Origin of the sequence: Gracilimonas sp. BCB1, from assembly GCF_040117685.2 — a bacterium.
In the GTDB taxonomy this organism is placed as follows: Bacteria; Bacteroidota; Rhodothermia; order Balneolales; family Balneolaceae; genus Gracilimonas.
The window spans coordinates 57,672-115,342 of sequence record NZ_JBEDYP020000009.1 but is presented as its reverse complement, the minus strand read 5'-3'; the positions used below and the strand labels follow the sequence as shown (position 1 = coordinate 115,342).

The window sequence follows — 57,671 nt, the reverse complement described above, 5'->3', positions numbered from 1 at the left end:
TATCGAATTTAATCAACTTTTTTGTGCTTGCGTGTTTTAGTGGCGAAAACAGAAGTATGACTTGTATATACTTGTAAAACGATTGGGCTGGTTCGCTAAATTTTTTAGCTTCTTTCACTTCAAATTAATTAAGCCGAATACTATGGAAAAGCGCATGTTTGTAAATAAATGGATCAAATTTTTGTTCGCAGGATTGCTGGTAATTTCTCTGCCTCAGTTTTCTGCCGCTCAGGATGGGGAAGCGGAAGCAGACAGCACCGAAGAAGAAAAGAAGAATGACTTACCTCTGGAACCCGGTCGTGAGTTTTCTTTTAACCTGAATGAAGGTTCCTGGATAGCCCTTGATGTGAGTCCGGATGGCAAAACCATAGTATTTGATTACCTCGGTGATCTATATACCATCCCGGTGGAAGGTGGGGAAGCAACTCAGTTAACCGAAGGCATGCAGTTCGACAGCCAACCCCGGTTTAGCCCGGATGGGAAAAAGATTGCGTTTATTTCGGATGCTTCCGGTGGAGAAGGAGTGTGGATTTATGACTTAGAAACCGAGGAAAAAGAACAGTTGACCAAAGGCAAAGACAATGAATATCAGTCCCCCGAGTGGATGCCCGATGGCAAGTACGTGATTGCTTCCAAAGACGACCCCGGCAACCATAAAATCTGGATGTATCATATTGATGGTGGCTCAGGAGTGGCTTTGGCCGATGAGCCCGGCAACATGCGTATGCTGGAAGGAGCCTTCGGTGCAGATGAACGCTACATTTGGTTTTCCAGAAGATTTGGAACCTGGAACTACAATGCCAGTATGCCCCAATACCAAATAGCAACTTATGATCGGGAGACCGGTGATATTACCGTTCAGTCCAACCGTTACGGTTCTTCGTTCAGACCAACACTCTCCAGCGATGGCAAGTGGCTGGTGTATGGAACCCGCCATGATGAGTACACAGGATTGGTGAAAAGAGATCTGGAAACCGGAGACGAAAGCTGGCTGGCTTACCCGGTACAACATGATGACCAGGAATCGCGTGCTTCCCGTGACGTTCTGCCCGGGATGTCATTCACTCCGGATAACAAACATGTGATTGCTTCCTACGGTGGGAAAATCTGGAAACTGCCTATTGATGGAGGAGATGCCATTGAGATTCCGTTTTCAGTAAACTCAACCATAGAGTTAGGCCCTGAGCTGGATTTTGACTACCCGATTGAAGATACCCCTCAGTTTGAAATCACCCAAATTCGGGATGCTGTCCCTTCCCCGGATGGCCGTAAAATAGCTTTTACTGCATTGAATGAAATTTATACCATGGTGCTTCCGGATGGAGAGCCAAAGAAGTTGGTGGATTTGGATGAAACTCAGGCTCAGCCTGTATGGGCACCCGATGGAGAATGGATCGCTTTTGTGACCTGGACTCCGGAAACCGGAAAGGTGTACAAGGTGCGTCCGAATGGTCGCCGGCTTCAGCAGTTGAATAAAGAAGAAGGTGTATTTCAGGATCCCGTTTGGAATAACGATGGAAGCCGGATTGTGTTGATCAAAGGGCAGCCTCAGGATTTCCGAAACGCAACCCGAAGAACGGCTTTTCAGGGAACCAGTGATCTGATCTGGATTGATGCTGATGGCAGTGAAAACAATTTTATTACCTATACAAACGGTCGGGGAAATCCTCACTTCGTTAAAGGATCTGACCGGATTTACCTGTCGAGCTGGGGAGGCCTTTCCTCCATTCGCTGGGATGGGACAGATGAAAAAGAGCATTTGGAAGTGAGCAGAAGCGGCGGCGGAACGGCTTCCTGGATCAGGATGGCTCCCGAAGGAGATCAGGCGCTGGCTCAGGTCCGTAGCGACCTGTTTGTGGTGACTGTCCCCAAAGTAGGAGGGGAAGCCCCGGAAATCAGGGTGGGAGGTTCTTCCAGCCAGTTCCCAAGTAAACAACTTACCGATATCGGAGGGCAGTTCCCGGCATGGAGTTGGGACGCCAATCGTGTACACTGGTCGATAGGTAATGCACATGTGATTTATGATTTCGATGATGAGCAGGCTTATGAAGACAGTGTTAAAGCCGCCAAAGAATTGGAAGAGGAAAAGGCAGAAGATGAAAGTGAAGAAGCCGAGTCGGAAGAAGAATCTGATGAAGAAGGGGAAGAGAAGAAAGACGAAGGTTATCAGCCCAGGGAAATAGAGATTTCCGTAATGGCTGACCGTGATACCCCTGAAGGAGTTTTAGTACTTCGCGGAGTCCGACTCATTACCATGAATGGCGATGAAATTATTGAAAATGCCGATTTGGTTATTCAGGATAACCGGATTGTTGGGGTTGGTAATCAGGGTGAAGTTGATATCCCCGAAGGTGCTGAGATTATGGAAATGAATGGCAAAACCGTCATTCCCGGATTTGTTGATACACACGCTCATTTCCGTCATCCTGTGAACCTGCATAGGGGTGAGTTTTGGTCGTACCTGACAAATCTGGCCTATGGTGTTATCACCACGCGTGACCCGCAAACAGCAACTACTGATGTGCTCACCTATCAGGATTTAGTGCATGCCGGGAAGCTTTTAGGTCCCCGTGTTTACTCAACCGGTCCGGGTGTTTTCAGCAGTGAAGACATCAGTGATTTGGACCATGCACGAGATGTGTTAACCCGCTACAGCAAGTATTACGATACCAAAACCATCAAAATGTATGGGGCAGGAAACCGTGAGCAGCGACAGTGGATTATTCAGGCCGCTAAAGAGCAGGAGCTAATGCCAACCACGGAAGGTTCTCTCGACTTCAAGGAAAACCTGACACAGGTGATTGACGGTTATCCGGGCCATGAGCACTCTTTCCCCGTATTTCCACTATATAATGATGTGATCGATCTGGTTGCGTTTTCCAGAACGGTTTATACGCCTACCTTGCTGGTAGCTTATGGCGGACCATGGGCAGAGAATTATTTCTATGCTATCGAAAGGCCGCATGATGAACCGAAACTTCAGAGGTTTATGCCTCACCAGAACCTGGATGAGCGGACCCGCCGCCGAAATGCCGGTTGGTTTATGGAAGAAGAGCATGTATTTGAAGAGCTTTCTGTTTTTGTAAAAGACCTGGTGGAAGCGGGTGGACGTGCCGGAGTTGGAAGTCACGGACAGCTTCAGGGACTCGGTTATCACTGGGAATTATGGGCGATGGCTGCTGGTGGAATTTCCGAGCATGATATCCTCAAAGTAGCGACCATACAAGGAGCAGATGGTATCGGACTGGATCAGGATTTAGGGTCAATTGAAGAAGGAAAACTTGCTGACCTTGTAATTTTGAATAGCAATCCACTGGATGACATCAGAAATACGGCCGATATTTCACATATCATGAAAAACGGATATATGTATGAAGCAGAAACATTGAATGAAGTATTCCCAAATCAGAGGGAGCTCCCAACCTTCTGGTGGCAAAACAATGAGCCGGTTAACGTACCGGGAGTAGATCGTTAAAAGTATATTCGTTATTCGTTGAGCGGGTGAATAACGAATAACGATTAACTAATAAATAGTTAAGATTTATAGAACTGACTCTTTAAACACCTCTTCAAATCCGTGAGGAGGTCGGTCCAGAGTCCAGGTTTCGAAATAGAAGTGTCGTTCTGATCTGAATTTCTTCCCATTGATGCTGAAGAAGCGGAAGCAATCAGGCACTAGTTCTTGTAGCGGATAAAACATATCCGTGTACATGTTTTTCTTGGAAAATATGTGCAGGTCAAATCCGTCTTTAGCTTGCTCTTTGTACACAACAATATGCTCATCTTCGAGGGCTTCTTTCAACTCTTCCTTCAAATGACCCACATTGGAATTAATATCAATGTGCAGGCTTTGGATATCAATCTCTGTGGACTCCTTATCCGAAAGCACAAATACTTCCCCTAATTCAAGATCGGCAACTGCTTTCGAAATAGAATCAGTTCTTCCTTTTGCTGTGAAAACAATCTTGTCAGAAAATGCTTTTTCAAGGGCCTCTATCACTTTTTCATACCCGGAAATCATGTTCAGCCCAAATCGCTCCTGTGCCAGATCGGTTCCCGTTAAGTAGAGCTTTGAGTAGGTGGGGTCAGGCTTCATGAAATCTTCGAGGGAGGATTCCATCTCGTTTGATTTTTTGTTGGGTGTACGTTCGGCGAGTTTATCCAGCCGCTGATCGTGATGGAAAAAGAGTTTGAAGATGTCAGTCGAAGTGTTCATTGGTTAGGGAAATTTTCTTTTATAATTGAGTCATTCTGAGGCTTTGCCAAAGGATCTTCATGAGTCTGATAGTACATCATAATCGCTAAATGCTGTTGAAGATCCTTCCCCCAAATTTTCGGGATCAGGATGACTTGAGAGAACAAATTGATTGATTCAAATAACAAAAAAGCCCCGCTCATAATTTATGAGCGGGGCTTTAAAATACGTGCTTTCTAAGCTTAAATCATGGTTGCAATTACAAGCGCAACTACTGACATCAGCTTAAGCAGGATGTTCAGTGAAGGACCGGAAGTATCCTTGAAAGGATCACCAACCGTATCACCAACAACACCGGCTTTATGAGGCTCAGAGCCTTTTCCATATTCAACACCGTCGATGGTAACGCCTTCTTCAATCATCTTCTTGGCGTTATCCCAGGCACCACCGGCATTAGACTGGAACAGAGCCATAAGAACACCTGCAGAAGTAACACCTGCAAGAAGACCACCCAGCATTTCAGCTCCACCAATGAAGCCAAAAAGAACCGGTACAATTACAGCAAGAAGTCCGGGGGCAACCATCTCACGGATAGAAGCAGAGGTAGAAATCTCAACACATTTCTCGTATTCAGCTTTACCGTCTGCGGCTTCAAACATGGCGCGGTCTTCGTCAGACCAGTCGGCCAGTTTCTTGCCTTCGTTTCGGTTCATGGCTCCCAGTGCTTCTTTCAACTCAGGAATGTCAGCAAACTGGCGACGAACCTCTTCGATCATACTCATAGCTGCACGTCCTACCGCATTCATGGAAAGGGCAGAGAATAAGAATGGCAGCATAGCTCCCACAAAAAGAGAAGCCATTACAAACGGATTGGTAATATCAATTCCGGTAAGCTGAACTTCGTGCGTTGCATTATAGGCAGTAATGAAAGCTGCGAAAAGTGCAAGAGCAGTTAAGGCTGCAGAACCGATCGCAAATCCTTTACCAATAGCAGCAGTGGTGTTACCAACAGCATCAAGCTTATCGGTACGCTCACGTACTTCCGGCTCCAGCTCAGACATTTCAGCAATACCGCCCGCATTATCAGAAATTGGGCCGTAAGCATCTACCGCTAACTGAATTCCTGTATTTGCAAGCATACCAACAGCGGCAATCGCAATACCGTACAGTCCGGCAAAGTGGTAAGCTCCGATAATGGCACCGGCAATAATAAGGATTGGAATAGCTGTAGAAATCATACCAACACCTACACCGGCGATAATATTAGTAGCAGATCCGGTTAAAGACTGCTTTACAATAGACCAAACCGGCTTGGTTCCGGTTCCTGTATAATGTTCAGTAACAAAACCAATCAGCAGTCCGGAAGCCAATCCAAACAAGGTAGCAAGGAAAACGCCCATTGGAGTGTATTCAATTCCGTTGAAGGTCCATCCTGATGGCAGCATCCAGGTAATAATGAAATAGGATGCAACAACCATTACTACACCGGAAAGTAGTTCACCAATGTTCAAGGCTGTTTGTGGGTTTCCACCTTCTTTAACGCGAACAAAGAACGTCCCTAAAATGGAGGTAATGATTCCTGTTCCTGCAAGAACTAAAGGAAGCAGTACTGCTGAAAGTCCGTTGAAGTTGTCACTCCACTCGGGAATCGTCATAAAAGCGGCACCCAATACCATAGAACCAATAATAGATCCTACATAAGACTCAAAAAGGTCAGCGCCCATACCGGCAACGTCGCCTACGTTATCACCAACATTGTCGGCGATAGTAGCAGGGTTTAACGGGTGATCTTCAGGAATACCGGCTTCAACTTTACCTACAAGGTCGGCTCCAACATCAGCAGCTTTAGTGTAAATACCACCGCCAACACGTGCAAAAAGGGCGATCGAAGAAGCACCGAATGAAAATCCGGTTACAACAGCGAGTACTTTATTAACAGCGTTTGCACCTTCCAGGCCAAACAAGTTTCCGAAAAGAATAAACAATCCGCTGAGTCCAAGAACGCCAAGCCCAACTACGCCAAGTCCCATTACAGAACCACCGGCGAAAGCAACTTCAAGTCCTTTTGCAAGTCCTGTTCTGGCAGCATTCGTTGTTCGAACGTTAGCCTTAGTGGCCACTTTCATTCCAATGAAACCAGCCAGGCCGGAACAAAGAGCACCGATTACAAAAGAGATGGCAACCATCCAGCTGGAAGTGGTTGGGTCGGCACTAAAAGCAAGAATTACAGCTACAACAACTACAAAGATAGAAAGAACTTTGTATTCAGCTTTAAGGAAGGCCATGGCTCCGCTGGCAATATGCTTGCTGATGCGTTCCATTTTTTCGGTCCCGATATCTTGTTTAGATACCCAGGAAGATTTAAATGCAGTGTACAAAAGTGCGAGCACCCCTGCCACCGGTATTAGATAGACTAAAGTATGCATTGTTTCCCGTTACGTTAGTTTAAGTTCAATGTGCTGAAGATTTACTTCAGTCAACATTCATTAATTAAAGTTGTTCATAGTTTTTGCGATGCCTTCCCGCACAAAACAGAGGCAGGCATCATGGGCTTTTTGAATGCCCTCTTCTAAATATTTTTGGTCTGAATTGCTGAAAGGCGATAGTACAAAATCTACCTGCCGGCCTTTGGGGAAGTCATTGCCAATGCCAAAACGGAGTCGGGGAAACTCACGTGTTCCCAGCAACTCGATGATATTGGCAATCCCGTTATGACCGCCGGCGCTGCCTTGTGGTCTCAACCTTACGTCACCGACGTCAAGATTAAGGTCGTCATAAACAATAAGGCAGTCCTGCTTGTCTGTTTTATACTCAGAAAGTGCTTTTCGTACCGCGACTCCACTTTTATTCATATAAGTAGTTGGCTTAATTAACACCACCTTCCGCCCGCGATGCCTTCCTTCTGCAACCACAAAAGGCCCGTTTCCAGGCCTGAATGTGGTAGAAAGAGTTTCAGCTATCGCGTCAACAATTTCAAAACCGATGTTGTGACGTGTTCCTTCATATTCTTGCCCGATATTTCCTAATCCAACAATAAGGGACATATCAAGCAGGGATCACGTTACCGTTCTCGGGTATCAAATAAATGTTATTCTTCTGTTTTTTCTTCAGAAGAATCTTCTCCTTCCTCACCTTCAGGAGCTTCTTCACCTTCAGCAAGTTCTTCACCTTCGGCCACTTCGCCTTCAGCAACAACTTCTTCTTCAGCCTCGTCAGCAATACCTGCCACAAGATTTTCGAGGAAGTCGGCACCTTTCGGAGGACGAATGGTAACGATAGTTCTGCTGAGGTCATCCAAAGGAATAATACCTTCCAGGTCCAAATCAGAAATATGGAAAGACTGGCCGATTTCGAGTGGAGAAATATCCATTTCAAACTCTGCAGGAATGTCAGCAGGAAGAACGCGAATTCGCACAAAATTCATTGGTTTAAATACGCGACCACCGTTCTCAACAACCCCTTTCGCATTTCCTGTAATCTTGATAGGAACACGAAGTGTTACTTTCTGATCGTCAGCCAATACGTAAAAGTCGGCATGGATCGGACGGTCTGTAACCGGATCAAATTCCGTTCTTTTTAACAGGGTTTTGTAGGATTTTCCGTCAACAGTGAGTTCCTGAAGCTTGGTTTGAGGCTTTCTTAAAATCTTCTCTAATTCAAGCTCATCAATAGAAAAATGAACATTTTCCTCAACATCGGGACCATAGAGAACAGCCGGGACACGTAATTCTTCCCTGAGCGCTTTATTCGCCTTTTTGCTGGTTTCTCTGACCTTTCCTTCAAGTTTTACTAATTCTGGGTATGCCATAATGCGTTTACCTTAATCATTAATTATCAAACAGTGCACTGATAGTGTCGTTAGTGTGAATGCGTTGTATAGCTTCAGCAAAAATATTCGCAATGCTCAGCACTTTAATCTTATCCGAAGGCTGGCGAAGCTGAACGGTATCCGTTACCAACAACTCATCAATAGGCGAATCTTCGATTCGCTGAAATGCCGGACCCGACAAAATCGGGTGTGTACAAATTGCGACAATACTGAGCGCGCCTCGTTCTTTCAAAGCTGCTGCAGCATTCGTCAATGTTCCGGCCGTGTCGATCAAATCGTCGACGATTAACACATTCTTTCCTTCTACTTCCCCAATCAGATTCATGATTTCAGACTGGTTAGCCTTAGGCCTTCTCTTATCAATAAAAGCAAGCGTAGCACCTAATTTCTTGGAGTAGGCTCGGGCCATTTTAAGGCTGCCTACGTCAGGTGCTACCACTACCAGGTTATCGATAGGGTTGGAAGTAAAATGATCAATAAAAGCCCGGCTTGCATATAAATGGTCAAGCGGGATATCAAAAAATCCTTGTATCTGCGCTGCGTGCAAATCCATTGTCAAGATGCGATCGGCACCGGCTTTAACCAACAGGTTAGCCATTAATTTTGAACCTATTGAAACCCGGGGCTGATCTTTGCGATCCTGCCGGGCATATCCAAAATAGGGAATTACAGCGGTTACCCTTTTCACAGAAGCTCGTTTAGCAGCATCCAGCAATAACAAAAGTTCGATAATGTTATCACCTGGAGGGGGCGTAGATTGTATGACAAAAATATCTTCACCCCGAATACTTTGCTCGTACTTAACGTACTGCTCTCCGTCCGAAAATTTCTTAATGGTTACATCGCCAAGCGATGTGCCATATTCTTCAGCAATTGCTCTTGCCAAAGCCGGGTTACTTGTTCCGGAAAAAATCGCCAGAGGTGTGTCCACTTTGCGCGGGCTTTCAGTTCAGGTTAATACTGGGTGTTTACTCATGTAAACAACACCAAATAAACAAAAAGGATGGCTTAACAGTCATCCTTTAGCTAAATATGTTGCCCGGGGAGGATTCGAACCCCCACTGACTGGACCAAAACCAGCTGTCCTGCCATTAGACGACCGGGCAATTCATGTCGTTGACAGACTCCAAAGATAGAAATCACTTTAAAAGCAATCAAGACTGAATCGCTTTTTTTAGTACAAAACATTCAGAACACCGGGAAGCTTTGCAATATGAATTCAATTGGTGGATTGAGCCCAGCTTTCTGCGATATCGTTTGTCCTGAAGATGGAAAGGCTGAAACTTTTTGAGTAAAGAGGCCGGTATCGGGGTTCTTAAATTTTTCCAGCTTGAGAGTGAAGCTGATTTCAGGGAGCCGGAAGCGAATAAATTTCCCAACACAAAGAGCCCGGGAAGATAAACCGTGCCAAATAAAATTTCGAAGCGGGTGGTTTGGCTGAGCGCGGTTTTTGTGAACCATTGCTCCCAAAGGTGAATCGCATCAGCAGAAAGAAAATGGTTAAATGGTTGCCGAAGAATAGCCGCACTTAATCTAACGGCCTGTTCAATCCGTTGTTTAGGGTGATTCGCGGGGCGGACTGCTTTATAATTCCAGTTCAGGGTTGAATCGGAGTTTGTGAACCCGGCCATTTCCAGGCTCAGTGCCAAGCCTTCTGTTATATTCTGCCCACTCCATTTTGTTAACAGCTCTGAGGCAGTTTCAGCCATGGCAACCCGGTTATGTGGAATGCCAAGCCCATCCCAAATAGAAATAATAAGGGCCTGTTTCCAGGCCTTTGATGGAAGCAGGTTGGGATCGAAAAAGCTGAGAAAATCATCGGACTTCTTTTCAAAATACTCCCGGTGCGCGAGTTCTATTTGTTGATAGAAAGCTTCTTCGGAAATGAAATGGAAGCCGGAGGTGCAGGGTAATTCAGGGGAGTGTTCTTCAAAATTCTTTAGGAATAGGTGTAATTTATCGGAGAGGTAGGGTAAAATATTGAGCGTGAAAGGCCGGCTGCCGTTCAGTGTTTGAACTTGTTCAGGATTTGAATCAGCTACAACATGCAGAATAACCGTGTCGAAATTTGGGTCAGAGTGGTGCCCATGCGATTTCCAGTTGGAGCTTTTGGTATGAAGCTCAATGTTGCCATGCCAGCGAAGCCCGTCAATTTCGAGTATGGCCTGCTTAAAATCAGGGCCGTCTGAGGCGTTCTTCTTACCGGGATTCAGGACGGTAACAGCCTTCCCGGATATTGTTTGCAAGTCCGAGAGATCAAAAAGCAGGTTTTCCCAAATCCATTGTAAAAAGGCTTCTGAATATGCAAAGCCCGGTTCAGCCATGTCGGGTAATTTCTTCTACTTCCTCTCCCTCCGAAAAATAAAGATCTTCGGTGGCTTCGTATAAGTTGGGGACGGAATCTTTCAGTGTTCTTTTTACGCCTTTGGAAAAGCGGTCAATTCTTTTCTCACTGTCTTCTCTCCATTTACGGCTTTTCTCTTCCAGAATGCCTTTGGTCTTTTTCCCCTGCTTGCTTACCCAGCGCCGATTTACTTCTCCGCTTTTCGGGGATAGCAGTAGAGCGGTTACCATACCTCCGGCAAAGGCAGTGGCACTTACTAATAATGTTCCAAGTACTCGTTTCATAGTTCTCTCTTTTAGGTTATGGTTAACACTGTTAAGATAACAAATTGTGTCGTGTTTTTTATGTTATTTTTTAACACTAAGTAAAGAAAACGGTACATTTGTCTAAATTTTAAAATCAGGTTATGAAAAAGCAGATTGTATTAATGGACAGGGCGCGGATGGAGCGCACGCTTAAGCGAATGGCGATACAGGTTTGGGAGCGAGTCAATAAAGAGAATGAAGGAGAAATGGTATTGATTGGCCTGAATGAACGAGGAGAAGCAACGGCCCGGCTTCTTGGAGAGAGTCTCGAAGAATTAATGGGAACTGATATCGAGGTGCACCGATATGATGTACAGGGAAAGGCATCCAAAAGCAGCCTTCCGGATTGCAACGATAAGTTTGTGTTGCTTGTTGATGATGTGATTTTCTCCGGTAAAACTATGTTTGGTGCACTGTCAGCTGTTTGTAGTGTATATGAGCCTGAAAGTATTGAAATAGCTGCTTTATTGGATCGGGGTCACCGAAAGTACCCGCTGCGAACAGACTTAATGGGTATAACCGTGCCTACCAAGCCCGGAGAACATATTGAGGTGATGCTGAAAAATAGCTCCCTGAATCAAGCCGTACTTTTTAAGAATAATTAACTAACCAAAATTGTAAAATGACCATCAGAATTAAAGCCTTAACAGCCTTTCTTTTTTTAAGTTTTATTTCACTAACAATTTCAGCCCAAACCATTACCATTCCCGATACATTAAGCGGATGGGAACAAAAATGGGTGGCCAGTTTTAATGGTTCTCAAGCAGCCTACAGTAATTGGTCTCAGGGTGGCGCCAGCTCGGTGAGCGGTACGGGTTCATCCGTTCTTAATTTACTTTACCGGCAGGACCAATTTGCCTATGGATTCAGAACCAACGTGAAGTACGGGCAATCCCGAATTAAGAACGAAGGGGTCCGTAAAACGGATGACCTTATTTCTATCAGAAACCGGTTTACTTATACCTTCGAGGAAGACGGCTCACTGGCTGCCTATGGTGTCGTTGGCTTTCAAACCCAGTTTGATAAAGGTTACGAATACAGCAGTGAAGAAGGAGTTCCTGATGTCTTGATCTCAGACTTTATGGCCCCTGCTTATATTAATGAAGGAGTTGGTTTGGCATACGAACCCAACAACGCTTTTACATTCGAAGCGGGTTTGGGACTTAAGCAAACCATTGTAAATAATGACAGCTTGTCTGCAGTGTATGGTCTTGATCCGGGCGATAATTTCCGGTCAGAAGGTGGTTTAACGACCGGCATCACCTTTGAAAAACAAGTAGCTGAAAACATATTGTACAGCAGCAGCCTGGAAACCTTTACCAATTTCCTGATTCCCGTCAGCGAAACAGATGTAATGTGGGGGAATGAACTGGTGGGGCAAATCAACAGTATAGTGAGCGCTTCGTTTCAGTTCGAACTTCGCTACGACAATGACTTTTCCAGTGAAGTACAGCTTAAGCAGGTTCTGTCTGCCGGTGTTTCTGTAAACCTTTACTAATGGATGAAAACGCGCAAAAAACTTTAGACCGGGCTCTGGAGCAGCTTTCAGAGTGGAAGGCTTCTTTTGGAGAGTGGGAACAGGACGACTCGCTTTCGGTTTCTGAAAAAAAGGAGCAGGAAGTCTTTGCCCGCTTGGTGCAGCGGTTGAAATGTAATTTTCCATTTCATCATCCGGTATACGCGGGGCAGATGCTGAAGCCACCTCATCCGCTTACTTGGGCGGCCTATGCTATGGCGATGTCCATCAACCCCAATAACCATGCATTAGACGGCGGGCCTCCATCATCTGAAATGGAAAAAGAAGTGTTGGCTGATCTGGCGCACTTTTTTGGATATGGAGAAGAGTTTTTGGGACACCTTACAGCAAGCGGAACCATTGCTAACCTGGAAGCTCTTTGGGTAGCACGGGAATCTCATCCTGATAAAAAAATTGCCTTCTCGGAAAATTCCCATTACACCCATCATCGGATGTGTGGAGTATTGAGGGTGGAGGGAATAAAGGTGCCGTTGAAGGATGATGGTTCTTTTGATCTGGATGCTACAGATCCGCAAGAAATGGGAACCATAGTTGTCACACTCGGTACTACCGGTTTGGGAGAAGTTGAACCTCTTGACCAGATTTTGCCCTGGGCAAAAAAACATGGAATACGCATCCATATCGATGCGGCCTATGGCGGGTTCTTCAGGACTCTCAAAGATTCCGGGATCATAGACGGAACGTGCTGGAAACTCATGGAGGAAGCCGACAGCATTGTAGTGGATCCACATAAACACGGGCTTCAGCCTTATGGTTGTGGCTGTGTGCTTTTCAAAGACCCGACTGTAGGTAAATTCTATAAGCATGATTCTCCCTATACCTATTTCACTTCGGAAGATCTTCACCTTGGAGAAATCAGCCTGGAATGTTCCAGGGCCGGGGCAGCAGCAGTTGCTCTATGGGCTACCTTGCAACTATTTCCCTTAGAAGAAGAGGAAGGGTTCGGCCCTGTTTTGAAAAAGTGTTTGCAGGCAGCCCAAAACATGTACGAACTGATCAGCACAAGTGAAAAGCTGAAAGCTTACAAGAAACCGGAGTTGGATATCCTGGGATACTTCCCGGCAGAAGCAGAGACAACATCGGAGATTTCAGAAAAATCAAAAGCCGTGTTTGATGCCGGTATGAGGGAGCAGTCATTCTACCTTTCCCTGTATAAAATTCCTGCAGGCACTTTTACTCAACTTCACCCCGAATATAATGTAGACTCGGATCAGGTGACTATTCTAAGGAGTGTGTTTATGAAACCGGAGCAAAAAGCTTTTGTAAAGGAGTTGCTCCAAAGGATTGAAAAAGCTATATAGTCAACCATGTCGGAATTGGTTGATATAAAAGAATGCCCGAATTGTGGCCATAAGCCTTTTAACACCCCGTATTGCCCGGAATGCGGGCAGCGGAAGTTATCGGAGAAAGATTACAGGGTATCGGTTCTTTTCAATGAGTTTGTGAATGGCTGGCTGAATTTCGAGAACAGTTTTCTGAATACATTCAAGGCTTTTCTGACCAGGCCAAAGGTTTACATTACAGAATATGTGCAGGGAGCTCGGAAAAAGTATGTGTCTCCCATCAAGCTTTTCATTCTGGCAAATGCGTTTTATTTCATATTTCCGGCAGTGGATACTTTTAAAACTACATTGCATACGCAACTAAACCGCCTTCCTTACAGCGAGTTTACGGAGGGTTTTATTACTTCATTTATCGCTTCTGCCGGAATGAGTTATTCCGAATTTGCCCCGGAATACAATGAGCTGACGCAAATCCTTTCAAAAGCGCTGCTTATCATTCTGCCACTTGTTTTTTCTATGGTCACATGGCTATGTAATCTTAGCAAAAGAAATGAAAAGCCTTTACTATATCACATCAATTACAGCTTAGTTCTGAATGCCTTTTTGGTATTATTTCTATGTTCCGTACTTCCCGGTTCCTATAAGCTGATTGCAACGTATTTTGAGATTGATGGGATGATGGAATTAATTACTGAGATGAGTTTGTCTGTTACCGTTTTATTGATTCTGAATGTATATGGCTATTTCCTATACAGAAACTTTTTTACCGGAAGTGTTTTGACAAAGGGAATAAAAGTGATTCTCTTAAACGCCGCATTTGTCCCGCTCATTCAAACTTATCGCCTCATCCTGTTATTTGTTACTTTGGGATGGATGAAGGTTTTCGGATAAAACGGGTCAAAAATAAATTACATTTTATTTCACCTCTTATTCTTCAAAAGGCCTTTAATTACGGGTAATCAATTCCATTCAATTTGTAGAAAATGTTTCAAAACCACTTGCTGAAAGTATCCATAATTTTGATTTCACTTTGCCCTTATGTCATGGTTCAGGCTCAGGAGCCTAATACAATAGACATAACAGAAAGTGGTTTTTATTCCGATTCGGTTGTTGTTGAAGTTATGGGTGTTGATGATTCGTCTTCTGTATTCTATACTCTGAACGGAGAAATACCAGACACCTCGGCCATGCTTTTTCAGGATTCGGTAATAATTAATCAGACGTCTGTACTTCGGGCTATGATATTATCAGGCAACCGGACTGATACCTCATATATTTTCAGATCTTACTTTATTGATGAACCCACTGAATTACCGGTTTTGTCAGTTACCACAAATCCGCCCGGTTTTTTCTCCGACAGTGCAGGTATCTACGTGGAAGGTACCAATGGCATTCCGGGATACTGCCGAAGCACTCCCCGAAATTGGAATCAGGATTGGGAACGGCCTGTTCATTTAACCTTTTTTGAAAAAGACAGGACACCTGGTTTTAGCGTTAATGCGGGAGTAAAAATCGGGGGTGGTTGCACCCGCCTGTATGATCAAAAGTCGCTGGATATCTACTTTCGGGGAGGTTATGGCCTCAAGAAGCTGAACTATCCGCTTTTTGAAGACAAGCCCTTCACCGAGTTCGACCGGCTTGCATTGAGAAGTGGTGGACAGGATTGGTACCGGGCCATGATCCGAAACGCATCCATTCAGGCAATGGTAAAGGATAGGATGGATTTAGGGTATCAGGCTTTTAAGCCTGTTGCCGTTTTTCTGAATGGAGAATATTGGGGAATACACATCCTCCGCGAAAAGCAAAATGAAGATTTTATCGAATCGAATTATGGCTATGATGAAGAACAACTCGATATTCTCACCGGAAATATGGATGTAAAAGAGGGGGCCGATACGCATTACCAGGCTATGATTGATTTTATAGAGAATAACGACCTGTCGGTACAGGAAAATTACGAGTGGGTTAGCCGCCAAATGGATGTGGATCAGTATATCGACTATGTGATCACTCAGGTTTATATGGCAAATGGAGATTGGCCGGCCAACAATATCCGTTACTGGAGGCCTCAAAGTGCGGATGGAAAGTGGCGATGGATCATGTACGACATGGACATGACCATGAACAGCCATAGCTATGGGCAGGATGATACCAACAGCCTGGACCTGGTGGCAACAACCAACACCATTTATTATGCAAACCCTGCATGGTCGACGTTTTTATTCAGGAATTTGCTAACTAATGAAACTTTCAGGAATAAGTTTATTCAGCGATATAGCATTCATATTCATGCGTCTTTCTCGCCTCAACGGCTTTTGGGTGTTATTGACAGTACAGCATCTCTGATAGAACCGGAAGTGCCGCGTCATATGGAAAGGTGGGAGAAATCATTTCGGTTGGGTTCAGGGATGAACTGGGATAAGCACATCGAGAAAATGAAGTTCTTTGTTCGAAATCGGCAAACAAAAGCCCGGACACATCTTCAGGATTTCTTTGAGCTCCCTAGCGTAAGCAAACTCGAAGTGTCTTCCAGCCCGGCTGAAGGAGGCTCAGTTAATGTAGAAACGGTACGATCGGATACTACAGACTGGGTGCTGATCTATAAATCCATCCCCACCAATATCGAAGCGGTCCCGGCAGCGGGTTATACATTTGTAGGCTGGAGTGGTGCTGTTTCCGGTACTCGTTCAATTGCTGATATAACCATTGATGGGGAGACGTCTTTAACGGCCATGTTTAAAAGGAATGACCTTTCCGATGATACTCCGGTTGTAATTAATGAGATAAACTATAACTCAGCCGAAGATTTTGATACCGAAGACTGGGTTGAGTTTTACAATAATACCGACACTCACATTGATTTAGGAGGCTGGTATTTCTCTGATTCAGATGATGAGCACGTATTTACTTTTTCCGAAGGTACCGTATTGGAAAGCGAAGGGTTTTTGGTGCTCACCCGGGATAGTGTAAGTTTTAGTTCCCTGTTTCCTGAAGTAAATAATTTTGTGGGAGATATCGACTTTGGTTTTGCCGGAAGCGGAGAACTTCTTCGTCTTTTTGATGATGATGGAGAAATCGTGGATCAGGTTACCTACAGTGATGACTCGCCCTGGCCGGCAGAAGCGGATGGACAAGGTGCCACTCTTTCATTAACCCATCCAAGATTGGATAATTCAAAAGCGGAAAATTGGGCCGCTTCGGAAGGTCACGGTACTCCGGGAGCAGAGAACAGCGATGTACTGGTAGCAACAGAGAAAGAGGAGCCTGAAGAGGCAGTAAAAGGCTTTGAGCTGTATCAAAATTATCCAAATCCCTTTAACCCGACGACCACCATTTCTTACCGCTTAGATAAACCGGGCAGGGTAAAGCTCACGGTATATGACATTATGGGGAGAGAAGTAGCCGTGCTTGAGAATGGAGTGAAACCACAGGGAACCCATTCATTGAGTTGGGATGCATCGTCCGGTAAATTTTCGAGCGGGGTTTACTTGTATAAACTGGATGCCGGTAACCAAACAATGATTCGTAAGCTTACCCTTATCAAGTAATTAATAAGGGATCTACCCTCGGGTAAGTCGGGAAATCAGGTCTTTATGTTTGGGGAACTTACTGCTTAAACTTCTTTCTTTGGCCAGTTCAAAATCCCGGAAATCAAAGCCGGGAGAAACCGTGCAGCCTGCAAATGAATAGCTGTCTGGTTGGTTGACTTCCGCTGCAAACCAATACTCCTTGGGTACGGTGAATTGAGGAAGCTCTCCGTTTTCGAAGTCCAACCCAACCACTTGCTTAGAGTAGTTGCCATCCGGACTGATCATGTGAATGGTAAGCGGCGAACCCTGATAAAAATGCCACATTTCATCCTGCCGGATTCTGTGAAAAGCGGAGAAAGTGTCTGAGGTCAGCAGAAAATAAATACCCGTACTGTAATTACGGCTTCCCTCAAAAGTATTCGGGAAAACAGCTTCGGGAATAACACCCTCACTTCGGTACGTCTCCTTGAAATAACCGCCTTCAGGGTGTTCCTGAAGATCAAAATGGGCGATTAGTTTTTCTATTGTATCCATGATTTTATATTGAATACCACGTAGAGACACAAAATCTTGTGTCCCTACGTGTTTCAATAGGAAATTTTAAACATCAAAATCGATGCCCTGTGCAAGCGGCAGCGAATCACCCCAGTTCATGGTGTTAGTTTGGCGACGCATGTAGGCTTTCCAGGCATCGGAACCGGATTCGCGTCCGCCCCCGGTTTCTTTCTCACCGCCAAAAGCACCGCCAATTTCAGCCCCACTGGTTCCAATATTGATGTTGGCAATTCCGCAATCGGAGCCGCGGGCACTCAGGAAGTTTTCAGCTTCACGCATGTTCAGGGTAAACATGGCCGAGCTGAGTCCCTGCTTCACACCGTTATGCAGCTCAATGGCTTCATCCAGCGTTTTGTATTTAATGAGGTAGAGGATAGGCGCAAAAGTCTCTTCCTGAACGATGTCGTAATGGTTTTCAACTTCGGCGATCGCCGGTTTCACATAAAAACCATCTTCATCCAAAGGCTCTCCACCGGTTATAATTTTACCACCAGCTTTTTCAACTTCCTTCAGAGCTTTCTGCATTTGATCTACAGCTCCCTGATCAATCATAGGCCCAACCAGCGTGCTCTCGTCAAGAGGGTCACCAATAGTTATGTTCTCATAGATACTGAGTAAGCGGTCTTTGACCTGATCATAAACCGATTCCTGAACGATAAGCCGGCGCGTGCTGGTGCAACGCTGACCGCAAGTTCCTACGGCTCCAAATACGGTTGCCCGGATGGCCATTTCGACATCAGCATCTTCGGAAATGATAATAGCGTTGTTTCCGCCCAGCTCAAGGATGGTTTTTCCTAATCGTCCGCCTACGGTTTTGGCAACTTCTTTACCCATCCGGATGGAGCCGGTTGCAGAAATAAGAGGGATGCGATCGTCTTCGGTCATCCATTCCCCTACTTCACGATCTCCGGTAACCAGGTTGAAAATTCCTTCGGGCAGGTCATTCTCTTTGAGCACTTTAGCTACAATCTTTTGAACGGCCACTCCGCAAAGGGGCGTTTTTTCGGAGCCTTTCCAAATCATTACGTTTCCACAAACGGCAGCTATCATGGCGTTCCAGCTCCATACGGCCACCGGAAAGTTGAACGCAGAGATAATTCCCACAATCCCCAGAGGATGCCATTGCTCGTACATACGGTGCTGAGGGCGCTCGCTGTGCATGGTTTTACCATAAAGCATACGCGACTGCCCCACGGCAAAATCACAGATATCGATCATTTCCTGAACTTCACCGAGCCCTTCCTGGTAGATTTTACCCATTTCGTAAGTAACCAGTTTACCCAGGGGTTCTTTGTACTGGCGTAATTTCTGGCCAATCTGGCGCACAATTTCACCACGCTGAGGGGCCGGCATTTGGCTCCATACTTTATATGCTTTTTGGGCCTCTTCAACCACCTGATCGTATTGCTCGCGGGTAGTTACTCCCACAGTAGCTATCTTATCCCCATTCGTTGGGGTGAAGCTGCTGATGGTTTCTTTGCTCTCGTGATGTTTGCGTCCGGTACTGGTTCCGGGATTAATACCTTCAATGCCTAATGTCTTCAAAAATTCCATAACGATAATTTTGCTCTTATTTTTGGGTGAAGATAGGGAAGTGAGTAGTCAGAAAACAGAACTCAGAATTCAGGTGGAGAAAGTCTTCATCAGTTAACCTTTCCAGGGTTAAACTAAACTGCCCGATTCGAGAAAACTGTTGTAACCCTGGAAAGGTTGGGATAGAAAGACTGTATTCTGAATCCTGAGTTCTGTATTCTTGAAGCATGAGAAAAGCATCAAATAATGAAATAAAGTTACTTCGAAAATTAGCCCGTAAGAAGTACCGCGAGAAAGAGCAGCGGTTTGTAGTTGAGGGAGAGCGGGCTGTTGAACAGGTTGTTGAGAATGGACTGGTGGAAGTTGAAACTGTTTTTGTATCTAATGGGATAGCTGTCAGTAATCAGCTGTCATCTATTAGTGTTGCAATAGAAGAGGATGTGCTGGCTGAGGTTGCTGATACGGATAATCCGCAGGGGATTTTGGCTGTTTGTAGGATGCCAGGTGAAGTCGGTATAGATGAATTGAAGAATGGGGAGGGAGTGATCGTTGCTACCGATGCCATTCAGGATCCGGGAAATATGGGAACGATTCTGCGAACAGCGGCCTGGTTCGGAGCAAAAGCGTTAATTGCCGGAAGGGGAAGTGTGGATGTGTATCACCCCAAAGTAGTGCGAAGCACGGCCGGAGCCACAGGTAGTATTCCGGTATTATCAGGCGAATTGGAAGAAATTTTCACTGAACTTGAAGCAACCGGGTGGCAATTTGTACTGCTTGACGGTGGGGCAGAAAGTGTAAGCCTGAGATCGGTTCAACCCGCAAAAAAAACAATCATTGTTGTTGGGAATGAGGGAAATGGAATCAGTGAAAACTTGTTGAATTCCGATAGGCAGAAAGTCAGGATAGATTCGGCACCGGGTCAGGATAAAGTGGAAAGCCTGAATGCAGCTATTGCGGTTAGTATAGCTTTATGGGGGTTAAGTGATGAAGTGATAGGGTGATAGGGTGATAGGGTGATAGAGTGATGAAGCCAAGTCATTTAAAAAAGTCACCGCATCACCTTATCACCTCTTCACCATATCACCAACCCCATCCATTAAATTTCCATTAAATAAGGGCTGCATATTGCAAATGGTTTGGGCTTTAGCTTTATTACAAAAGCCGCTCATACAATCATCTACCCGGCTGGTACATATGGCAAGACTAATCAAACACTCTCATCTATGCCTAAGAAGAAACCAAAGAAGATCTTCGTCCTCGACACCTCTGTTCTGCTTTACGATTATGAAGCTGTCCGAAACTTTGAAAAAAACGATGTAGCCATCCCCATCACGGTTCTTGAAGAACTGGATACTTTCAAGAAGGGGAATAACGTCATTAACCTGCATGCAAGGGAATTTATTAGGTACCTGGATGGAATCTCGGATGCCAATATGTTGCAGAACTGGATTCCGTTGAACGGGCGTTCACATGGAAGCCTCCGGGTGATTACCAACGGAAACAATTCGATGGATGCCACTAAGGTGTACGGCTCCGACAAGAATGATCACCGGATTATTAATGCAGCACTTCACCTGAAAGAAGAGAACCCAAATCAGCGGGTGATATTGGTTTCCAAGGATATCAACCTGCGCCTGAAAGCCCGGGCGCTGAACCTGGAGTCTGAAGATTATGAAACCATCCGGATTCAGGATATTGAGCATTTATATAAAGGTAAAACGTCTCTCGAAATTGAAGACCCTTCGGTGGTCAGTAAGTTTTATGAAAAAGGAAAGATAAAGCCCGAAGAACTGATGGAAGCCGATCCGATTTGTAACCATTATTACATTATGAAAAGCCACGGCTCCTCGGGACTTGGTTGGTATAATGCGAAGAGCAAAAAGGTAGAAGTGGTCGAGAAAAACAATGCGTATGGCATTCAACCCAAAAACGCGGAACAGACTTTTGCGCTCCACGCCCTTCAGAATCCAAATATCATGTGTTGTACCATTACCGGAGCTGCCGGAACGGGAAAAACACTGTTGGCTTTGGCAAGTGCACTGGAGCAGCGGAGTAATTTCAAACAAATTTATCTTGCCCGACCGATTGTACCCCTAAGTAATAAGGATATTGGTTTTCTTCCCGGCGATGCCAACGCTAAAATTGACCCCTACATGCAGCCGCTGTGGGATAACCTGAGCTTCATCAAAAATCAGTACAAAGAAACGAGTAAGCCATTTAAGAAGATTGATGAAATGTTGCAGACCGAGAAGCTGCGCATTGTGCCGTTGGCTTATATCCGCGGACGAAGTTTATCAAACGTAATTTTTATTATCGACGAGGCACAGAATTTAACTCCTCATGAAGTTAAAACCATCATCACCCGGGCGGGCGAAAATACCAAAGTAGTGTTTACCGGGGATATCTTCCAAATAGACACGCCTTACCTGGATGCCCAGAGTAATGGACTCAGCTATCTGGTGGATCGTATGAATAACAATGAAATGTATGCTCACATCAACCTGGAGAAAGGAGAGCGTTCCGAACTGGCTAACCTGGCTTCAAAACTGTTGTAGGTATTAGGGGGAAGGTTTTAGGTGTTAGGTTTTAGTGTTTTCATTCAAGAACAACTAAAACCTAACACCTTGCCCCTAAAACCTATTACCCCTTCTCCGGACTTAACAACTCTACATGAAAACGAAACTTCTCGCTCTCCAGAGACATGGTGTCGTAAAGATCTTCGATTACTTCAAAAACCGTTTTAGGGGCTCCGATAATGGTAGTAGACAAGTAGCCAACCTCAATTTCAACATCATATTGAGCCAGGTGCTCCAGCAGGTCCTGCACTTTTTCTCGGGGATCTTCTTCGGATAAAGGAATGTACGTAAGCTGGGCAATGGTTTTCATAAAGGAACTAAGGATTTTATTTCAAAGTAAACGTTTCCCTGAAAATAACGCAGATTTGGGTAAGAGGCTAACGAAACCTCATATCAACAAACTTTTCAAAAAAGATATAGCTAATCGAAATTCGGGATTCGTTCAAGAAGCAACCTTAATCTCTTTTCATATTAAAAACCTCGGTATGTAATTCACCCCCGCGCTTCATTTTCAGGGAAATGGTCATTTCAGTATCTGACTTCTTCTCAAAGGTAAGACCTTTAAGCTCAATTTTGTCTTTACTGTAGCTGATCATTTCAAAGGTGAGCATATCATCCTTTTCTTCCCAGCCTGTTAAATCAGGATTGAAGTGTTTGAGCCGGAGACCGGTTTCATCCAGCAGCAGAAATTCATAGAAATTCAATTCACCCTCGGCATTGATATGCCGGTACATGCCCATCATGGTTCCGTTCACCGGTTCTGCCCAGGTTTCGTGGGAGATTCCGCCAAAACCATCTCCGGTCCAGGAGCCCACCAGCCAGCCGAAATCTTCGATGTCAAATTTGTTTTCGGAAGCACCCTCGGTTGGTAATATTTCATAAGAATGAGATACTGAAAGGCTTCCGACAAGTAGTGCGAGAAGTGTAATGAGTTTATTCATAGCAGTTTATTTAAAATGATCGGGTTACCTATATAACAACCGGGATACAGGAAAAGGGACAATACTATTTTTATCCAAGAAATCTAACACTCACCAAATATTATGCATCAAAGACGAAAATTCGTTATTTACGGCAAACCTAATTTTTAGCCTAAATCGAACCTATGAGTAAGAAAGGATTTACCCCGTTTGTTTCTGCGGAAGACGACCTTCCCCAAATTACCGTCAAAGCCGTTGTACTTGGATTTATTTTATCGGCAATTCTGGCCGGCGCCAATGCTTATTTGGGCCTGAAAGTAGGGATGACGGTGTCTGCTTCCATTCCCGCTGCCGTTATTTCGATGGCGGTGTTGAAGCTGTTCAAAGAGTCAAACATCCTTGAAAACAACATTGTGCAAACGGCTGCATCAGCGGGTGAGTCGTTGGCGGCAGGGGTTATTTTTACACTACCGGCACTGATTTTACTTAAATACTGGCTGGATTTCCCGTTCATGGAAACGGCGGCCATCGCAATGTTTGGTGGGATTTTGGGAGTGCTGTTTACCATCCCGTTGCGCAGGGCTTTAATTGTAGAAAGCGAGCTCCAGTTTCCGGAAGGGGTGGCAACGGGGGAGGTTCTGAAAGCAGGAACCGAAGGCGGAGCCGGTATCAAAACGATTATACAAGCGGGTATTGCAGCTGCATTGTTTAAGCTTAGTCAGACCGGGTTAAAGGTTTTTGCAGGTTCTGTTGGCGGGTCGGTTAAAGCCGGAAAGTCTATTTTTGGAATGGGAGCCGATTTATCGGTGGCGCTTTTAGCCGTAGGATATATCGTTGGACTGAATATTGCCGTACTGATTTTTGCGGGGGGGTTGATTTCCTGGTTGTTTGGAATCCCGATTTATATGGCGGTTACGAGTCCGGAAGAAATTTCAGCTATTGTAGGAGCTGCTGAAGGTTATGATGCCGCCCTTGCCATCTGGAGTCAAAAAATTCGATACCTGGGTGTGGGTGCTATGGTTGTTGGTGGCGTCTGGGCTCTTATTTCTCTGGCCAAGCCACTGGTGGATGGAATTAAATCATCCATGGCAGCCGTGAAGGAGTTGAAGAACAATGGCAGTGGAAATATCCCCCGTACAGAGCTGGATACCCCAATCAATATTGTGGTGTGGGGAATTTTAGGATTATCCATCCCGATATTTATCGTGTTTATGTACGTGATTGATATCGAGCACCTGGCGGTGAGCGGCGGAGCTTATTGGACGGCTATTACATTCGGAGTAGTGTTTTCACTGTTTGCTGGATTTTTGTTTTCATCAGTCGCCGGTTATATGGCCGGTTTGGTTGGTTCGTCCAATAACCCGATTTCAGGGGTGACTATTGCTACGGTGCTTGCAACTTCGCTTTGTTTGCTGGCTATTCTGGGAAGTCAGGTTGACTTCACAGCTGATATGGAAAAAGCAACGACTGCAGCCGCTGCGGCAATTATTGTAGGTGCTATGATCGCATGTGCTGCGGCCCTTGCGGGAGATAATCTGCAGGATTTAAAAGCCGGACAGCTGGTGGGAGCCACACCTTACAAACAGCAGATCATGCAGGTAGTAGGTGTGGTGGCAGCCGCTTTGGTGATTGCACCCATTCTCAGTCTTTTATTTAATGCCTATGGTTTGGGCGGCGTTTTTCCGCGTGAAGGAATGAATCCCGAAGAAATGCTGACGGCACCACAGGCAACGCTTATGCAGTCGGTAGCCGAAGGTGTATTTGCACGAAACCTGGAATGGGGAATGATCATTATTGGAGGGCTGATTGCTGTTGCCATTATCATTATGGATCAAATTCTGAAACGAAAAGGATCGGAATTCAGAACCCCGGTTTTGGCGGTAGCAGTTGGGATTTATCTGCCTGTAGAGTTATCGGTTCCTATTTTCTTAGGAGGAATGATTGCTTGGACAGCTGCCCGCTTTGTCAAAAATCGTGCTGTTGAAAATGGGGAAAGTCCCGAAGAGGCAGAAACTACAGCCGAGCGTAAAGGCTTGTTGTTTTCATCCGGGTTGATAACAGGTGAGGCTCTAATTGGAATCATTCTGGCTATCCCATTTGCTTTATTCGAAAGCACAGACGCACTACGCATTATGCCGGAAGGCCTGGGCTGGCTAACGGATATACTCGGTGTCGGAGCGGCTATCTGCTTTATGGTCTGGCTGTACAAAGTGGCCGTGAAGAAAGGAGAATAGTTAGCTATCAATAATCAGCTGTCAGTTTTCAATTCCAAAAGCTGACAGCTGAATCCTGTAAGCTGAGTGCTTTTACCCCAAACTTACAACTTCAACACCGTTCAGGCTGCGGCCTAAAAACCGTTCGGCCAGTTCATGGAAACGCTGGGGGCGATCGCTCACGTAGCACCGAAAATCTCCACCGGATTCATTCAGCAACCCTAATTCATCGAGTTTAGCTTTAGCGGATTCTGCAATGGATTCAGCTGAGTCAATAATTTCGACTTGTTGATCTTTGAGTACTTTGGGGATTACATCTTTAAAAAGCGGGTAATGCGTGCATCCCAAAATAAGAGATTGGATGCCGCTTCCCTCAAAATGATCCAGGTAATGATGTAAAGTCTGGATGGCTACGTCATTATCAATCCACCCTTCTTCGGCCAATGGAACCAAAATGGGGCAAGCCTGCTGGGTCACAGTTATGGCAGGGTCATAAGCATGAATGGATTTTGCATAGGCTTTTGAGTTTACTGTGGCTAAAGTGCCAATCACACCGACATGCCGGTGGTTTTTCTGGGTAACAGCGTTTTTAGTTCCGGCAGTAATTACATCCAGAACCGGAATGTCGCCGGCGGCCTGAATAATTTCTTCCTTGGCTGAGGCTGAGACGGTATTACAGGCAATCAGAATCATCTTTACCCCCCGCTTCAACAAAAAACGGGTGATTTCAAGAGCGTAAGAACGCACCATTTCCTCTGATTTGATACCATACGGAACCCTCGCCGTATCGCCAAAATAAATGATATCTTCATTGGGTAAAGTATCAATGACGGCTTTGGCTACGGTAAGTCCGCCAATACCTGAGTCGAAAATTCCTATGGGTGCGTTCTTTAAATCTTGCAAATGCCTGGTCGGTAGTGAATTATTTGTTGCCAGAAGGTATTCAATTCTTAAATCTTAATACAAGGCTTTGTAATTTGTTCCCATGCACATAAAATCATCCGCGGTAATTTTACTGACATTTGTTCTAACTTTTTCTGGTCACCTCTATGCACGTCAGGATATAGACACTCTTAAAGCCGACCTGGGAGATGTTGTAGTAGTTGGTTATGAAGGAAACCGAAGCGTGATGGAAACGCCTGGTGCAATCACCAATGTGAAGCCTGAACAAATCGGTGGATTTGATGAAGGCTCTTTGCTGTATGGATTGAATTCGGTACCCGGTGTTCGAATAGAACAGCGTGCCCCCGGGAGTTACCGGGTAGCCATTCGCGGAAGTTCGCTGCGTGCTCCTTTCGGGGTACGAAATGTGAAGGTGTACTGGAATGGCATTCCTTTTACTGAGCCATCGGGGAGTACCTTTCTGAACCTGCTGGATGTAATTAATATGCAGGAAGTGGAGGTAATTCGGGGTCCGGCCGGCAGTATATACGGAGCCGGAAATGGAGGAGCGCTTTTACTGGAAAGCCGGCAGTCGAACCAAAATGAGGTGGGAGCAGGCTTGATGCTAGGTTCATACGGACTACAGCGATATTCAGCTTATGCCCAAAATCAATTTGAAACAGGAAGTCTCCGGTTCAACTATTCCAATCAACATGCGGATGGATACAGGGATCAGACGTTTTTCAACCGACAGACAGCAGAATTATCCGGGCGGTTTCAGCTGAATGACAAGCAGATAATCAAGACCAGTTTCTTGTATTCGGATCTCAACTATGGAATTCCGGGCGGATTGACGCTGGAGCAATATCAAAATGATCCAAGTCAGGCGCGGCCGGGAAATCCATTTGTGCTGGGAAGTGTGGAATCGAATGCGAGTATAGATCAGCAATCTTTCTTAGCGGGATTCAGCCATGACGTGCAAATTACGGACAACATCTCCAATCTGACGAATGTTTACGGAACCTTTAGTGCCTTTGAAAACCCCTTTAATCTGGATTACAAAAAAGACAGTCGAAAATCAGGTGGTGGGCGAACCCGTTTTTACTTTGATACGGATATCGGAGAAGTACGAACCCGGTTCACGGTTGGGGGTGAATTTCAGGCGGCCAACTACGCAGCCCGTAACTTCGAAAATGACACCAGCAAAGTGGGCGCGTTAAACTTTGACGATGAAATAAAGATTCAATCTTCGTTGCTGTTCTTCAATACGGAAATGGATCTGCCCGCTGATTTTTATCTCACGGCCGGACTCAGTTACAACCGGCTGGAATATAGCCTGAATCGCTTGGTTACCAATCTCAGTGGTGATACAACTGGTGTTGCACGTAAAACCTTTGAGCCAGAAATCATCCCGAGAATCGGGTTGCTGAAGAAGTTTAGTCCGGCTCTTTCACTGCATGGGAGTATCAGTTATGGCTTTTCGCCACCAACCATTGAGGAGTTCAGAACCAATGAAGGCAGCATCGCTTTGGATTTGGAAGCAGAGCAGGGAACCAATTTTGAGGTTGGTGCACGTGGAAGCATTGTAAGTGCACGCTTTACCTACGATATAACGGCCTTCTATTTCAAGCTGGAAGAAACGATCGTACAGCAGCAGTCGAACCGTAATTCGACCGTTATTTTCAGAAATGCCGGAGCCACCGATCAGTATGGATTGGAGCTGGCTACAAACTGGGGGCTGATTAGGAACACGGCCGGATTTGTACAACAGCTGGACTGGAGCTTATCTTACACCTATCACGATTTTGAATTTGTGAACTACGTGAAAGACGGAAATGATTATTCCGGTAATAAGCTGACCGGCGTAGCTCCACATACCATTGTGTCATCAATAACTGCCGGAACCGAAGCCGGATTTTATGGAAACGTATCCTATAACTTTACCGATGAAATCCCCCTGAATGATGCCAATTCCGTTTATTCGAATCCCTATCACCTGGTACAGACCAAAATGGGCTTCAAAAAAGAGTTCATTGAAAACTGGGCTTTCGATTTCTTTGTGGGGATCGACAACCTGCTGGATGAAAAGTACAGCCTTGGGAATGACCTGAATGCTTTTGGTGAGCGATACTATCAACCTGCCGCACCCCGAAATTGGTTTGGCGGGATGAAGGTTAATTATGAATTCTAAATGTTAAATTTTGAATGAGTTCCTGATGGGCCATTCAAAATTCAACATTCATAATTACCAATCTTCAATTAAAATCTCTTAGCCAATACCACCGTTTTCTTAAACGTCTTATTTTTACCTTCAGCACTATTGTAAGCTTCAAAGAGCACTATGTAAATCCCTACCCGATTCTTGGAGCCGTTGTCTTTTAAGCCATCCCAAATCAGGGAGCCTTCGAAGCCGGCTTGTTTGCCATCGGCCAGCTTGCGGACTTCCCGCCCATAGCGATCAAAAACACGAACGCGTAACAGGTAATCTGGCTGTTCCAGTTTATAATTGATGAACAGGTTGTCTTCGAATCCGTCATCGTCTGGAGAGAAAGGATTGGGAGTGAAGGTGATGCCCGGGTCATCGGGACTGGCACCAGCTTGTTGGTAGATGGAGTTTTCTGAGCCCGGTGTTCCGCCACTTACGTGTGTGCTGGAGCTCCAGTTGGTCTCATCATTGCTTGGGCTATCAGGATCAATTCGTTCAAGGGCCACGCCGTCAACATCATACAGATTAGGATTATGCCAGCTTTCATCGAAGAACACGGAGTCGATGACCAGCCCGGTACTGTCTGCCAGGTAAATGGCATCATCAGAAGAAGCCAGGCTCAAATTCGAGCGGTCGGTACGGATGAAGAATTGGTCATTTTCATTTTGCAGTTCAAAATATGAGGCCAGCCGACTTTCACTGAATACGGAGGATTGGTCTTCGGCATACAATACAACCGTTTCACCTGAAGGAATCCATCGAAACTCAGAGTTGAATGGATGAACGGATCGGATTTCATTATTCTCATCCGGTTCATCATGGATAAAAAAGCCTTCCAGAGAAACAGCATACTTAGCTCTGTTATAGAGCTCTATGTACTCCGTTTGGTCCGGGAGATTGTCGTCTGAATTGGCAAGCGGATCGAACAGAATTTCATTAATCACCACGCTGCCTTTGGAAAGAGGCTGAGATACTTCAATTGACAGCTCCCCGGATGTATTCCCCCGGAAATCAGTGGCCTGCCCAAAAGCGATGTTAAGAGGCGCTCCGGTTGGGTAGGCGCCATCCCCGATGATGAGGATATTCGCATTTTCTTCATTGTATTCAGTGATGGAGGCGGGCTCTTCATTTACAGTTATTGGTTCCGTGCCGGAGGAGCGAACAAATTCTGAAAATGCCACATAGATTTTACCGTCAGTCTGCAGTTTGGCAAAAACAATTTCAGGCGGGGTTTGATCGGGTTGATAGATTGAACTCTGTGCCCCGGCGCTGTTTCCTGTTTGGGAAGTGCTGGAAGCCCAGTTACCGGCATCATTCGATGCGGATTCAGGATCTTTTCGTTCCAAAGAGATGCCGGTTTTATTCCCTCCCCATGTCTCCCGGTAAAACAAACTGTCAACAATCATACCGTTTCCATCCTTAATCACTATCGCATCTTCATCATCATTCAAAGAAGGAAATCCCGAGAGGTAAACCACATTTTCATTCAATTTAGCTTTGGCAAGAGTACTGCCTGAGGCAAATTCTTCAGAATCGGTAAGTACCAGGTATTCATTACTCTTGATAACAGTCCCTTCAGGAATAGTGGTAGAGCCGGTTGCATCGGAAAAGGTCCAGCCGGTAAGATTGAAATTGTCAGATGTTCGGTTGTAGAGCTCGATAAATTCCGCAGATTCAGCACTTGCTCTTCGGTACAGTATTTCATTAATGATGACATCCCTTGGGGTGACCGGAGAAAAAACCGTGTACTCCAGATCCACTGAAGCTGAAGTCAGGGTATTCCCGAAAATATCCTGTTTATTGGTTACAGTAAGAGTAAATGTATCTCCACTGGAAAGAGAAGTACTCAGGACCAGGGACAAACTATCTCCATTGTAATTTGCCACTTCAGCAATCGACAATGATGGTGAGGTAGAGTAGTTGGAAATATCAGTGGCTAAAACAGAATCGACTCGTTCATTGAAAATCAGTTGAATGGAGTCAGGGGAAGTAATAAATGCATGTTCCAGAACCGGAGGCTCATTATCCTGCTCAATGCGGTTGGGAAGTCCCGGTGTAGATTTGGTACCGGAAGGAGAGTCGCCCCAGTTTTCTCGATAAAAGGAAGGGTGGTCCGGACTTCTGCGTTCGAGCGAAACACCTTCTCCACCCCATTCGGACGTGAAGGTCAACGAATCGATGAGTTCTCCGTTGGCATTACGAATAACAATTGCGTCGGTACTGTTATTTAAAGACGGAAACCAGCTTCCCAAAATGAGAGTTGGCCGGTTCGGGAATAGATCCAGAAATGAACTGTCAGGAGCGAGAATCAGGTAGGAGTTCAGGGTAAGATCAAGTCCGGAGGTGCTGATTGCTCTGCGGTTTCCGGTATTGTCGTTCAGCGTCCAGTTGCGTAAATCGTAATTTTTGTCGGTAGCGTTAAACAGTTCAATAAACTCGGTGTAATCTTCATCCGGTTCATACATAAACTCATTAATGATGACACCATTTCTTGAGGCTTCAGCCAGATCGATGAGGAAGAACTCAGCTATTAATTCACCGGAAGTATTTCCGAATACATCTGTCTGATTACTTACCCCAAGCTGATAGGTAGTTCCGGTTTCTTTTCTGGGAATCTTGGTCGAAAAAGCAATGATTACCGTATCGGGCGCAAGGTAGTTAAATGATTGGGGGAGGAGTGAATTACCGGAAGCTTCAGGAAGCTCGGTGAAGCTAAAGTTTTCGGGGTTGATGGCCGGTGATTCCACAACTCGTTCGCTAAATATGAGCTGAAGAGTGCTGTCATTCACAACTGAAAGGTTATCGAGCTCCGGTGGGGTTTCATCTTCCGGTATTAAATTGGGAAGTCCGGGGGTAGCTTTGTCTTCGGAAGGTGAATCGCTCCAGTTCTCCCGATAAAGTCCGGTCACAGCTGCAGTTCTTCTTTCCAGTGAGATTTCCTCGCCACCCCAACCATCTTCATAGCTCAGTGAGTCAATAATCAACCCGTTTTGATTTTTGATGACGATGGCATCAGAACTATTGTTCAAGGGAAGAAAAGCGACTACTCATATCAATGAGCGGAATGCCCGGAAAGGAAGTGGTCAGGGTGCTGTCGGGAGCCAGAACCACGAATTTACCGGCAGGCAATACAAAGCTTTCAGGAGAGATAAATTCATCACTTCCGGTATTATCGTTAAACGTCCAGTACTGAAGGCTGAATGAGCTGTCCGAATGGTTGTAAAGCTCCACAAATTCCGAAAAGCCGTCACCGGGGTCGTACATAAACTCATTAATCACCACCTGATTGGGCTCAGCGGAAAAAATCACGTAGTAATTGAAGTCGGTTACAATATCCGCACTATTCCCAAAAATATCGGTGAGGTTATTAAGCGTTAAGGTCCAGTTGCCATCGTATTCCTGAAGATCGGTATCCAGTAAAATGCGCAATGAGTCCGGCGCTATTTGTTGAACCGAATTAATGGCAGGGATGGGTGGAGGTGTTGCTCCGGCTTCAGGATTCTGGCTGATCGAATAGTTGCTTTGATCCAAAACTGTTGAAGTATCAGCCCTTTCGGAAAGTGTCAACAACAGGGTTTGACTGTCCACCACCTCTAATGTTGAAATATAGGGAGGGGTAATGTCGGGCTGAATTTGGTTCGAAAACCCCGGAGTACCAAAACCGGGGCTTGGGCTGTCTCCCCAGTTTTCCTGGTAAAAAGAAGGGACAACTGAGTTCCTTCGCTCCAGGGCCACGTCTTCACCACCCCAGTCCGCATTGTATTGGAGGGAATCGATAAGGCTTCCTGACTCATTAAAAAGCCGAATTTGGTCTCCGCCATTATTGAAGGCCGGGAGGGAAGCCTGAAGATATACCGCTTTACCATAAAACGTATTTAAAGTGGAAGTATCAGACGAGACCACTACAAAGCTGTCGGGATGCAGAGTAAAGTTTGAAAAAGAAATTGTGCTGAGTGAGTTATTATCACCAAGTTGCCAGTTCCTCAGGTTTAAATATCGGGAAGAAGTATTTCGAAGCTCCACATATTCAGCCGTACCCGGCGGCGGATCCTTCATAAATTCATTGATAATTACATCTCCGGGTTGATAAACATCATACACAAAAAACGGGAAGGTGGTATCGGCTAAGGTGGTTTCATTGGCGCTGTCTTTAATATCGGAGATGGTGAGCGAGTTTGCCCCGCTGGGAATGTTTGAAGGAAAAGTAATGCGTGCGGTGTCGCTGCTTTGCAGATTTACGGATTGAGGATTTACTGCTCCAGGGTTTAAGGTAAAATCGGATGTCTGAGCGGAGGATGAATCAATATCACGGGAAAAGATAACATCTACTTCTGTATCACTAACCAATGAAACGGAAGTAACTTCAACAGGGGGAATATCAATTTTGAAGTCGTAGTAAAACAGGTCGGATCGGGTAGAAGAGTAGGTATTCTTAAATCCGAAATAGGAGGTGGTAGTATAAATGTTGTCGGTTCCGGTATCTTCCACGGATAGCACGCCGGTATAACCCTCAGCAACTTCCAGCGTCCAGTTTCCGGAGGCGTCCCGGGTTATTTTAACACGATAACCTCCGCCCGAGCTGATATTGGTAATTCCGGTCAGTACTTCATCCGCTTCACTTCCATTGTCAATTCGCAGCAGCCTGAACACATCGCTACTGCCGTTTTCACCACCCCTAAGTTTGTATCCATTCAATGAGGAGGTCAGGTCCTGGTCATCGCTCATCAGGTATATCTCTGCTTTGTTGCCGGAAGAGGGGCTGAATCCATCAAACCTTATAAAAAATTCCCAGAAGCCTACAGAATTAATGGAAGGAGTACTCAGGTAAGAAACACCGGCCCCGGTCGCATTTTGTTGGAGCAGAATATTTCCGTTTTCTTCGGTGAAGATGAAATCGCCAATACTTCCTGTCCAGTCAGAAATATCCTGATCCGAAAAGTCATCCTCGAAGTTTACCGACTGCCCGAATATGATACAGGGCAATCCCCATAATATCACGAATAATAGTACCCTCATGCTCCCGAATTGTTATTCAGTCAATTAAAACAATTGTTTAATGACTTGCATGAAAAAATATCCCGATAAAAAAATAGGGTAAAAGGATGTTCCACCTTTTACCCCTGGAAGGACATTGAGAATGTTGTGTCATTCTCAAGGCAATGATTAGTTTTCTCTTTGTTAGCTGTTTAGTTAGAGCGATGAAACGGGCACTCCTTACAGATTTTTTGTACTTTTTTAGAAGTTTTTTAAAAAGCATCTAAACCTTTAAAAATCAGTAACGCATATGCGAAGTCTTCCTTTTTCAATCGAAAATTTAAACGGCGGATTCATGAAAGTGGAGGGAATTCTGCGCGTGGAAAGTGAGAATCTGGTCTTTGAATACAAGAAAAAAGATGCCGTGGTAGAAGCATATGAGTCTGATTTGATGTCTGAAACCATACCCTTGTCGGAGCTGGATATGCTGGAGTTTAAAAAAGGGTGGTTTAGCGGAAAACTGATTTTGCATGGCAAAAGAGCCTCATCTTTTGGAGATCTCCCCGGTAAGGAGTTAACCGAACGTGTATTAAAAGTGAAGCGAAAGCATCGAAATGTAGCAGCTAACATCTCATCCAATCTGAACCTGAAGCTGTCCGAACAGAAACTAAACGAGCTGGAAGATTAAACCATGAGCATTCCTTTTAACTACTCGATGTACGAAACTGAAGATGTAAAAGTAGAGGTAAAGGAGGTAAAGGGAATTCTGAGTTTCCTTGATGGTGAACTGCTTTTTGAATACAAGGTGTACGATATGATGGGGAACGGTTTGAGCAACCTGAGTAAGTTTTCCATTCAGCTCGACCACATCAAAAAGATTCAGTACAAAAAAGGGTTTCTTTTTTTTACCGGGGGGAAATTGATTATCGAAGCTAATCAATGGGCATTTTTTGAACCGCTGCCGGGCAGTGATCAGGGCAAGATTAAATTAAACATCAAGCGCAACGACAAGAACGAGGCGATCCGGTTTTCCACCAAATTAAACCTGTATATGTCGCAAAAGCGCCTGGGTGATATGGAAGAATAATTTTACCCAAAACGTAGAGACACAAAATCTTGTGTCTCTACGTTATGAAGGGTAAAAATTATGCTATTTCAAAAACCCTTTTTTGGTCAATAATTCGGCATTTAGGATAGCACCACCGGCTGCACCGCGAATGGTGTTGTGAGCCATAGCCACGAAGCTGACATCAAATACTTCGGCTTTTCGCAGCCGGCCTAAATGCAGTTGCATCCCATTCTCCCAATCAGCATGGAGGCGGGGTTGGGGATAGTACTCATTATCGTGCAGGTTGTATAAAGAGGCCGGAGAAAACGGAAGGTCCAAATTACCCACCGGGTTCTGGTAGCTGTTATATGCCTCTTTTAGTTCATTCAGGTTGGCTGGAGGGTTTACCAACTTCACAGTCGCAGATATCATATGCCCGTTGATAGACGGAACGCGGGTTGCAGTAGCCTGAACTTTAAATTCGGGTAGGCTCAAGGATTCACCTGACAGAGAACTCAGTAGCTTCCGGGTTTCCGGTCCAACTTTAGGTTCTTCTCCGGAAATAAAGGGAACCACATTACCCAGAATATCCAAACTGGCTACACCGGGATATCCGGCTCCAGAAACAGCCTGCATGGTGGTAAGGATGAGCGACTCAATTCCGAAGGCGTCATACAATGGTTTTAATGCCAGAGAAAGCGGTACAGCTACGCAATTCGGATTAGTTACAATCCAGCCTTTGCCGTCTTTACTGAACGATTGTGTTTTAATAAGATCGGTATGATCCGGGTTAATTTCCGGTATCAGCAGCGGCACGGTAGGGTCCTGACGGTAATTCTTGGCATTGGAAATGACGGGAATACCGGCTTCGGCAAAAGCTTTTTCGATATCTCCGGCTACGGAGGAATCCAGTCCCGAAAACACAAAATCTACCTTACTAAATTCTGCAGGGTCACATTTTTTGACAACGGTTTCTTTGATGTGTTCCGGCAGCACCACATCCTCAATCCAGTTGGCGGCGTCTTTATATTTTTTGCCGGCCGAACGTTCCGAAGCACCCAGTGCCTCGATTTTAAACCAGGGATGCCCCTGGAGCAAACGAATAAATTTTTGGCCAACGGCACCGGTAGCGCCCAGAATTCCAGCTTTCATCATGGTGATTGAGTAGAGAGTTAAATCAAAATTTGTAAGCACTAAAAATAAACATTCTGCGCCCTTTATGTGAACGTTTTATTGGAGGTTTTTTGTAACCGATTATAATTATCTGAAGAAAAAATGATGCTATGTTCAGGCAGGGAATGGAACATGGATGAGGAGGATTTGACGGGTAATCACAGATTATTGATTTAACTAAAAAAATCAGTGACAATCCGCATTATCAGTGTCATCCGTGTTCCATAAAATTATTGAACCGTGATTTACAGGATGTTTAGGATGACCATGATGAATGGACATATTCAAGGTTCCTTGTTCAGTGTTCTTCCCCGCTTCCATCCCACCAATCTGTGCTCTATCTTTGAGGCCATGAAATTTATATACGAAACGCTCGAAGCTAAATCCCCCAAATTCTATGCCTGGCTGGTGCTTGGTTTACTATTTCTGATCTATATAACCAGCTTTGTGGATCGGCAGATTGTAGCCGTGTTGGGAACAGCCATCCGGGATGACCTCGGCTTCACCAACACGCAAATCGGGGTGCTGTACGGACCGGCTTTTTCTCTGATTTATGCTGTCTGTGGAATATTCATGGGGTGGTTTGCCGACCAGTTTTCCAGAAAGCGGATAATCCTGACGGGGTTATTGATCTGGAGCCTGATGACCGTAGCCAGTGGTTTTGCCAGCTCGTTCCTGTTTCTGGTAACGGCCCGCTTTTTTGTAGGGGTGAGCCAGTCGGCACTAAGTCCGGCCGTATATTCGCTACTGGCTGATTATTTTCCACCCGAGAAAAGGGCGCGGGTATTTTCTTTTTATGCCTCCGGGATTTTTGTGGGTGTAGGATTATCCTTTTTGATTGGCGGATCAGTTGCCGAGCTTTACGACTGGCGGGTAGCCATGAAAACCGTGGGTTGGCCGGGAATTTTGTTATTCGTGATTGGTTTTTTGTTGATTCGGGAGCCGAAGCGTAAATCAGGAAAAAGTGAGCGCAAAGCCACTGACTTTTTTAATGTATTGAAGTTCATCCTTCAAAAGAAAACCGTACGGTACCACCTTGCCGGTTTTTCATTGCTGGCACTAAGCGGATATACCATTCTTGCTTTCATCGGGACTGTGCTGAATGATACCTTTGAAATGCCTTCGCTGATTTCACAATATGGATGGTTTATGTTTGCAACCGGAATCAGCGTAAATGCTTCCGGCTGGCTGGCCGACTTCTTCGCTAAAAAATGGGGAGCTGAAAAACGCTTTGTGATGGGTATTGTAGCAGCCCTTGGCGGTCTTCCATTCTATTATTTCGGGTTGATGGCAGAGTCGGCTTTAGCAGCATTTCTGTTAGTCGGGTTTGCCAATGTGGTCTCTTCATCCTATAACGGAGTGGCAGCTGCGCTCATCCAGTACTTCGTTAAATCAGACATGCGGGGCATGGCCGGCGCGGTTTACTTGTTTGTAGTGAGCATTGTTGGTTTTGGCATCGGTCCGCCCGTAACCGGCTGGATGATTGATCATGTATTTACCGGAGTTTACGGACCTTCGAAAGCACTGCTGCTGGTATTTACAGTATGTGGGGTGTTGGCCACTTTCTGTTTTCTTCAAGCCATGAAGAGTTATGATGAAGATGTGGTGAAGTGATTTTAAGGTACCTGAAGTAACTTCTATGTAGCCTGCCAGGCTGACCACTGATCTAAACAGATATCAAAAAATAAATTCTCCCTCTTGCAGAACTGATTTTTTTCATCTACTTTTAAATTAAAAGTACTTTTCATGAAAGAAGAACAAGATTATATCAAGGACATTGCTGAGATTCGCTCGATGATGGAGCGGTCTTCTAAGTTTTTATCGCTATCCGGATGGGCGGGGATTATGGCCGGTTTGTATGCCTTCGCGGGAGCTTACCTTACCTATAGCTCTTTTGGGTTTAATCCTGACGAGCTGTTCTACACTTCACCGAACTTGTCAAAGGTGGTTGGGTTGGGCATCGGTGTTCTGGTGTTGGCTTTGGTTACAGCCATTTTCTTCTCAAAAAGAAAAGCAGATGAAAGCGGTGAGAGCATCTGGAATGCGACTTCCCGCAGACTTTTAAGCAGTATGGCAGTTCCTTTAGCTGCAGGAGGGGTATTGATTTTGGTGCTTCTGGCAAAAGGACTTATTGGTGTTGCTGCCCCTTTGATGTTATTATTCTATGGACTTGCATTGGTCAATGCCGGGCGGTACACCATCACGGAAGTAAAAATTATGGGTTTTGTGCAGATCGCATTGGGATTGGTAAGTGCCTGGTTTGTCGAGTATGGCCTGCTGTTGTGGGCGGTGGGCTTTGGTGCCGTTCATATGATGTATGGAATTTACATGTACTTCAGCTACGAACGGTGATTGGCAGTGAATGTATCCTTTGATGATTTACATAAAGCATTTGAGAGCAGGATCAGGCTGGGGATTATGTCGGCCCTGGCCGTTAACGATTCGCTTGATTTCAGTGCGCTCAAGGAATTTCTGGATGTAACCGATGGGAACCTCGCCACCCATATAAAAAAGCTGGAAAAAGAGGGCTTCATCGAAGTGGAAAAATCCTTCATTGATAACAAACCAAACACCAAATACTCTATGACAAAAGAAGGAAAAAAAGCATTCGGAAGTTACCTGAATGTCATGGAGGAGATCATAAAAGCTCAAAAGTGAAGCTTAAACCGAACAAAAAAATTTATTCACCTACTTTGTATTTCAAAGTACTTACAATACTTAAACTAACTGAGGTTCAATTATGAATACAGAACAACCCTTATCAAAAAACCTGTTGTACCTTGCGGCCGGTACCGCTGCCATTCTCCTGATTCCATTTACTGCTATGCAATTCACATCAGAAGTGATATGGACTTTAAGTGATTTCTTAGTTGCGGGTACTCTTATTCTTGGAACAGGATGTGCCTATCTCTTTGTAACCCGAAAATCAGGCACATATGCTTATAAAGTTGCCGTTGTTTTTGCATTGGGAACCGGATTCTTATTGATCTGGTCGAATCTGGCTGTAGGTGTAATTGGCTCCGAAGACAACCCCATTAACCTGTGGTATTTTGGTGTGATTGCCATTGGCATTATCGGAGCGTTTATTTCAGGATTTAAGGCCAATGGTATGGTTATTACATTGTTTGCAGCAGCAATAGCACAGGCATTGATAGCATTTGTTGCAATATTCGGGGGCTATTACCAATCACCGCCGAGTTCAGTTATAGAAATTCTTGGTGTAAACGGATTCTTTATAACACTATGGATTGTGTCTGCCCTTATGTTCAGATATGCGGCTCAGAAAGTAACCGAAAACCTTCAACCAAAATAAGCCAATACCGGAAACGGTGTTACTTCTTAAATTCAAAATGAAAAATGGGGGATTTGTCATTTCGAAGGAACTTGTCGACAGAAATGTCAAGAGTCTTTAAAAGCCCGACTTTAGATATCTCGCTCCGCGCGATATCACAAGAAAGAGCCCCCATTTTGAATTTTTCATTTTTCATTTTTCATTTTTCATTCCCAACCCAACCATCATGAAAAACCTCAGAAAATCGCTCGGTACCCGCTTATTTATCATTGCGTTTTTAACGCTGATATTGTTAATCCCTTCACTCTTAATCCAGGGACTGATTTCGGAGCGTGAACACAGGAGGGATTCCGTAGCCCATGAAATCAGCCAAAAGTGGGGAAGTGAGCAAGTTATAGTAGGCCCCATCATAAGCGTACCTTACAGGTATTATTTTAATGGGGAAGAGAAAGTTGAGCAGACCATCCGGTATGCTCATTTTTTGCCCGAGAATTTGAATGTTGAAGGATCCATAGTTCCGGAAATTCGTTATCGGGGTATCTATAAAGTAATTGTGTATAACAGTACTTTGTCGGTATCAGGAAATTTTCCGGCCATTGATTTGAATGGTTTTAAGGTGCCTGTTGAAGACTTTTTGTTAGACGATGCCTTTGTGTCGCTGGGGATATCGGATATGACCGGAATCAAAGATTTCGTAAATATTCAATGGAATGAAAACGAATACCTCGCGAATCCCGGTATAGAATCCAATGACGTGTTGGCTTCGGGGATATCCATTTCCCCCGATCTTACTACGGGCGAAGAATTTGACTTCAGCTTCGATTTGAATTTAAACGGAAGTACCGGGCTTCATTTTTCACCGGTTGGAAAGCAAACAAATGTGGCTCTGGAATCTGACTGGGCAAATCCGAGCTTTACGGGAAACTTTCTGCCTGCTGAACGGGAAGTCACCGATGCCGGCTTTGATTCTGAATGGAATGTGTTACATCTGAACCGGAATTTTTCACAGCAATGGCAGGGACCCAATCAGGAAGTAACAAATACGCTGTTTGGTGTTGAATTGCTGTTGGCTGTGGATGAATATCAGAAAACCATGCGTACCGCAAAGTATGCTATCATGTTCATTTCGCTGACCTTCCTGACCTTCTTTATGATTGAATTGCTCAGCAAGAAAATCATTCACCCCATTCAATACTTATTAATTGGCTTCGCTCTGTTGATCTTTTATACGCTGCTTCTGTCGATTTCAGAATATGTGGTGTTCCAGTTAGCGTATTTAATAGCAGCCGCTGCCATCATTGGGTTAATCACCATTTATTCATACAGCGTTTTATCCGATAAATTGAAGTCAGGAATCATCTTTGGGGTGTTAATTATCCTGTATGGCTATCTCTATATTCTGCTGCAATTGCAGGATTATGCACTCTTACTCGGCAGCCTCGGATTATTTGTCGTGCTATCTGTAGTTATGTATCTAACCCGAAACATCAACTGGTTTGAAATCATGAGCACCGATGACGAACCTACCGCTTAGTAAGGCTGGCAGGGAACGCTATTTGGTGTACTTTTTGATCTGATTAGCCCGGAACATCATATCAGCAGCTTGAAGTATTTTCATTCTTAGCTGCCGGTTGTAATCCGGGTTGTCATCCAGAAAACTTCTTACGGTTTCTACGGCTTCATCCGATGAGTGATTGCCCAGAGTTACATCCAGCCAGCGCTTGGGGAAAAAGATGTCGCCGGTTGTTTGAATTTCCTTCAAAAGTTCCAGGCTTGGTAGTATATATTTCTGTGATGCATGAACCCGAAGCGGATGATGTAAGTAACCGAGTGCGCTCAGTACCCAGGATTCTGTTTTCCGGTTTTCTTCATCCTTTAAAGACTCAAAAAATGAATCGCGCACATCCTGATCAGCTGAAAGAGCAGGCTTAACAAACTCAAACCGGCGCCTTCGGTCAGGGTTTTCAATACGACTTAGTTGTTCAGAAATGATAGACTCTGATATATCTGGGCGTTTGATGGCAAGCTCTGAGGCCATGCTAATGAAATCTGTTTCAGAAAGTCTTAACCCTTCAACCTCCAGTTCTTTCTTCCAGATGTCATAAACTTGTTGAACCTGATCCGGTGAAAGGGCAACATTTCTGAATGTATTAAAGAACGTTTTTTTAGTACTGCTTTGACTTTGTGCCAGCATTTGGTTCCAAAGCATTTCTTCCAGTTCACTTTGAACGTCATTTCTCTGTTCTTCGGTCAACAGTCTCCGGTAAATACTTTCAATATGGCCAAGCGCAAGGTTCAGTAATAACTGATTTTCTTCGGTTTGAACAATGTTGATCAATTCAGTGATGTATGAGTCCGGAAATACTTCATTCTGTTCCAGCATGTTTTCATACAGGTTGATGAGATGAGAACCTTTGCGAACATCCCGCATGTGCTCCCAGTGCTGCAGCGTTTTGAGGTCGGCAGGGAAAAGTCCATAACCACGTCCATTCGCATTAAATACTCTTGTTTCAGCCCGAAGTTTATTGAGGGTCGCAAATTTCTTTTGGTCATCACTAAGAATATCAAAGAACTTGAAAGAACTGTCTTTCGGACTGATGGTCCAGATTCCTACTTGCTGAGGCCACACTCTTTCTAATCCGGCAGGATCAGTTTGAACCAGGACATCATATCGCAATGGTTCACGCCCGGGGAGGTCATCTTCCTTAAATTCTACAGAAAAATGAGGGCGGCCGGCGGTATTCACCCAAACTTCACTCCAGGATTTTAAATCTTTTTTGGTCTTTTGATCCAGAATGGTAATCAGGTCAGGCCAGGTAGCATTACCCATAGAGTATGAGCTTAGGTATTCACGTAATCCTTCCTTAAAGAGTTCTTCACCAACCAGCAACTCCAGCTGGCGCATCATGATAGGGGCTTTGTTATAAATGATAGCTCCATACATTTGCCCGGCTTCATTGAGATTGTCAAGATGCTGACGTATCGGATTGGCTCCTTCCGTTCGATCCACAGAGTAGGCGCTGGAGTGATGCCTTAGCACAAAATTCAGATCATGGTCTATATCAGGGAAATTCGGGTTCATGATTTTGGCAGCCATGAAATTTGCAAACACTTCTTTAGTCCAAACATCATTAAACCATTCCATGGTTACTAGATCGCCAAACCACATGTGGGCCGTTTCATGGGCAATGAGGCTGGCTCGGCTAAGGAGTTGGGAGTCGGAAGGATCTTCCTCCAAAAAGAGGGAAGATGCACGGTATTGAATGGCTCCCACATGTTCCATCCCTCCATACTGGAAGGAAGGAATGAGGGCAAAATCAAACTTTTGAAAAGGATAATCTATCCCGGTGTATTCCTCCAGCCAGCTGAGAGAAGCGGCGTGTAGTTCGAAAATATCATCGATATTCCGGGCTACTTTTTCTTCATCAGTTTCACGGTGCAGCATAGTCATTTCGCGACCACCTACTGTACGTGTTACGGCTTCAAAGTCGCCGGCAACAAAGGAAAACAGGTATGAACTGATTAAATCCGAAGTGGCAAACTCAAGGGTTTTAGCAGAATCTTTTTCAGTTATGGAAGCCAGCGGTGCATTTGAAATAGCTTCCCAGGATACCGGAATTTCTAAGGTCAGATCATAAGTTGCTTTCAGGTCAGGCTGATCGAAAAGGGGAAAGGCTGTTCTTGCCCGGTCGGGAACAAACAGGGTGTAAAGGTAACCGGGGTTACGGTTCAGGGATGATTCGCCAGCCGTAAATTCGATATCCACTGAATTTACACCTTCACTCAAAAGGTGGGCCGGTAATATCAGGTGCTCGTCTTTAAACTGAATTTCTGCTTCAGTCCCATTAATTCGAAGTGATTTCAGCAGTTCAGCAGACTCACGAAAATCCAGCTGAATGTCATGCCCGCTTTCTTTAAGAGTAAAGGTGATGGTTTCAGAAGCGGATATGTTCTCTTTTTCCTTCTCGGGTAAGTTAAAGAACAACTCATAATTAACATCCGAGACCAGGGCTTTCCTGAATTTTGCCAGTTCCAGGGAAACTCCGGGCTCAACCCTGGGAGATGTTGAGCATCCCAGGGTTCCAAAAATCAAAAATGAGATAATAAATAGGGGACGAATCTTGATCATATTCATGGGTCTGATTTTAATTTTCGGACGCAGGCAAAAGTACCAACATTCAGAAAGAATTCAAGCTTTGAATTGTAAAGAATAGTGACAGGCTGATGGGAACGAGCATAAAAAAGCTTGAATCTTTAATTTGTATGTAGAACCTGCAAGCGTCCGTAGGTCCTTGCAGCGTTCGGGGCACAGGTCATATCACTAGAACCGGTGGTTGGAAACAAGTACCAAAGTACAAAAGTTGTTATTCCGGACTTGATCCGGCATCTGAATGCGCAAGGATGCAAAAACTGAATAAGCAATAGCAAAAACAAAAAAAGGCAGCCTGAACTAAATCAGGCTGCCTTTTCAATTTTTGATAAATAATGAAGCTTACTTCAGATCAAAGCGGTCAAGGGTCATCACCTTGTTCCATGCTTTAACGAAGTCGTTCACAAACTTCTCTTCGGATTCCTCTGTTCCGTACACTTCTGCAAGTGCCCGCAGTTCAGAATTGGACCCGAAAATAAGGTCAGCCCGTGTTCCGCTCCACTTCACATCTCCGGTCTTTCGGTCGCTTCCAACAAACACATCCTGCTTGTCGGTAGTAGCCTGCCAGGTTGTATTCATATCCAACAAGTTCTTGAAGAAGTCGTTGGAGAGTGCACCAGTATTCTCTGTAAACCCACCTTTTTTGGAACCGTCATAGTTAGTTCCCAATACACGCATTCCTCCAACCAGCACCGTCATTTCAGGTGGCGTCAAAGAAAGTAACTGTGCTTTATCAACCAGCATTTCTTCCTGCGTGGTATTATGCTTAGGATTGTAGTAGTTACGGAATCCGTCAGCCGGTGGCTCCAGCCATGCAAACGATTCTACATCGGTTTGCTCGGCGGTTGCGTCAGTTCGCCCCGGTGTAAATGGCACGGTAATCTCGTGACCGGCTTCTTTAGCTGCTTTTTCAATTCCGGCAGCTCCACCCAGAACAATCAGGTCAGCCATGGAAACTTTCTTGTTGCCGGACTGATTTTCATTAAACCACTGCTGAATAGTTTCAAGAGTATTCAGCACTTTGTTTAACTGCTCGGGATTATTTACTTCCCAGTCTTTCTGAGGAGCCAATCGGATACGTGCGCCGTTAGCACCACCTCGCTTATCTGATTGACGGTATGTGGAAGCCGAAGCCCATGCTGTGGAAACCAATTCTGATACCGATAATCCGGAATCGAGAATTTTCTCTTTCAGCTCGGCAATGTCATTATCATCAATCAGATCATGACCAACTTCCGGAATGGGATCTTGCCATAACAGCTCTTCTTCAGGTACTTCAGGTCCGATAAGGAGTGATTTTGGTCCCATGTCGCGGTGAGTAAGTTTATACCATGCGCGGGCAAAAGCATCTGCGAATTCTTCCGGATTTTCGTAAAAACGACGAGATATTTTTTCATAAGCCGGATCTTCTTTCAGAGAAAGATCGGTAGTCAGCATAAAGGGAGCATGCTTCTTGTCCGGGTCGTGAGCATCAGGGATGGTTCCATCGCCGGCTCCGTCTTTTGGTCTCCACTGCCATGCACCTGCAGGACTCTTATATTTTTCCCACTCGTACTCAAAAAGATTCTCAAAGAATTTGTTACTCCACTCGGTAGGAGTTTGAGTCCATGTGCCTTCAAGGCCACTGCTTACGGTATCAGCTCCCATGCCGGAACCGTAGTCGCTCTTCCAGCCAATTCCCATCTGTTCGATAGGTGCGGCTTCAGGCTCAGGCCCTTTATGATCTTCAGGTGCAGCTCCGTGCGTTTTACCAAAGGTGTGTCCGCCTGCAATCAGGGCAACAGTCTCTTCATCATTCATGGCCATACGAGCGAAGGTCTGGCGGATATATTTCGCTGCCTTCTTTGGATCAGGTTCGCCATTCGGGCCTTCCGGGTTTACATAAATAAGTCCCATATGGTCAGCACCGAGTGGTTCTTCCAGTTCTCCATCTTCCGTATGGCGCTGATCAGCAAGCCATTCGCCTTCAGAACCCCAGTAAATATCTTCTTCCGGCTCCCACAGGTCAACACGTCCGCCGCCAAAACCAAAGGTCTCAAAACCCATGGATTCGAGCGCAACATTTCCGGCCAGAATCATCAAGTCTCCCCAGGAAAGTTTGTTGCCGTATTTTTGCTTTACCGGCCACAATAATAGACGTGCTTTATCAAGGTTCACGTTGTCAGGCCAGCTGTTGAGAGGAGCAAAACGCTGGTTTCCAGTACTTCCGCCACCTCGTCCGTCAACTACACGGTAAGTTCCGGCACTGTGCCATGCCATGCGGATCATGAGTGGGCCGTAGTGACCAAAGTCGGCCGGCCACCACTCCTGAGAGTCGGTCATGACCTCTTCGAGATCTTTTTTAACCTCTTTCAGATCCAGTTTTTTAAACTCTTCCGCATAGTCAAAGTCTTCTCCCATGGGGTCTGATTTGGAAGAATGCTGACGCAGAATGTTCAGATTTAATTTATTAGGCCACCATTCGCGGTTTCCGGTACCGCCACCGGCCGTCTTCCGCATAGATCCATTATGAAATGGGCATTTACTTATATCTCCGTCTCCGTGAGCTTTAGAATCATTACCTTCATACGTGCCTGCCTTGTTTGCAGAGCCTTCATTTTTATCAGACATACTATCTCCGTTTAATTTCTTTTCAATATAACTGAAAGAAAGGAAATCCCCGGATGACGTTAAAATCAATAAAGCTTTAAGCAGCGATAGGTTTTGTTTATTGGAAGCAAAGGGCTAAAAAACTTTGGCCAGACTGATTTCAAAAATAAGGTTGGCGTTTGGTGGGATATCATCTCCTGCACCGCGACTTCCGTACCCATAAGAGGATGGAACATACAGGGTAATGCTGCCGCCTTCTTCAATTAAAGGAATGCCAACCTGCCATCCGATGATCAGTCGGCTAAGGGGATAGGGGAAGGCAATATTTTTGCCGTCGCTGTCATCAAAGCCACTTCCGTCCGACATCAACCTTCCCTCATACCTAACTGTGATTCTATCACAAAGGGTAGCGGTTTTACCGTCACCGGGTTCATTGATTACATAGCGAAGACCGGAGTCATGCACTTCTGCTCCGATGTTATTCTCTGACAGGTAAGCATCAATTTCATCAATATCTAACTGTAGTTGCGCCTGATTGACGGCCGTATTTGGCTTTTGATTGCAACCGCTGTCATCAGAGCAGGAAACGGTGGTAAAAAACAGAAACAGTACAGGAACAAGTAGTCGGAAGAATTTAAATGAATACATTTGTGATAATCTGAAGATCAGTTCGTTTGAAATAGTAAAATGAAAAGATAAGCGGTTCTGAATAAAGAATAGTGAAGTTTTTTGTTCTGTCCTAGACGTATTAACCAAAGTAACTGTGCGACGGTAAATTGTTGCGAAGCAAGCGTTAGTTAGATTTAAATTGTTCTGTAAAACTAAATATATCGAATCAATATTTTATGGAAGCACTTTTTATTTTGTACTTTGAGGGAGATAAAGATCAAACCAGATAAGTGTTATTATGGCTAATCAACCCGATACTATAGAACGACCCGTTGAAGAGAAATTTGATGACCATCTTGGACTGCAGGATGTGGATTATGTGGAACATTATGTAAACAACGCCAAACAGGCTGCTCACTTCTATATCACAACCTTTGGTTTTGAACTGAAAGCCTATTCCGGCTTGGAAACGGGCATCCGGGATCGGGCATCGTATTATTTGGAGCAGGGAAATATCCGGTTTGTGATTTCGGCTCCCCTGAACAGCAATTCACCGATTGCAGAGTTTGTTCAAAAGCACGGGGATGGAATTAAAGACATTGCCATGCATGTGGAGGATGTGGACCGTGCCTTTAATGAATCCGTGAAGCGTGGAGCTGAACCGGTTTTGGAGCCTCATGATATGAAAGATGAACACGGAACCATCCGAAAGGCAGCCATTAAAACCTATGGCGATGTAATTCACTCATTTATTGATCGCTCTGAATATAATGGTCTGTTTATGCCGGGATTTCAACCCCGAGAAAGCCTGGTGAAAGCAGACCCGGTTGGAATTGAGTTTGTGGATCATTGTGTGGGTAATGTTGAGCTTGGCAGAATGGAAGACTGGGTGGACTTTTACCGCGATGTGCTCGGCTTCACCCAATACATTAGTTTTGATGACAAAGACATCTCAACAGAATATTCAGCGTTGATGAGCCGTGTAATGGCCGGTGGACGCGGAATGATAAAATTTCCGATTAACGAGCCGGCAGAAGGGAAGAAGAAATCCCAGATCGAAGAGTACCTGGATTTCTTTGAAGGTCCGGGTGTGCAGCACGTGGCTTTGCTCACAGGTGATATCATCGATACCGTTGGTAAGCTGAGGGACCGCGGTGTTGAGTTCCTGAAAGTGCCGACTACCTATTACGAAGAGCTGGAAGGCCGGGTAGGTAAGATTGATGAGCCTATTGATAAGCTGGAGGACTTGGGAATCTTGGTGGACCGTGATGATGAAGGATATCTGCTTCAGATTTTTACCAAGCCGGTTGTGGATCGTCCAACGTTATTTTTTGAGATCATTCAGCGAAAAGGCGCCCGTGGTTTCGGAAAAGGAAACTTCAAAGCCCTCTTCGAAGCCATCGAACGCGAACAAGACGCCAGAGGCAACCTTTAAATTTTAAATGCTCAATGCATAAATGTTAAATGGAAGAAGTCGACATTTAACATTTAACATTCAAAATTAATCATTATGTACTACCACGCATTAGGGAAGATCCCGCATAAACGACATACCATTTTTCGGCGACCGGATGGAGAGCTATATACGGAAGAACTTTTCGGAGCGGAGGGCTTTCATGGAAACAGTTCGCTGCTTTATCACCATCATATGCCAACACGGGTAGTAAAGATTGAAGAGGGGGCAGAGGTTATTGTTAAAAAAGCGGATGAAAAAACGCTCCGGCACCGGTTATTGAAGACGAAGGACGTCCCCGCCGGAGGAGACCCCATTACCGGCCGCAAAGTGTTGATGTTCAATAACGATATTCAGATTGGAACGGCCAGGCCAACCGGTAATATGGATTATTTCTACCGTAATGGAGAACATGATGAGCTGTTGTTTATCCATGAAGGTGAAGGACATATTCAGTCTGTTTTTGGCCGGCTCGATTTTGGGTATGGCGATTACATATTCCTTCCCCGCGGTACCACCTATCAAATGAATTTTGAGACAGATGAGAACCGCTTTTTATTTGCTGAATCTACCGGACCCATTGAATTCCCTAAGCGTTATCTCTCCGAGATGGGGCAGTTTATGGAAAATTCACCGTTCTGCGAGCGGGATTTCCGGCTTCCTTCCGAGCAACTATTCTTCCCGGAAGAAGGCGAGTTTGAGGTTCGGATCAAAAAAGGCGGGCGATTTCATCATTACACCTTCGATCACCATCCTTGTGATGTAGTTGGCTGGGATGGATACCTGTACCCGTGGATTTTCAACATTAAAGACTTTGAGCCAATCACCGGGCGCATTCACCAGCCACCTCCGGTTCACCAAACTTTCCGTGGCCATAATTATGTAGTGTGCAGTTTCTGTCCCCGTAAGTTTGATTATCATCCGGAGTCCATTCCTGCACCCTATAACCACTCCAACGTAGATTCCGACGAGATGATCTATTATGTGGAGGGGGATTTCATGAGCCGGGAAGGCATCGGCTATGCGGATATCACACTTCATCCCGGGGGCATCCCACACGGACCGCAACCCGGCAAAGCCGAAGCCAGCATCGGTGCCGAAGAAACCGACGAATATGCCGTCATGATCGACACTTTCCATCCGATGTATGTGACGGAAGAAGCCATGCGGCTGGATGATCCGAGTTATCCATATTCCTGGCTGGAGGATAAGTAGGTTTTTAGATGCAAGGTGTTAGGTTTTAGAAACTAACTAAAACCTAACACCTAAAACCTTGTAACTAATACCTATCCTCTTCATATTCCCGCCCATCCATTTTAAAACTTAAAATTTCGACATGAGAACAGCTATTCTATCGCTCACTCTTTCACTACTCACTGTATCACTCTCTGCCCAAACGACCACCCAATACGAAATCTCTTTCGAAAACGCGGTTCATCACGAAGCCGAGATTTCGGTAACTTATACCAATCTGGAGAATAAAGTACTGGAATTACGAATGAGCCGGACTTCTCCCGGGCGATACGCTCTCCATGAATTTGCCAAGAATGTGTATGGGGTAAAGGCCACCGACAGCAAGGGAAATGTGCTGGAAGTGACACGACCAAATCCGCATCAATGGAACATAAGCGGACACGATGGAACCGTGAAGTTTGAATACACTTTGTTTGCCAATCGGGGAGACGGAACCTATTCACAGGTTGATGAAACCCATGCCCACCTCAACATGCCGGCGACTTTCGCCTGGGCCAGGAATTACGAACACCGCCCGGTTGAAATTACTTTTGATGTGCGTGAAGATCTGAACTGGAAAGTGGCAACACAGCTAAAACCCCTCGAAGGAACGACTTATTACGCGCCCGACCTCTATTATTTCCTCGACAGTCCGGTAGAGATTGCAGACTTCCACGAGCGGCAGGAAGCCATTGACGGGCAGATGATTAAGATGGCTTTGCATGCTCCGGCCACGGATGAAGAAGTAGATGAATACTTTGGTAAAGTGATGGCCATCGTGAACGCACAGGTTAACGTATTCGGAGAGCTGCCTGAATTTGATTACGGTGAGTACGTATTTCTGAATTGCTTTATGCCCAATGCAAGCGGAGACGGAATGGAGCACCGGAATTCTACTATTGTGACCAACTCTAAACCCATAGACCGACCGCTTGGGAATACCAGCCTGGGGACGGTATCTCATGAATTTATTCATGTCTGGAATGTGGAGCGTATTCGTCCGGCCAGCCTGGAGCCGTTTAATTTTGAGGAAGCCAACATGAGTGGCGAGCTTTGGTTTGCCGAAGGTTTCACCAGCTATTACGACGACCTGATTTTGCAGAGGGCTGGAATTAACACCGCAGCAGAATATGCGGAAGCTTTGGATGGCGGGTTGAATTATGTGATCAATCGTCCCGGTCGGCAGTTTTTCTCTCCGATTGAAATGAGTTATCAGGCACCGTTTGTGGATGCTGCTACATCGGTTGATCCCCAGAATAAAACTAATACCTTCATTTCCTATTACACGTATGGAAGTGTGCTGGGGCTTGGGTTGGATCTTTCCCTCAGAAAAATGAATGGCGATAAGAATCTGGATGATCTCATGAAGCTGATGTGGCAGAAATTCGGCAAAACAGAAGTTCCATATACCAACCGGGATGTTCAGTCAACTTTAGCCGAGTATGCAGGAGAGGATTTTGCCAAAGAGTTTTTTGATAACTATATCTTTGACAGTCAGCTGCCGGATTATGAAAGCCTGTTGACTGACTTCGGAATCACATTGACCAAAGCTAATCCAGGAAAAGCGGTGCTCGGAACCGATATTGAAATTGAAGATGGAGTCGGGAAGCTGGGGTCTAATGCATTGATCGGCTCACCAATTTATAGAGCAGGTATTGAGTCGGAAGATGAAATCACTTCTATCGCCGGAACAGCTTTGAGTGAAGTGGAAAGTGTGGATGATATTCTTAACGAATACAACCCCGGAGATGAAATCGAGATTACTTTTACCCGTTGGGGAGAAGAGAAATCAGTTTCTGTGACTCTGGCCGAAGATTCGTCTCTTAAATCAGAGCTTAATCAAAAGGCGGGCAGAAATACCAAACAACGAAGGGATGCATGGCTTAAAAATTAATGCCAATTAAATCCTATCATGGTATTTCACTCCGAATGCTCTTATAATTAGCCGTCCTTTTCATGAGGAGATAGATTCTGCAAAGTTAATATGTAATGGATATTGAGTATATGAAGAGTTGTTTCTTAGTAAAGTTAGCTAAGTCATTTTTTTTAATTGCATTAGTAGTGGGATTATCGGCCTGCAAAAGCTCGGAATCGGTAAACAACAGTTCAGAAGTTGATCAGGATTCTGCCACAGAACAAAGCGTAGATAATGATTCCGGAATGACTAAAGCTGAAATGGAAGCCTTGTACTGGGCTCGCCGCGACAGTGCCAAAATGAATTTCACCAAAGCCGATGTAAAATTCATGACGGGAATGATTGCCCATCACGCTCAAGCCTTAATCATGTCGCGATTGGCACCCGAAAATAATGCCAGTCCTCAAATACAGACGCTGGCCGCGCGTATCATCAACGCTCAGAAAGATGAAATCCGGTCTATGCAAACCTGGCTCCGCGATCGCGATCAGCCGGTTCCTGAAGTGCACATCGAAGGATTGAAGCTGATGATTCACGGGCTTGGGGAAGATCACATGAAAATGGACCATACCAATATGGCTGGGATGTTATCGCCGGAGCAGCTCAAGGAACTCAGCGAAGCCACCGGCGATGAATTCGATCGCCTGTTTCTGAAATATATGATCGACCACCACAAAGGGGCGGTAACGATGGTTAGCAAATTATTTGGTACCGATGGTGCTGCTCAGGACGATGCCGCATTCCGTTTAGCATCAGACATTCAGGTAGATCAGCGAACGGAAATTGACCGCATGCAGCTGATGCTGGATCGGATGACTGCAGCTAATGACCAATAAAGAATATCACGTCAACAAAAACACAGTAAAGTAACTATGAAAAAATCGAACCTATTTCTGACTCTTTTGGTGTCGGTGCTGATTGGTGCCTATGGGTGTTCGTCTTCTTCTATGATGGACGATTCAAGCTCACCGTCTATGATGCCATCTATTGAACCCAAGCCTGTAACGGAAGCAAACCCACCAAGTCCCGACCCGCGGGTAGGACTGAAAGCAGGTTTATTTGATGCCGAAGAAGCCAGCTGGAATCTGAATATGTTGTCCCAAACACCTCCGCCTGAAGATTTTGTGGGTGTAACGAACTCTGACCTGGCCTTTAAAGGTAACTATGCTTTTCAGGGGAATTATAATGGCGTGATTGTATGGGACGTTTCCAACCCGCGATCTCCGGAATTGGTGGTTGATTACCTGTGTCCTGCTTCACAGAGTGACGTTTCCGTTTATGGAAACCTTCTTTTTGTATCTGGTGAAGGATTAGGCGGCCGACTTGATTGTGGCACCGAAGGTGTTCAGGAAACCGTAAGTGAAGAACGACTTCGCGGAATCCGGATTTTTGACATTTCTGATGTTAAAGAGCCCAAATACGTGTCCAACGTTCAGACTTGTCGCGGATCGCACACGCACTCCGTATTGAAAGACCCTGAAGACGACGATAACGTTTATATTTATGTGTCAGGTTCTGCACCGGTACGTCCGAATGAAGAACTGCCGGGATGTTCAGCCGCCATGCCTGATGATGATCCAAATTCAGCATTATTCAGGATTGAAGTAATCAAAGTTCCTCTTGATAATCCGGAAGAAGCAGCGATTGTAAATTCTCCCCGAATTTTCGAAAACCTGACAGCTGCACCAACACACGGCATGGCTCCGGCCGACAAAGCGGCACTTGAAAAAGCAAAAGCCGAAGGTGCTTTCACTGCGGAAATTTTTGGACAGGAACGTGTGATTCCTGGTCGGTATGTAAGAATGATTTTGTCGAATATTGCCCAACAACGAGGCGGTGAAGGTGCCGAACCTACAGCGGCCGACAGTGCATATCTTCGTGAAAATATCCAGACGATGGTAGACCAGCAGTTTGGAGTTGGCGGAGATGAGGAAGACGATCGCGGACCAAACCAGTGTCACGACATCACCTTGTACCCCGAGATTGGTTTAGCCGGTGGTGCTTGTGAAGGCTACGGACTCTTACTGGATATTTCTGACCCTGTTAACCCTAAGCGGGTTGATGCAGTTGCCGACTCTAACTTCTCGTACTGGCACTCAGCTACCTTCAGTAACGATGGAAGTAAAGTATTGTTTACGGATGAGTGGGGCGGTGGCGGTCAGCCAAAATGCCGTGAAACGGATCCGTATGAGTGGGGAGCAAATGCTCTGTTCACCATCAACGAGAACAATAAGATGGAGTTCGAGAGTTACTATAAACTACCTGCACCACAAACAACGGAGGAAAACTGCGTAGCTCACAACGGATCTCTGATTCCGGTACCGGGACGTGAGATTATGGTGCAGTCGTGGTATCAGGGTGGTATTTCCGTGTTTGACTGGACAGATCCTTCCAACCCGGTTGAAATTGCCTTCCATGATCGTGGTCCGGTTGATTCTACCAGCATGGCGAACGGTGGAAGCTGGTCGGTATATTGGTATAACGGAATGATTATAAACTCTGAGATTGCCCGCGGACTGGATATTTTTGAACTGGAAGCCAACCCATTGCTTACTCAGAATGAAATCGACGCGGCTAATACCGTAACGCTTGATTACCTGAACGCTCAGGGACAGCCTATGTTTGAATGGCCTACAACCTATGCGTTAGCCAAAGCTTACGTAGATCAGCTTGACCGAGATGGAGAAATGAGTGCATCAGAAATTTCAGCACTCCGATCCGGCATTGCGAACGCAGAGAAGTCATCCGGCTCAGATAAATCAGCAATACTGGCTGAGTTAGCTGATGGAATTGACGGTTCAGCTACTTCAAAAGCAGGAAAACTGGCTGAAACACTTCGAGATTTGGCTTCTATGTAAATCCGGATCACAGATAAATATATTTAACCCCGGTTTAGCGAAAGCTGATCCGGGGTTTTTTGTTATTATGTTATGGTTGAAGTTTTACCAACAGGTCATTTCGCGGCGTATGCCCGAAATCTAAATGGTTTTTAGGGTCAATTTCTTTTTAGAAAAACCGGATCCCTGCGTTTGAGGAATGACAAAGAAAAATGAGCTACGAACAACAAACCCGGGGTATCAAAGTTGCACCTCTGCCCATCCATCCCCATATTCTGCAAATTTAAAAATCACTCAAGCCATGAAAAGACTTCTGACCTTCACCCTGCTGATTATTTTTTCCCTTCCTCTTACAGCCCAAAACTATCCGCATGTTCTGCCAATGAAAGAACGGGCCGCTGTCATCAATGACATGCTAAAAGATAAAGTCGAGAATTATCTGCCGGAGATGATGAGGGAGACCGACATCGACATGTGGATTGTGGTTTCGAGGGAGTATAATGAAGATCCGGTGATTGAAACCATGCTTCCGGCAACCTGGCTGGCTGCCCGGCGACGAACCATTTTGGTGATGCACGATTTGGGTCCCGGAAAAGGAGTAGAAACACTGGCGGTGGCCAGATATGATGTGGGAGAGGTCTTTAAGAAAGCATGGGATAAGGAGAAGGAGCCCAACCAATGGAAGCGGCTTAAAGAGATTATTGAGGAAAGAGACCCAGAGCGGATTGGAATCAATATTTCGGAAATCTGGGGACACGCAGATGGCATGGTGGTTACCGACTACGAGGAAATGAAACAAGCGATTGGCGAGAAATATACCGATCGATTGGTTTCGGCCGAGAAGCTGGCCGTACGATGGCTGGAAACCCGAACTGAGAAAGAAATGCAGGTGTATCCTCAGATAGTTAGAATTGCTCATGAAATTATTTCTGAAGGGTTTTCGGATGCAGTGATTCAACCCGGTATAACAACGACAGAGGATGTGGTTTGGTGGTACCGCGAAAAGATCAGGGATTTGAAGCTGATCACTTGGTTTCATCCCAGTGTATCCATCCAGCGGGCTGACCCTGAATCTTTTGATCACCTGAGAACCTTTGACAGCCGTCCCGGAGAAAACGTGATCATGCCGGGAGATTTGCTGCACGTAGATTTTGGGATTAAATACCTGAGGCTCAATACGGATACTCAGCAGCACGCTTATGTGCTTCGATCGGGAGAAACCAAAGTCCCGGATTATCTGGTCAAAGCTTTTGAAAATGGGAATCGCCTACAGGATATCTTCACCAATAATTTTAAGGAAGGGCGGACCGGTAACGAAGTGCTGAAAATGTCACGAGAGCAGGCTATTGAAGAAGGACTCAAACCGAGTATCTATACCCACCCCATTGGCTATCATGGCCATGCAGCTGGTACTACGCTTGGTATGTGGGATGCCCAGGGTGGCGTACCGGGTGACGGCGACTATCCGCTGCAATTGAATACAGCTTATTCCATTGAGTTGAATGTAGCAACTTACATCGAGGAGTGGGGTAAAGAAATCCGCATTATGCTGGAAGAAGATGCCTTTTTCGATGAATCGGGAGTATGGTACATTGACGGCCGCCAACGGGAAATTATGATGATTCCAAGAGTCCCGGCAAAACAGTAAGCGGAGAACTCAGGACTCAGTAAAGCAGATTCTGTTTCCTGTGTTCTGAATCCTGAGTACTATTCTTTCTTGCCTTTCTAACGCTCATCCGCTACCATTTAAAAAAAGCTGAAGCATCATGGAATTCAATACCTTAGAAGATAAAATTCTACATGCCCGATCTCTCGGAAATCCACCGGAGGATTTGCAGGATGATTTCTTTAGCCTGTTGAAACAGGGAATAGGAAGCGACAAAACGTACCTTACTTACAGGGATGCCGGTCAGAATCGTACAGAAATCTCTTACCGGAAATTCTATGAGCATGTTCTAAATACGGCAAGGTTTTATCAAGCCAAAGGACTTCAGCCGGGAGATAAAATCGCGACCATTTCCCATAATCACTGGCATACGGTGGTTCAGTACTTTGCAGCCTGGTTTTGTGGGTTGGTGGTAGTGCCGGTAAACCTCGGAGAAGATGATAACCGGATTTCATATATCCTGGATAATGCCGAAGTGAAACTGGCTCTGGTCCGGGATGAATATGCAGAACGTATTCAGTCTGTAATCGATGAAGACAAACAACTTGGCGATATAGAAGTCGTGATTTGTGATGACTCAGTTGATTCTTTCTCAGTGAGAGAAGGGGAGCTAAGCGAAGCAAAGGCAGATGTCGAATCTGAAGCCTTAATTGTATTCACATCAGGAACCACCGGAAATCCCAAAGGTGTTGTTTTAACTCAGCGTAATTTGCTTGAGGATGCCCGAACTATAAGTCAATGGCATAACATTGATGGGCAAACAAAAATGATGTGTGTGCTGCCTATTCATCATGTAAATGGTACGGTGGTAACCATGATAACGCCGTTTTTTGTGGGTGGATCCACTGTGTTGAATCAGAAGTTCAGTGCGGGATATTTTTTCAAAGCCATTGAGGAAGAGCAAGTTCATATTGTGAGTGTGGTACCCACTTTGCTGCAGTACCTTACCAATTACTATGAAGGAAAAGAGGCTCCTGATACCAAACAATTCCGCCATATTATTTGCGGGGCAGGACCATTGACGGTAAAGGTAGCTCAAAGCTTTGAGGAGAAATTCGGAATCCCCATCATACATGGATACGGATTATCCGAAACCACTTGTTACTCATGCTTTATTCCTGCTGAACAATCAGAAATTGAGCATAACAAGTGGATGCGTGATTTTGGCTATCCAAGTATAGGCATTCCGGTTCCGGCCAACGAAATGGATATTCAGGATGAAAACGGAAACTCTGTTCCTGAAGGCGAGCGAGGTGAGATCGTGATTCGCGGGGTAAATGTGATGAAAGGGTACTTCAACAACCGGGAGGCCAATGAGTCGGCCTTTAAGAACGGCTGGTTTCGAAGTGGTGACGAAGGCTTCATTAAAAAAGACGATGAGGGCAATCCTTACTTTTTCATCACCGGCCGATTAAAAGAACTCATTATTCGTGGTGGTATTAACCTGGCTCCGCTTGAGATTGATGAAGTAATTAATAAAGCTCCGGGGGTAAAAGCCGGCATTGCCGTGGGCTTCGAAAACGACTGGTATGGAGAAGAAGTTGGAGCATATGTTCAGCTCAAAGAAGGTGTCGAAAAGGATGAACAAGCTATTTTAGACTTCTGCCAACAACATCTGCCCTTCTCGAAAACACCAAAAGTAGTGGTATTCGGAGAAGAACTTCCGGTAACCTCCACCGGAAAATACCAGCGATTGAAAGTGGCGCATTTGTTTGAGGAATGGAAAGAGGAGCAGTTCAGGAAATAAGGATAGAACGTAAAACCTGTTGGTTTTTCATTTAGCGTGATTGCAAAGATATTAGGCCCGTTTTCGGTTAAACGCATTCATAATATACTCCTTCATGGTGCATAAAGGTGCTGTCTTTTCTGTTCAGGTCCAGCGGGTCTCCTTTAAAATTAGTAGCACGGAAGCCAAGTTCATGAAAAATGCAGGCGGAAGCAGCAAAGTCCCACAGACTTCCTCCGCCCACTTCCTTTTTAGGGTGTTTTATCATATTAGCGGGAGCATGTTGTAGTACCTTAATAGCGTTCAGAACAGAGCCGCCGCCCTGTTGTACCCGTAAGCCTGTCAAATTCAGTTTGCCCACTTTATGATGAAGATGTTTCATCAGCTCATCCGGCCGGGGAGTCTTAGTTAACGGCTTGTCGGAGATATGGGTGAGGTAATCATTTGGTTCGGGAAGTTTCCAGCGCTTATCATTCTCAAAGACCCCATGCCCTTTTGCAGCATGATAGAGATTTTCAGTGCTGGGGTCGTATATGACACCAATCACGGGTGTTCCTTCCCGGGAGACGAGAGCTATAGAGACGGAGAAATCAGGTATGTTACGACTCAAGGCCAGGGTGCCATCGATAGGATCCACGCACCAGAAATAATCTTTTTCGAACCGGCTGCCATCATCTTCGGTTTCTTCCGTAAGCAAGGCCAGGTCATACACTTCACAAGTGGGGAGTAAATGAGAAAGAATCTCATCTTCACATTCCTTATCCACTTTGGTAACGACTTGAGAAGCATAATTACTGCCCCCATCCGGCTTTGCCTTCACATCAATGGGGGTATTCATATAAGATTTGATGATACGTCCGGCAGCCAATGCTGCTTCTGTGGCTGTTTCTTTAAGAGGTAACAGGTTCATCCAAAAGGGCTTTTATCACTTCGTTGGTTACTCGTTCGCTATAGCTGTTGATTTTCCAGTGCCCCGGACTCCACCCCTTCAAAAAGCGATGGAAGTCTGCCCAGGCTACCCGATACAGGGATCGCCATTCCTTTTCCAGGGCATGGTTAGGCTCACCCAGTGACTGCTGCAAATAGGAGAAATAAGTG

General features: G+C 45.2%; 44 protein-coding genes and 1 tRNA gene (1 of these 45 only partly in view). 24 read left to right on the top strand and 21 right to left on the bottom strand.

From position 1 onward, the window contains the following. Window positions 1–142 precede the first annotated feature (142 nt). Window positions 143–3,475, top strand: coding sequence for an amidohydrolase family protein (locus tag ABFW99_RS04615; protein ID WP_349355744.1), 3,333 nt, complete (start codon window positions 143–145; stop codon window positions 3,473–3,475). 66 nt (window positions 3,476–3,541) lie between these two features. Here the strand turns inward: ABFW99_RS04615 and ABFW99_RS04610 are convergent, their stop codons facing one another. The 8 genes from ABFW99_RS04610 to ABFW99_RS04575 all read right to left on the bottom strand — a co-directional run bounded on the left by ABFW99_RS04610 (window position 3,542) and on the right by ABFW99_RS04575 (window position 10,652). Further along, a complete protein-coding gene (locus ABFW99_RS04610; protein ID WP_349355745.1) occupies window positions 3,542–4,216 on the bottom strand; it encodes a hypothetical protein in 675 nt (224 codons plus the stop codon). Window positions 4,217–4,437: 221 nt separating this feature from the next. Beyond that, a complete protein-coding gene (locus tag ABFW99_RS04605) occupies window positions 4,438–6,621 on the bottom strand; it encodes a sodium-translocating pyrophosphatase (RefSeq protein ID WP_349355746.1) in 2,184 nt (727 codons plus the stop codon). 60 nt (window positions 6,622–6,681) lie between these two features. Next, window positions 6,682–7,239, bottom strand: a complete 558-nt coding sequence (pth, locus tag ABFW99_RS04600; protein ID WP_349355747.1) for an aminoacyl-tRNA hydrolase — start codon at window positions 7,237–7,239, stop codon at window positions 6,682–6,684. 44 nt (window positions 7,240–7,283) lie between these two features. Beyond that, the gene (locus tag ABFW99_RS04595) at window positions 7,284–8,003 is read right to left on the bottom strand and encodes a 50S ribosomal protein L25 (protein ID WP_349355748.1); all 720 of its coding nucleotides are present in this window, start codon (window positions 8,001–8,003) and stop codon (window positions 7,284–7,286) included. A 19-nt stretch (window positions 8,004–8,022) separates the two neighbouring features. Next, on the bottom strand, window positions 8,023–8,955 hold the full coding sequence (locus ABFW99_RS04590) for a ribose-phosphate diphosphokinase (protein WP_255133262.1): 933 nt from the start codon (window positions 8,953–8,955) through the stop codon (window positions 8,023–8,025). A gap of 104 nt (window positions 8,956–9,059) precedes the next feature. Then, a tRNA-Gln gene (locus tag ABFW99_RS04585) sits at window positions 9,060–9,130 on the bottom strand. 48 nt (window positions 9,131–9,178) lie between these two features. Further along, the gene (locus tag ABFW99_RS04580; RefSeq protein ID WP_349355749.1) at window positions 9,179–10,348 is read right to left on the bottom strand and encodes a DUF2851 family protein; all 1,170 of its coding nucleotides are present in this window, start codon (window positions 10,346–10,348) and stop codon (window positions 9,179–9,181) included. Further along, on the bottom strand, window positions 10,341–10,652 hold the full coding sequence (locus ABFW99_RS04575; RefSeq protein WP_349355750.1) for a YtxH domain-containing protein: 312 nt from the start codon (window positions 10,650–10,652) through the stop codon (window positions 10,341–10,343). Before ABFW99_RS04575 ends, ABFW99_RS04580 begins: the two co-directional genes overlap by 8 nt. Window positions 10,653–10,774: 122 nt before the next feature. Between ABFW99_RS04575 and ABFW99_RS04570 the strand changes: the two genes are divergently transcribed. The 5 genes from ABFW99_RS04570 (at window position 10,775) to ABFW99_RS04550 (ending at window position 17,041) form a co-directional block, all read left to right on the top strand. Beyond that, complete coding sequence (locus ABFW99_RS04570) at window positions 10,775–11,278, top strand: phosphoribosyltransferase family protein (RefSeq protein ID WP_349355751.1); 504 nt, start codon at window positions 10,775–10,777, stop codon at window positions 11,276–11,278. Window positions 11,279–11,295: 17 nt separating this feature from the next. Next, window positions 11,296–12,171 carry a DUF3078 domain-containing protein gene (locus ABFW99_RS04565; protein ID WP_349355752.1) on the top strand — a complete coding sequence of 292 codons (876 nt, stop codon included), beginning with the start codon at window positions 11,296–11,298 and terminating at the stop codon, window positions 12,169–12,171. Then, on the top strand, window positions 12,171–13,511 hold the full coding sequence (locus tag ABFW99_RS04560; RefSeq protein ID WP_349355753.1) for a pyridoxal phosphate-dependent decarboxylase family protein: 1,341 nt from the start codon (window positions 12,171–12,173) through the stop codon (window positions 13,509–13,511). The genes ABFW99_RS04565 and ABFW99_RS04560 overlap by 1 nt, the downstream gene beginning before the upstream one ends. A gap of 6 nt (window positions 13,512–13,517) precedes the next feature. Then, window positions 13,518–14,384 carry a DUF3667 domain-containing protein gene (locus ABFW99_RS04555; RefSeq protein ID WP_349355754.1) on the top strand — a complete coding sequence of 289 codons (867 nt, stop codon included), beginning with the start codon at window positions 13,518–13,520 and terminating at the stop codon, window positions 14,382–14,384. 107 nt (window positions 14,385–14,491) lie between these two features. Further along, entirely contained in the window at window positions 14,492–17,041 is a 2,550-nt protein-coding gene (locus ABFW99_RS04550; protein WP_440707436.1) for a CotH kinase family protein, read from the top strand. A gap of 12 nt (window positions 17,042–17,053) precedes the next feature. On the opposite strand, the gene ABFW99_RS04545 is transcribed toward ABFW99_RS04550, so the two are convergent. After that, a complete protein-coding gene (locus tag ABFW99_RS04545; protein ID WP_349355756.1) occupies window positions 17,054–17,557 on the bottom strand; it encodes a cupin domain-containing protein in 504 nt (167 codons plus the stop codon). Between the two features lie 66 nt (window positions 17,558–17,623). Then, window positions 17,624–19,132: an L-piperidine-6-carboxylate dehydrogenase gene (amaB, locus tag ABFW99_RS04540; protein WP_349355757.1), complete on the bottom strand. Its 1,509-nt coding sequence runs from the start codon at window positions 19,130–19,132 to the stop codon at window positions 17,624–17,626. Window positions 19,133–19,338: 206 nt separating this feature from the next. On the opposite strand from amaB, the gene ABFW99_RS04535 reads away from it, so the two are divergent. Further along, window positions 19,339–20,112: a TrmH family RNA methyltransferase gene (locus tag ABFW99_RS04535; protein WP_349355758.1), complete on the top strand. Its 774-nt coding sequence runs from the start codon at window positions 19,339–19,341 to the stop codon at window positions 20,110–20,112. 222 nt (window positions 20,113–20,334) lie between these two features. Continuing rightward, on the top strand, window positions 20,335–21,666 hold the full coding sequence (locus tag ABFW99_RS04530) for a PhoH family protein (protein WP_349355759.1): 1,332 nt from the start codon (window positions 20,335–20,337) through the stop codon (window positions 21,664–21,666). Between the two features lie 85 nt (window positions 21,667–21,751). Here the strand turns inward: ABFW99_RS04530 and ABFW99_RS04525 are convergent, their stop codons facing one another. Then, complete coding sequence (locus tag ABFW99_RS04525; protein WP_349355760.1) at window positions 21,752–21,997, bottom strand: hypothetical protein; 246 nt, start codon at window positions 21,995–21,997, stop codon at window positions 21,752–21,754. Between the two features lie 145 nt (window positions 21,998–22,142). Beyond that, window positions 22,143–22,628 carry a DUF6265 family protein gene (locus ABFW99_RS04520; RefSeq protein WP_349355761.1) on the bottom strand — a complete coding sequence of 162 codons (486 nt, stop codon included), beginning with the start codon at window positions 22,626–22,628 and terminating at the stop codon, window positions 22,143–22,145. A 164-nt stretch (window positions 22,629–22,792) separates the two neighbouring features. Here ABFW99_RS04520 and ABFW99_RS04515 point away from each other — a divergent pair, with 164 nt between their 5' ends. Next, window positions 22,793–24,841, top strand: coding sequence for an OPT family oligopeptide transporter (locus tag ABFW99_RS04515; RefSeq protein WP_349355762.1), 2,049 nt, complete (start codon window positions 22,793–22,795; stop codon window positions 24,839–24,841). 72 nt (window positions 24,842–24,913) lie between these two features. Here ABFW99_RS04515 and murI read toward each other — a convergent pair whose 3' ends face one another. Next, window positions 24,914–25,723, bottom strand: a complete 810-nt coding sequence (gene murI, locus ABFW99_RS04510) for a glutamate racemase (RefSeq protein WP_349355763.1) — start codon at window positions 25,721–25,723, stop codon at window positions 24,914–24,916. An 82-nt stretch (window positions 25,724–25,805) separates the two neighbouring features. On the opposite strand from murI, the gene ABFW99_RS04505 reads away from it, so the two are divergent. After that, window positions 25,806–27,893, top strand: a complete 2,088-nt coding sequence (locus ABFW99_RS04505; RefSeq protein ID WP_349355764.1) for a TonB-dependent receptor family protein — start codon at window positions 25,806–25,808, stop codon at window positions 27,891–27,893. A 68-nt stretch (window positions 27,894–27,961) separates the two neighbouring features. Here the strand turns inward: ABFW99_RS04505 and ABFW99_RS04500 are convergent, their stop codons facing one another. Both ABFW99_RS04500 and ABFW99_RS04495 read right to left on the bottom strand, forming a co-directional pair. Continuing rightward, window positions 27,962–30,937 carry a lamin tail domain-containing protein gene (locus ABFW99_RS04500; RefSeq protein WP_349355765.1) on the bottom strand — a complete coding sequence of 992 codons (2,976 nt, stop codon included), beginning with the start codon at window positions 30,935–30,937 and terminating at the stop codon, window positions 27,962–27,964. Next, window positions 30,927–32,924 carry a lamin tail domain-containing protein gene (locus tag ABFW99_RS04495; RefSeq protein ID WP_349355766.1) on the bottom strand — a complete coding sequence of 666 codons (1,998 nt, stop codon included), beginning with the start codon at window positions 32,922–32,924 and terminating at the stop codon, window positions 30,927–30,929. The genes ABFW99_RS04500 and ABFW99_RS04495 overlap by 11 nt, the downstream gene beginning before the upstream one ends. Before the next feature lie 268 nt (window positions 32,925–33,192). Between ABFW99_RS04495 and ABFW99_RS04490 the strand changes: the two genes are divergently transcribed. Together ABFW99_RS04490 and ABFW99_RS04485 are read left to right on the top strand one after the other, a co-directional pair. Then, a complete protein-coding gene (locus ABFW99_RS04490) occupies window positions 33,193–33,570 on the top strand; it encodes a hypothetical protein (protein ID WP_349355767.1) in 378 nt (125 codons plus the stop codon). A 3-nt stretch (window positions 33,571–33,573) separates the two neighbouring features. Then, window positions 33,574–33,969, top strand: a complete 396-nt coding sequence (locus ABFW99_RS04485; RefSeq protein ID WP_349355768.1) for a hypothetical protein — start codon at window positions 33,574–33,576, stop codon at window positions 33,967–33,969. A gap of 63 nt (window positions 33,970–34,032) precedes the next feature. Here ABFW99_RS04485 and asd read toward each other — a convergent pair whose 3' ends face one another. Continuing rightward, window positions 34,033–35,085, bottom strand: coding sequence for an aspartate-semialdehyde dehydrogenase (gene asd, locus ABFW99_RS04480; protein WP_349355769.1), 1,053 nt, complete (start codon window positions 35,083–35,085; stop codon window positions 34,033–34,035). 369 nt (window positions 35,086–35,454) lie between these two features. On the opposite strand from asd, the gene ABFW99_RS04475 reads away from it, so the two are divergent. From ABFW99_RS04475 to creD, 5 genes are all read left to right on the top strand, one after another. Then, window positions 35,455–36,717, top strand: a complete 1,263-nt coding sequence (locus ABFW99_RS04475) for a spinster family MFS transporter (RefSeq protein ID WP_349355770.1) — start codon at window positions 35,455–35,457, stop codon at window positions 36,715–36,717. Window positions 36,718–36,849: 132 nt separating this feature from the next. Next, window positions 36,850–37,455 (top strand): hypothetical protein, encoded by a 606-nt coding sequence (locus tag ABFW99_RS04470; RefSeq protein WP_349355771.1) that lies wholly within the window; start codon window positions 36,850–36,852, stop codon window positions 37,453–37,455. 6 nt (window positions 37,456–37,461) lie between these two features. Next, window positions 37,462–37,761 carry a winged helix-turn-helix domain-containing protein gene (locus ABFW99_RS04465; protein ID WP_349355790.1) on the top strand — a complete coding sequence of 100 codons (300 nt, stop codon included), beginning with the start codon at window positions 37,462–37,464 and terminating at the stop codon, window positions 37,759–37,761. A gap of 82 nt (window positions 37,762–37,843) precedes the next feature. After that, complete coding sequence (locus ABFW99_RS04460; RefSeq protein ID WP_349355772.1) at window positions 37,844–38,416, top strand: hypothetical protein; 573 nt, start codon at window positions 37,844–37,846, stop codon at window positions 38,414–38,416. 205 nt (window positions 38,417–38,621) lie between these two features. Then, complete coding sequence (creD, locus tag ABFW99_RS04455; RefSeq protein WP_349355773.1) at window positions 38,622–39,929, top strand: cell envelope integrity protein CreD; 1,308 nt, start codon at window positions 38,622–38,624, stop codon at window positions 39,927–39,929. An 18-nt stretch (window positions 39,930–39,947) separates the two neighbouring features. Here creD and ABFW99_RS04450 read toward each other — a convergent pair whose 3' ends face one another. From ABFW99_RS04450 to ABFW99_RS04440, 3 genes are all read right to left on the bottom strand, one after another. Then, window positions 39,948–42,524: a M1 family metallopeptidase gene (locus ABFW99_RS04450; protein ID WP_349355779.1), complete on the bottom strand. Its 2,577-nt coding sequence runs from the start codon at window positions 42,522–42,524 to the stop codon at window positions 39,948–39,950. A 363-nt stretch (window positions 42,525–42,887) separates the two neighbouring features. Next, on the bottom strand, window positions 42,888–45,155 hold the full coding sequence (gene katG / locus ABFW99_RS04445; protein ID WP_440707435.1) for a catalase/peroxidase HPI: 2,268 nt from the start codon (window positions 45,153–45,155) through the stop codon (window positions 42,888–42,890). Window positions 45,156–45,269: 114 nt separating this feature from the next. After that, entirely contained in the window at window positions 45,270–45,782 is a 513-nt protein-coding gene (locus ABFW99_RS04440) for an FKBP-type peptidyl-prolyl cis-trans isomerase (RefSeq protein ID WP_440707434.1), read from the bottom strand. A gap of 259 nt (window positions 45,783–46,041) precedes the next feature. Between ABFW99_RS04440 and hppD the strand changes: the two genes are divergently transcribed. From hppD to ABFW99_RS04405, 7 genes are all read left to right on the top strand, one after another. Continuing rightward, window positions 46,042–47,178, top strand: a complete 1,137-nt coding sequence (hppD, locus tag ABFW99_RS04435) for a 4-hydroxyphenylpyruvate dioxygenase (RefSeq protein WP_440707433.1) — start codon at window positions 46,042–46,044, stop codon at window positions 47,176–47,178. A gap of 72 nt (window positions 47,179–47,250) precedes the next feature. Continuing rightward, window positions 47,251–48,411 (top strand): homogentisate 1,2-dioxygenase, encoded by a 1,161-nt coding sequence (locus ABFW99_RS04430; protein ID WP_349353331.1) that lies wholly within the window; start codon window positions 47,251–47,253, stop codon window positions 48,409–48,411. Between the two features lie 121 nt (window positions 48,412–48,532). Then, on the top strand, window positions 48,533–50,323 hold the full coding sequence (locus ABFW99_RS04425) for a M61 family metallopeptidase (RefSeq protein ID WP_349353226.1): 1,791 nt from the start codon (window positions 48,533–48,535) through the stop codon (window positions 50,321–50,323). Window positions 50,324–50,433: 110 nt separating this feature from the next. Further along, window positions 50,434–51,180 (top strand): DUF305 domain-containing protein, encoded by a 747-nt coding sequence (locus ABFW99_RS04420; protein ID WP_349353227.1) that lies wholly within the window; start codon window positions 50,434–50,436, stop codon window positions 51,178–51,180. A gap of 36 nt (window positions 51,181–51,216) precedes the next feature. Next, a complete protein-coding gene (locus tag ABFW99_RS04415; RefSeq protein ID WP_349353228.1) occupies window positions 51,217–53,202 on the top strand; it encodes an LVIVD repeat-containing protein in 1,986 nt (661 codons plus the stop codon). A gap of 280 nt (window positions 53,203–53,482) precedes the next feature. Then, the gene (locus ABFW99_RS04410) at window positions 53,483–54,829 is read left to right on the top strand and encodes a M24 family metallopeptidase (RefSeq protein WP_349353229.1); all 1,347 of its coding nucleotides are present in this window, start codon (window positions 53,483–53,485) and stop codon (window positions 54,827–54,829) included. A 118-nt stretch (window positions 54,830–54,947) separates the two neighbouring features. After that, entirely contained in the window at window positions 54,948–56,594 is a 1,647-nt protein-coding gene (locus ABFW99_RS04405; RefSeq protein WP_349353230.1) for a class I adenylate-forming enzyme family protein, read from the top strand. 67 nt (window positions 56,595–56,661) lie between these two features. Here the strand turns inward: ABFW99_RS04405 and ABFW99_RS04400 are convergent, their stop codons facing one another. Next, entirely contained in the window at window positions 56,662–57,483 is an 822-nt protein-coding gene (locus tag ABFW99_RS04400; protein ID WP_349353231.1) for an inositol monophosphatase family protein, read from the bottom strand. Next, window positions 57,464–57,671, bottom strand: partial view of an oxidoreductase family protein gene (locus ABFW99_RS04395; protein WP_349353332.1) — the final stretch only. Its footprint extends 761 nt past the window's final position; only the last 208 of its 969 coding nucleotides appear in the window; its start codon lies off the right edge, out of view; the stop codon is at window positions 57,464–57,466. The genes ABFW99_RS04400 and ABFW99_RS04395 overlap by 20 nt, the downstream gene beginning before the upstream one ends.

Excerpts from the sequence above, each read along its gene's own strand:
- pth (WP_349355747.1), bottom strand. The coding sequence starts at position 7,239 with ATGTCCCTTATTGTTGGATTAGGAAATATCGGGCAAGAATATGAAGGA.
- ABFW99_RS04605 (WP_349355746.1), bottom strand. The coding sequence starts at position 6,621 with ATGCATACTTTAGTCTATCTAATACCGGTGGCAGGGGTGCTCGCACTT.
- ABFW99_RS04610 (WP_349355745.1), bottom strand. The coding sequence starts at position 4,216 with ATGAACACTTCGACTGACATCTTCAAACTCTTTTTCCATCACGATCAG.
- ABFW99_RS04425 (WP_349353226.1), top strand. The coding sequence starts at position 48,533 with ATGAGAACAGCTATTCTATCGCTCACTCTTTCACTACTCACTGTATCA.
- ABFW99_RS04545 (WP_349355756.1), bottom strand. The coding sequence starts at position 17,557 with ATGGATACAATAGAAAAACTAATCGCCCATTTTGATCTTCAGGAACAC.
- ABFW99_RS04535 (WP_349355758.1), top strand. The coding sequence starts at position 19,339 with ATGAGAAAAGCATCAAATAATGAAATAAAGTTACTTCGAAAATTAGCC.
- ABFW99_RS04470 (WP_349355771.1), top strand. The coding sequence starts at position 36,850 with ATGAAAGAAGAACAAGATTATATCAAGGACATTGCTGAGATTCGCTCG.
- ABFW99_RS04450 (WP_349355779.1), bottom strand. The coding sequence starts at position 42,524 with ATGATCAAGATTCGTCCCCTATTTATTATCTCATTTTTGATTTTTGGA.
- amaB (WP_349355757.1), bottom strand. The coding sequence starts at position 19,132 with ATGGAATTTTTGAAGACATTAGGCATTGAAGGTATTAATCCCGGAACC.
- hppD (WP_440707433.1), top strand. The coding sequence starts at position 46,042 with ATGGCTAATCAACCCGATACTATAGAACGACCCGTTGAAGAGAAATTT.
- ABFW99_RS04575 (WP_349355750.1), bottom strand. The coding sequence starts at position 10,652 with ATGAAACGAGTACTTGGAACATTATTAGTAAGTGCCACTGCCTTTGCC.
- ABFW99_RS04570 (WP_349355751.1), top strand. The coding sequence starts at position 10,775 with ATGAAAAAGCAGATTGTATTAATGGACAGGGCGCGGATGGAGCGCACG.
- ABFW99_RS04490 (WP_349355767.1), top strand. The coding sequence starts at position 33,193 with ATGCGAAGTCTTCCTTTTTCAATCGAAAATTTAAACGGCGGATTCATG.
- asd (WP_349355769.1), bottom strand. The coding sequence starts at position 35,085 with ATGATGAAAGCTGGAATTCTGGGCGCTACCGGTGCCGTTGGCCAAAAA.
- ABFW99_RS04475 (WP_349355770.1), top strand. The coding sequence starts at position 35,455 with ATGAAATTTATATACGAAACGCTCGAAGCTAAATCCCCCAAATTCTAT.
- ABFW99_RS04495 (WP_349355766.1), bottom strand. The coding sequence starts at position 32,924 with ATGAGGGTACTATTATTCGTGATATTATGGGGATTGCCCTGTATCATA.
- ABFW99_RS04515 (WP_349355762.1), top strand. The coding sequence starts at position 22,793 with ATGAGTAAGAAAGGATTTACCCCGTTTGTTTCTGCGGAAGACGACCTT.
- ABFW99_RS04460 (WP_349355772.1), top strand. The coding sequence starts at position 37,844 with ATGAATACAGAACAACCCTTATCAAAAAACCTGTTGTACCTTGCGGCC.
- ABFW99_RS04485 (WP_349355768.1), top strand. The coding sequence starts at position 33,574 with ATGAGCATTCCTTTTAACTACTCGATGTACGAAACTGAAGATGTAAAA.
- ABFW99_RS04415 (WP_349353228.1), top strand. The coding sequence starts at position 51,217 with ATGAAAAAATCGAACCTATTTCTGACTCTTTTGGTGTCGGTGCTGATT.
- ABFW99_RS04565 (WP_349355752.1), top strand. The coding sequence starts at position 11,296 with ATGACCATCAGAATTAAAGCCTTAACAGCCTTTCTTTTTTTAAGTTTT.
- ABFW99_RS04560 (WP_349355753.1), top strand. The coding sequence starts at position 12,171 with ATGGATGAAAACGCGCAAAAAACTTTAGACCGGGCTCTGGAGCAGCTT.
- katG (WP_440707435.1), bottom strand. The coding sequence starts at position 45,155 with ATGTCTGATAAAAATGAAGGCTCTGCAAACAAGGCAGGCACGTATGAA.
- ABFW99_RS04615 (WP_349355744.1), top strand. The coding sequence starts at position 143 with ATGGAAAAGCGCATGTTTGTAAATAAATGGATCAAATTTTTGTTCGCA.
- ABFW99_RS04580 (WP_349355749.1), bottom strand. The coding sequence starts at position 10,348 with ATGGCTGAACCGGGCTTTGCATATTCAGAAGCCTTTTTACAATGGATT.
- ABFW99_RS04555 (WP_349355754.1), top strand. The coding sequence starts at position 13,518 with ATGTCGGAATTGGTTGATATAAAAGAATGCCCGAATTGTGGCCATAAG.
- ABFW99_RS04505 (WP_349355764.1), top strand. The coding sequence starts at position 25,806 with ATGCACATAAAATCATCCGCGGTAATTTTACTGACATTTGTTCTAACT.
- ABFW99_RS04595 (WP_349355748.1), bottom strand. The coding sequence starts at position 8,003 with ATGGCATACCCAGAATTAGTAAAACTTGAAGGAAAGGTCAGAGAAACC.
- ABFW99_RS04525 (WP_349355760.1), bottom strand. The coding sequence starts at position 21,997 with ATGAAAACCATTGCCCAGCTTACGTACATTCCTTTATCCGAAGAAGAT.
- ABFW99_RS04420 (WP_349353227.1), top strand. The coding sequence starts at position 50,434 with ATGAAGAGTTGTTTCTTAGTAAAGTTAGCTAAGTCATTTTTTTTAATT.
- ABFW99_RS04410 (WP_349353229.1), top strand. The coding sequence starts at position 53,483 with ATGAAAAGACTTCTGACCTTCACCCTGCTGATTATTTTTTCCCTTCCT.
- ABFW99_RS04520 (WP_349355761.1), bottom strand. The coding sequence starts at position 22,628 with ATGAATAAACTCATTACACTTCTCGCACTACTTGTCGGAAGCCTTTCA.
- ABFW99_RS04440 (WP_440707434.1), bottom strand. The coding sequence starts at position 45,782 with ATGTATTCATTTAAATTCTTCCGACTACTTGTTCCTGTACTGTTTCTG.
- ABFW99_RS04530 (WP_349355759.1), top strand. The coding sequence starts at position 20,335 with ATGCCTAAGAAGAAACCAAAGAAGATCTTCGTCCTCGACACCTCTGTT.
- creD (WP_349355773.1), top strand. The coding sequence starts at position 38,622 with ATGAAAAACCTCAGAAAATCGCTCGGTACCCGCTTATTTATCATTGCG.
- ABFW99_RS04400 (WP_349353231.1), bottom strand. The coding sequence starts at position 57,483 with ATGAACCTGTTACCTCTTAAAGAAACAGCCACAGAAGCAGCATTGGCT.
- ABFW99_RS04405 (WP_349353230.1), top strand. The coding sequence starts at position 54,948 with ATGGAATTCAATACCTTAGAAGATAAAATTCTACATGCCCGATCTCTC.